At 63.5% G+C, this 45443-nt stretch carries 45 protein-coding genes and 4 pseudogenes; 30 read left to right on the top strand and 19 right to left on the bottom strand.

The genetic code is table 11. The features are described 5' to 3' along the window. The coding region (locus AQY21_RS15760) for an integrase core domain-containing protein (RefSeq protein WP_152988252.1) at positions 1-363 on the top strand (363 nt) is incomplete at its 5' end. Here AQY21_RS15760 and AQY21_RS15755 read toward each other — a convergent pair. Continuing rightward, a complete protein-coding gene (locus tag AQY21_RS15755; RefSeq protein WP_203416527.1) occupies positions 329-1459 on the bottom strand; it encodes an acetyl-CoA hydrolase/transferase family protein in 1131 nt (376 codons plus the stop codon). The two genes, AQY21_RS15760 and AQY21_RS15755, sit on opposite strands and share 35 nt — an antisense overlap. 426 nt (positions 1460-1885) lie before the next feature. Here AQY21_RS15755 and AQY21_RS15750 point away from each other — a divergent pair, with 426 nt between their 5' ends. Continuing rightward, the gene (locus AQY21_RS15750) at positions 1886-2563 is read left to right on the top strand and encodes a YceI family protein (protein ID WP_058098568.1); all 678 of its coding nucleotides are present in this window, start codon (positions 1886-1888) and stop codon (positions 2561-2563) included. A 91-nt stretch (positions 2564-2654) separates the two neighbouring features. Here the strand turns inward: AQY21_RS15750 and AQY21_RS15745 are convergent, their stop codons facing one another. Further along, the gene (locus AQY21_RS15745; RefSeq protein ID WP_058098567.1) at positions 2655-2966 is read right to left on the bottom strand and encodes a recombinase family protein; all 312 of its coding nucleotides are present in this window, start codon (positions 2964-2966) and stop codon (positions 2655-2657) included. 509 nt (positions 2967-3475) lie between these two features. Between AQY21_RS15745 and AQY21_RS30245 the strand changes: the two are divergent. The 5 genes and pseudogenes from AQY21_RS30245 to AQY21_RS29385 form a co-directional block, all read left to right on the top strand. Continuing rightward, positions 3476-3718 (top strand): annotated as a pseudogene (locus tag AQY21_RS30245) (IS66 family transposase); the annotation flags it as partial. Between the two features lie 79 nt (positions 3719-3797). Next, the gene (locus AQY21_RS30240) at positions 3798-3977 is read left to right on the top strand and encodes an IS66 family transposase zinc-finger binding domain-containing protein (RefSeq protein WP_369807790.1); all 180 of its coding nucleotides are present in this window, start codon (positions 3798-3800) and stop codon (positions 3975-3977) included. A gap of 60 nt (positions 3978-4037) precedes the next feature. Then, positions 4038-4268, top strand: a pseudogene (locus tag AQY21_RS30235) (transposase); the annotation flags it as partial. 98 nt (positions 4269-4366) lie between these two features. After that, positions 4367-5050, top strand: a complete 684-nt coding sequence (locus AQY21_RS30230; protein WP_369807789.1) for an IS66 family transposase — start codon at positions 4367-4369, stop codon at positions 5048-5050. Positions 5051-5137: 87 nt separating this feature from the next. Then, positions 5138-5383, top strand: coding sequence for a hypothetical protein (locus tag AQY21_RS29385; protein WP_058098566.1), 246 nt, complete (start codon positions 5138-5140; stop codon positions 5381-5383). Here AQY21_RS29385 and AQY21_RS15730 read toward each other — a convergent pair. Continuing rightward, a complete protein-coding gene (locus AQY21_RS15730; protein ID WP_058098565.1) occupies positions 5380-5814 on the bottom strand; it encodes an RbsD/FucU family protein in 435 nt (144 codons plus the stop codon). The genes AQY21_RS29385 and AQY21_RS15730 overlap by 4 nt on opposite strands. 299 nt (positions 5815-6113) lie before the next feature. Here AQY21_RS15730 and AQY21_RS15725 point away from each other — a divergent pair, with 299 nt between their 5' ends. From AQY21_RS15725 to AQY21_RS15695, 7 genes are all read left to right on the top strand, one after another. Beyond that, on the top strand, positions 6114-7406 hold the full coding sequence (locus AQY21_RS15725; protein WP_203416525.1) for an acyl-CoA dehydrogenase family protein: 1293 nt from the start codon (positions 6114-6116) through the stop codon (positions 7404-7406). Then, entirely contained in the window at positions 7403-7960 is a 558-nt protein-coding gene (locus AQY21_RS15720) for a 4-vinyl reductase (RefSeq protein ID WP_058098564.1), read from the top strand. Before AQY21_RS15725 ends, AQY21_RS15720 begins: the two co-directional genes overlap by 4 nt. A gap of 29 nt (positions 7961-7989) precedes the next feature. Continuing rightward, positions 7990-8937, top strand: coding sequence for an ABC transporter substrate-binding protein (locus tag AQY21_RS15715; protein WP_058098563.1), 948 nt, complete (start codon positions 7990-7992; stop codon positions 8935-8937). A gap of 4 nt (positions 8938-8941) precedes the next feature. Then, positions 8942-9742, top strand: coding sequence for an ABC transporter ATP-binding protein (locus tag AQY21_RS15710; protein WP_058098562.1), 801 nt, complete (start codon positions 8942-8944; stop codon positions 9740-9742). Further along, the gene (locus tag AQY21_RS15705; RefSeq protein WP_082658133.1) at positions 9739-10545 is read left to right on the top strand and encodes an ABC transporter permease; all 807 of its coding nucleotides are present in this window, start codon (positions 9739-9741) and stop codon (positions 10543-10545) included. The genes AQY21_RS15710 and AQY21_RS15705 overlap by 4 nt, the downstream gene beginning before the upstream one ends. A 97-nt stretch (positions 10546-10642) precedes the next feature. Next, a complete protein-coding gene (locus AQY21_RS15700) occupies positions 10643-11563 on the top strand; it encodes a LysR family transcriptional regulator (protein ID WP_058098561.1) in 921 nt (306 codons plus the stop codon). Between the two features lie 166 nt (positions 11564-11729). After that, entirely contained in the window at positions 11730-12224 is a 495-nt protein-coding gene (locus AQY21_RS15695; RefSeq protein ID WP_152988251.1) for a MarR family winged helix-turn-helix transcriptional regulator, read from the top strand. A gap of 9 nt (positions 12225-12233) precedes the next feature. On the opposite strand, the gene AQY21_RS15690 is transcribed toward AQY21_RS15695, so the two are convergent. From AQY21_RS15690 to AQY21_RS15665, 6 genes are all read right to left on the bottom strand, one after another. Then, on the bottom strand, positions 12234-12740 hold the full coding sequence (locus tag AQY21_RS15690; protein ID WP_058098560.1) for a flavin reductase: 507 nt from the start codon (positions 12738-12740) through the stop codon (positions 12234-12236). Between the two features lie 9 nt (positions 12741-12749). Continuing rightward, entirely contained in the window at positions 12750-13718 is a 969-nt protein-coding gene (locus AQY21_RS15685; RefSeq protein ID WP_152988250.1) for a PDR/VanB family oxidoreductase, read from the bottom strand. 8 nt (positions 13719-13726) lie between these two features. Further along, positions 13727-14485, bottom strand: a complete 759-nt coding sequence (locus AQY21_RS15680; RefSeq protein ID WP_238986803.1) for an SDR family NAD(P)-dependent oxidoreductase — start codon at positions 14483-14485, stop codon at positions 13727-13729. Positions 14486-14487: 2 nt separating this feature from the next. Continuing rightward, the gene (locus AQY21_RS15675; protein ID WP_238986801.1) at positions 14488-15000 is read right to left on the bottom strand and encodes an aromatic-ring-hydroxylating dioxygenase subunit beta; all 513 of its coding nucleotides are present in this window, start codon (positions 14998-15000) and stop codon (positions 14488-14490) included. Beyond that, a complete protein-coding gene (locus AQY21_RS15670) occupies positions 14976-16250 on the bottom strand; it encodes an aromatic ring-hydroxylating dioxygenase subunit alpha (protein ID WP_058098556.1) in 1275 nt (424 codons plus the stop codon). The genes AQY21_RS15675 and AQY21_RS15670 overlap by 25 nt, the downstream gene beginning before the upstream one ends. A gap of 283 nt (positions 16251-16533) precedes the next feature. Then, on the bottom strand, positions 16534-17694 hold the full coding sequence (locus tag AQY21_RS15665; RefSeq protein ID WP_058098555.1) for an amidase: 1161 nt from the start codon (positions 17692-17694) through the stop codon (positions 16534-16536). A gap of 293 nt (positions 17695-17987) precedes the next feature. Here AQY21_RS15665 and AQY21_RS15660 point away from each other — a divergent pair, with 293 nt between their 5' ends. Beyond that, positions 17988-18554, top strand: coding sequence for a nuclear transport factor 2 family protein (locus AQY21_RS15660; protein ID WP_058098554.1), 567 nt, complete (start codon positions 17988-17990; stop codon positions 18552-18554). 107 nt (positions 18555-18661) lie between these two features. On the opposite strand, the gene pcaD is transcribed toward AQY21_RS15660, so the two are convergent. Next, on the bottom strand, positions 18662-19447 hold the full coding sequence (pcaD, locus tag AQY21_RS15655) for a 3-oxoadipate enol-lactonase (protein WP_058098553.1): 786 nt from the start codon (positions 19445-19447) through the stop codon (positions 18662-18664). A 124-nt stretch (positions 19448-19571) separates the two neighbouring features. Here pcaD and AQY21_RS15650 point away from each other — a divergent pair, with 124 nt between their 5' ends. Continuing rightward, positions 19572-20465 carry a LysR family transcriptional regulator gene (locus AQY21_RS15650; RefSeq protein ID WP_058098552.1) on the top strand — a complete coding sequence of 298 codons (894 nt, stop codon included), beginning with the start codon at positions 19572-19574 and terminating at the stop codon, positions 20463-20465. Positions 20466-20471: 6 nt separating this feature from the next. Here AQY21_RS15650 and AQY21_RS15645 read toward each other — a convergent pair whose 3' ends face one another. The 7 genes from AQY21_RS15645 to AQY21_RS15615 form a co-directional block, all read right to left on the bottom strand. Then, on the bottom strand, positions 20472-21098 hold the full coding sequence (locus tag AQY21_RS15645; protein ID WP_058098551.1) for a glutathione S-transferase family protein: 627 nt from the start codon (positions 21096-21098) through the stop codon (positions 20472-20474). 3 nt (positions 21099-21101) lie between these two features. Further along, entirely contained in the window at positions 21102-22277 is a 1176-nt protein-coding gene (locus AQY21_RS15640; RefSeq protein ID WP_082658132.1) for a muconate/chloromuconate family cycloisomerase, read from the bottom strand. 83 nt (positions 22278-22360) lie between these two features. After that, a complete protein-coding gene (locus tag AQY21_RS15635) occupies positions 22361-23233 on the bottom strand; it encodes a dioxygenase (protein WP_058098550.1) in 873 nt (290 codons plus the stop codon). A gap of 300 nt (positions 23234-23533) precedes the next feature. After that, positions 23534-24139 carry a flavin reductase family protein gene (locus AQY21_RS15630; protein WP_058098549.1) on the bottom strand — a complete coding sequence of 202 codons (606 nt, stop codon included), beginning with the start codon at positions 24137-24139 and terminating at the stop codon, positions 23534-23536. A 204-nt stretch (positions 24140-24343) separates the two neighbouring features. Further along, the gene (locus AQY21_RS15625) at positions 24344-25888 is read right to left on the bottom strand and encodes an indolepyruvate oxidoreductase subunit beta family protein (RefSeq protein WP_058098548.1); all 1545 of its coding nucleotides are present in this window, start codon (positions 25886-25888) and stop codon (positions 24344-24346) included. Between the two features lie 11 nt (positions 25889-25899). Continuing rightward, positions 25900-28047, bottom strand: a complete 2148-nt coding sequence (locus AQY21_RS15620) for an indolepyruvate ferredoxin oxidoreductase subunit alpha (protein ID WP_058098547.1) — start codon at positions 28045-28047, stop codon at positions 25900-25902. Between the two features lie 189 nt (positions 28048-28236). After that, positions 28237-29277: a LysR family transcriptional regulator gene (locus AQY21_RS15615; RefSeq protein WP_161906037.1), complete on the bottom strand. Its 1041-nt coding sequence runs from the start codon at positions 29275-29277 to the stop codon at positions 28237-28239. Here AQY21_RS15615 and AQY21_RS15610 point away from each other — a divergent pair. From AQY21_RS15610 to AQY21_RS15580, 7 genes are all read left to right on the top strand, one after another. Next, positions 29272-30879, top strand: a complete 1608-nt coding sequence (locus AQY21_RS15610; RefSeq protein WP_058098545.1) for an AMP-binding protein — start codon at positions 29272-29274, stop codon at positions 30877-30879. The genes AQY21_RS15615 and AQY21_RS15610 overlap by 6 nt on opposite strands. Continuing rightward, positions 30879-32045 carry a thiolase family protein gene (locus AQY21_RS15605; protein WP_058098544.1) on the top strand — a complete coding sequence of 389 codons (1167 nt, stop codon included), beginning with the start codon at positions 30879-30881 and terminating at the stop codon, positions 32043-32045. The genes AQY21_RS15610 and AQY21_RS15605 overlap by 1 nt, the downstream gene beginning before the upstream one ends. Then, positions 32042-33256 (top strand): SDR family NAD(P)-dependent oxidoreductase, encoded by a 1215-nt coding sequence (locus tag AQY21_RS15600; protein ID WP_058098543.1) that lies wholly within the window; start codon positions 32042-32044, stop codon positions 33254-33256. Before AQY21_RS15605 ends, AQY21_RS15600 begins: the two co-directional genes overlap by 4 nt. A 9-nt stretch (positions 33257-33265) precedes the next feature. After that, the gene (locus AQY21_RS15595; protein WP_058098542.1) at positions 33266-34066 is read left to right on the top strand and encodes a cyclase family protein; all 801 of its coding nucleotides are present in this window, start codon (positions 33266-33268) and stop codon (positions 34064-34066) included. Beyond that, the gene (locus tag AQY21_RS15590; RefSeq protein ID WP_058098541.1) at positions 34063-34488 is read left to right on the top strand and encodes an organic hydroperoxide resistance protein; all 426 of its coding nucleotides are present in this window, start codon (positions 34063-34065) and stop codon (positions 34486-34488) included. The genes AQY21_RS15595 and AQY21_RS15590 overlap by 4 nt, the downstream gene beginning before the upstream one ends. A gap of 176 nt (positions 34489-34664) precedes the next feature. Continuing rightward, a complete protein-coding gene (locus AQY21_RS15585) occupies positions 34665-36170 on the top strand; it encodes an aldehyde dehydrogenase (RefSeq protein ID WP_203416521.1) in 1506 nt (501 codons plus the stop codon). 92 nt (positions 36171-36262) lie between these two features. Continuing rightward, the gene (locus tag AQY21_RS15580) at positions 36263-37765 is read left to right on the top strand and encodes an aldehyde dehydrogenase (protein ID WP_058098540.1); all 1503 of its coding nucleotides are present in this window, start codon (positions 36263-36265) and stop codon (positions 37763-37765) included. 3 nt (positions 37766-37768) lie between these two features. Here the strand turns inward: AQY21_RS15580 and AQY21_RS15575 are convergent, their stop codons facing one another. Further along, entirely contained in the window at positions 37769-38797 is a 1029-nt protein-coding gene (locus tag AQY21_RS15575) for an AraC family transcriptional regulator (protein ID WP_161906035.1), read from the bottom strand. A 173-nt stretch (positions 38798-38970) separates the two neighbouring features. Between AQY21_RS15575 and AQY21_RS15570 the strand changes: the two genes are divergently transcribed. The 7 genes and pseudogenes from AQY21_RS15570 to AQY21_RS30220 all read left to right on the top strand — a co-directional run. Next, a complete protein-coding gene (locus tag AQY21_RS15570) occupies positions 38971-40413 on the top strand; it encodes an APC family permease (protein ID WP_058098538.1) in 1443 nt (480 codons plus the stop codon). A 31-nt stretch (positions 40414-40444) separates the two neighbouring features. After that, positions 40445-41473: an AraC family transcriptional regulator gene (locus AQY21_RS15565; RefSeq protein ID WP_058098537.1), complete on the top strand. Its 1029-nt coding sequence runs from the start codon at positions 40445-40447 to the stop codon at positions 41471-41473. Between the two features lie 125 nt (positions 41474-41598). After that, positions 41599-42738: a tyramine oxidase subunit B gene (locus AQY21_RS15560; RefSeq protein WP_058098536.1), complete on the top strand. Its 1140-nt coding sequence runs from the start codon at positions 41599-41601 to the stop codon at positions 42736-42738. Between the two features lie 72 nt (positions 42739-42810). After that, a complete protein-coding gene (locus AQY21_RS15555; RefSeq protein WP_058098535.1) occupies positions 42811-43233 on the top strand; it encodes a RidA family protein in 423 nt (140 codons plus the stop codon). A gap of 49 nt (positions 43234-43282) precedes the next feature. Then, a complete protein-coding gene (locus AQY21_RS15550; RefSeq protein ID WP_058098534.1) occupies positions 43283-44602 on the top strand; it encodes an FAD-binding oxidoreductase in 1320 nt (439 codons plus the stop codon). Positions 44603-44753: 151 nt separating this feature from the next. After that, positions 44754-44942, top strand: coding sequence for an FAD:protein FMN transferase (locus AQY21_RS30225; protein WP_369807788.1), 189 nt, complete (start codon positions 44754-44756; stop codon positions 44940-44942). After that, a pseudogene (locus AQY21_RS30220) lies at positions 44908-45087 on the top strand (FAD:protein FMN transferase); the annotation flags it as partial. The gene AQY21_RS30225 and the pseudogene AQY21_RS30220, both read left to right, overlap by 35 nt. A gap of 143 nt (positions 45088-45230) precedes the next feature. Here AQY21_RS30220 and AQY21_RS27950 read toward each other — a convergent pair. Further along, positions 45231-45443 (bottom strand): annotated as a pseudogene (locus tag AQY21_RS27950) (hypothetical protein); the annotation flags it as partial.

Raw genomic sequence — 45443 nt, 5'->3', positions numbered from 1 at the left:
TTCTGCATAGAAGCTGTGGAGGAGGCGCTGGCCTGTCACGGCAGGCCCGAGATCTTCAACACGGACCAGGGCAGCCAGTTCACCTCCACCGACTTCATCAAGGTGCTGGCCGCCCGCGAGATCAAGATCAGCATGGATGGCAAGGGCGCCTGGCGCGACAACGTCTTCGTCGAGCGCCTCTGGCGGACCATCAAATACGAGGAGGTCTATCTGCGGGCCTATGCCTGCGTCTCGGAAGCCCGCGCCGGGATCGGCAGGTATCTTCGCTTTTACAACAGCCGTCGGCCTCATTCATCACTTGACGGGAAAACGCCCGATCAGGCCTACTTCAACCAGCCGACACCCGAAGCGGCGGCGGCATAATCGAGGCGGAAATCCACTTAAAAAACGCCCCGAACCTGTTCAGATAAACCGAACCACCTCTGATCTCCTGCGGCCGCAGGATCATCCTGTCGCGATAGTACGCCATGCTGGCGTTCAGCCGGACCGCCGCCTCGGGGCTGAGTAAGAAGGCCGTCGCCGATGCTATGCGCAGCTTGCCTGCGTCCAACAGATCCAGCATCCCGTCCTGGATGACTTCGGTAAACGCCGTCATGTTCTCAAAGGGGCTGTCGATCAGGCTCGTGAGCACTGCGTTTGCGATATTGCCTACACCCGACTGGATCGGCAGCAGGGACTTCGGCAGCCGCCCTTTGGCAATCTCGTGGCTGAAGAACTCCAGGAGATGGCCGGCAATGGTGCGCGCCACGTCATCCGGCGGTGTGAAGGGCAGGTTGCGGTCCGGTGTCTCGGTCTGGACGATGGCAACGATCTTGTCCGGGTCGCAGCGGAAGAACTTGTCACCGATGCGGTCATCAGCACGCGACAGCGGAATGGGTACACGATGCGGCGGCAGCGCCGTTCCGTAGTAGATGTCGTGCATGCCTTCGAGATCGGCGCTCTGCCAGGAATTGAGTTCGAGGATCACCTTGTCGGCTCGTTCGAGCCATGTCTTGTTGTTGCCGACCGAGGAGGAGGGGATGAGCGAACCATCGGCGAGAATGCCGGAAATTTCGATAGTCGCCGTATCGAGCGGGCCAAGAAAGCCTTGCCAGGCCATCGGCGCCACCTGGCTCAGATGCATGTCGAAATATTCCATCTCGCCACGGTTGATTTTTTCGCGCGCAATCGGATCGGAATTATAAGGCAGCCTGAGTTCGATGCCATCGGACTTGGCAAGGGCGCCGTCGAGTTCGGGGCCGGTCGAAGCACCTGTCCAGATGCGGAGATGGAAAGGATTTCCGGCCGCGTGTTCGGCCTCGATACGGGCCGCAAGCGCCAACGGCACTGCCTTGGGATAGCCAGAACCAGTAAAACCACTCATTCCAACCGCCGACCCCGAACCGATCAGGGATGCCGCATCCTCAGCACTCATCAACTTTGAGCGCAGTTTCTCTGCTCGCAGCCTCGATTCAGTCATTCTTGCCTCACCTGCCTTGAAAACGCACCTACCGACTTCACGATGACCCCGGTATCAGTTCCGGCGGCTGCTGGATAAAATTCGACGGTGGATTACCCAGATTTTCCAATCCACTGCCCGCAGAGATTTGCCAATGTTTCAGCGCGACAATGCCTGTGTCTCAATGACGCACCTATCAACCACTCAACAGAGCTGGCAATCTCGAACGGGTCCGTGCTCAACTTCTGGTCGGGATAGCGATAGCGAAGTCCTGACCAGGTGGGCTCCGATCGCCGCGCTGTTCCAGATTACGCCGGAGAAATGTGTTGTTTTGTCGCACTATTCCAACGGCAAGAAAGTGATGCTCCCTTGACCTGTGTCAAGGAAGATCGGCGGTGAATGACCAAATTCATACCTGAATCGACTTCCAGAAAGAGGACATCAACGATGAAATTCACCCAGAAGGGCATTGCTTCAGCATTCGTTATTTATGCCCTGCTCGGCGGAATGTCGGGTTTCGCTACAGCCGAAACCACGTTGCCGAACATTGAAGTGAAAGCTCCCGCTGGCATTTATGAACTTGATCTCACGCATGCGGTATTGCTCTGGTCGGTCAAGCACAACGGAATTTCCAACTATACCGCGCGCTTCAACGATATCGAAGCTACGTTGAAACTCGATCCGACAAAGATCGAGGATTCCTCGGTTGAAGTCGTCATCGACCCGACGTCTGTTGAAACCGGATATCGAGGAAACTACAAGGCCACGCATGCAGATTCCGGTTTTGAAACCTGGGACGAAGAAGTCGCTCGCTCGCCGAAGTTTCTGAATGGTGATAACTATTCGACTATTGTGTTCAAGTCGACCAAAGTGATGCCCACGGGACCAACAACCGCAGATGTCACGGGTAATCTTGAGTTTCTCGGTGTCACCAAGCCCGTAACGCTCAAGGCAACATTCAACGGCGAGATCGAAAAGCACCCCTTCAGGGATGTCCCAACAGTAGCATTTGCGGCCGAGGGCGTATTTGATCGTACCGAATTTGGCCAGCCGAAGGGATCAGTCGGCTCCGAAATTACCATCCGCTTTGATGGCGAATTCATTTTGGCTCCAACCGTAAAGTAGGCCCAATCAATAGCGCAGATCGCATCAACAATCGGAGTTGATGCGTCTGGCTTTGAGGCTCAGCCGGTAAACCTGACCGGGACAAACTATGCTACCAGTCGGAACAGTTGCGGGCGAGACGCGTCACATCGATCGACAGGATCAGCCCCACTTCCCCAAGCCCGACGCGGCCGACAAGCTCCTTGAAGCCGCTGCGATGCGCGGCGGACGCACCGCTTAGGCCGAGATCGGCGTCAATGAGGTCGATGTCGGCTTCATGCCATCCAAGTTCGCGGGCGCGTTGGCGAAGTGCATATTGAAGCCGCAGGCTTTCCTGGTTGCTCACGACCTGGTGCGGCGTCGACTGCCGGATGTAGACGACCGCCCTGCGCTTCAGATGCGTTGCCTGGATCAATTCGGACATCACGGGAAACCTCCGCCAGAACCGCGGCAATGTCGTCGACGATCTGTCGTCGCAGGGCCGGCGGCAGCATTGTCCAGAGATGTTCGGGTGCGGTGCTCATGATGATGCAGGCACTCTACCATATTTAGTAGATCAAACAAAGCATCAACGCTGAGTTTGGTTCTGGCGTTCGGAAGATCCTGATGTTCAACCGCAGCGACCGGCACGAGCAGCGTGACGCCGTTTCGGTATTCAACTTCGTAGGACGGCTCGAAATTGCCTCCCCATGGCCTGATCTGCCGAGCACCCGGAAGACTTTGCCATACAGCGGATGACGCGGATCGAGCACACGGATCTCTTCCGGAAAGGATTCATCAGACTCACCAGAGGGGATATTCCTGTATACCCTCGCTGGAGAGGATCGACTGGCGGACCCCGGAACGGACCTGGCGCCCGCTGGCAGCGGGATAATCCGACCGCTCGGCAACCAGGGGATTCCCACAAGGAATCCCGTGGGGTAAACTTCTCCCATGCTCGAGCAAACCCTGACCTTGCCGGAAGATCCCGAGGAGTTGCGCAGCTTCACTGCGCGGCTTCTGGCCGAGGTGAAGGCCCAGGCGATCCTGATCGAGAAGCTCCGACACCAGCTGGCCGGGCACCGCGCATATCGGTTTGGCGTGTCGTCCGAGACGGCGGAGCAGCTTCAGTTGGCCCCTGAGACCAGCGAGATCGCCGCCGCCGCGATGACGGCACGGATTAAGCTGCCGGACATCGAGGAGAAGGGCAAACCCAAGCGCCGCCCGATCCCGGACCACATTCCCCGGATGGAGGTGGAACTGACCCCCGGCGCCGATGCCTGTGCCGAGTGCGGCGGGCGCCTGCGCCGGATCGGCGAGGACGGTGAGGCACGAGCCCGCCACCGGTCCGAGGGCCGTGCCGAACGAGGAACTGGAATATGTTCCCGGCCGCTTCATCGTGAACCGCATCGTCCGGCCCCGACTGACCTGCTACTGCTGCGAGCGCTTCGTCTAGGCCCCGCTGCCCTCGCGACCCATCGAGCGCGGCCGTCCCGGCCCCGGCCTGCTCGCCCATGTGCTGGTCAGCAAGTATGCCGACCATCTGCCGCTTTACCGCCAGAGCCAGATCTTCGATCGCGAAGGACTCGATCTCGACCGCTCCACCCTGGCCGACTGGGCTGGCAAGACCACCGCCCTGCTGGAACCTCTCGCCGATGCCATCGGCCGCCATGTCCTCTCGGCCGAGGCGATCTTTGCCGATGATACACCGGTGCGGATGCTGGCGCCCGGCACCGGCAAGACGCAAACAGCACGGCTCTGGACCTATGCGTGCGACGAACGGCCCTGGGGCAGCGATGCTCCGCCTGCCGCGTTCGCCATTGGGCTTGAACCAATGGCGCCCCAATGGCTCACTATCGCTTCTCGGGCGACCGCAAAGGCCAGCATCCAAAGGACCATCTCGCCCGCTTCCGCGGCTGGATGCATGCCGACGGCTATGCCGGGCTCAACGATCTCTATCGTTCCGGCGCCATCCGCGAGGTCGCCTGCATGGCCCATGTCCGACGCAAGTTCGTCGATATCCACCGGTCGCAAGGCTCCCCCATCGCCGAAGAGGCCATCGGACGGATCGCCCAGCTATATGCCGTCGAAAAGGAAGCTCGAGGGTCGCCACCTGATCGTCGCGCAGAGTTGCGAAAGGCCCATGCCGCCCCTGTCTTCGATGATCTCGAGGCCTGGCTAGCCATGCAACTCACCACGATCTCGGGAAAATCTCCGCTCGCGGCGGCAATCCGCTACGCGCTGTCGCGGATGGAACGCCTGCGCCCCTACCTCGACCACGGTATCCTGGAGTTGGACAACAACGCTGCCGAACGCGGCATGCGCGCCATCACCCTCGGGCGGAAGAACTACCTCTTCGTCGGCTCGGAGGCGGGCGGCAAGGCCGCCGCCATCGCCTACACCATGATCGAGACAGCCAAGCTCAACGCCGTCGATCCCCAAGCCTGGCTCGCCGACACCATCGCCCGCATCCCCGACTACAAGATCAACAAGGTCGAGAACCTGCTGCCGTGGCGCTGGAACGGATAGCGGTCAGACCGGACGGTTACATTCCAGCATCCCGACCGGCTGGCGGAAACGCTGGGACAATGGGGCGTTCCGGATGCCGCAACGCGTTTGGCCGAGGCGGAAGCCGATCTGGCGGAGGTGCGCAGGCAAGGGTTCCGCGTCGCGCCGTCGCGCCAGGCGGTCGGCGTCACCGACCTCAGCGTGCCGGTGCTGGGTCCCTCGGGCGATGCCATGGCGGTCCTGACCTGCGCCTATATCGAGCATCCCGGCGATACCGGCGCCGGTCAGCGCGACGCCACGCTGGCCTGCCTCGTCCGGCTGGCGCGGTCCCTGGCGCTGGACCTGCCCACCTAGCCGCCGATCACGCCCTTGCGCAGGATGAAGTTGCCATAGGGGCGCCTCTCGGCGGTCCGCAGGATGGCAAAACAGCCCTCCGCCCGCCGGTAGAAGGCGAACCGCTCCAGCGAGGCGGGGGCGATGCCCTCGTGCGCCAGCAGCGGTGCGGCCTCGGCCACCACCTCGGGGATGGCGTCGGGATCGCCGACCACCTGCATGGTCAGAACCGGATCGGGTTCGTACCGGTCCAGAGGCAGTAGCGACAGCACCGCGCGCAGGCACCGGATCGCATCGCGATCCATATGCAGGACGTTGCGGCAAACGGTCCTCGCCGCCACCGAGGCCGCTGGAAAGTTCGCGTCGACCATCGCGATCTCGTCGCCATGACCCATCTGCGCCAACACGGCCAACACCTCCGGCCCGATCAGCGGATCGATTCCCTTCAGCACCTGTCGCCCCCCTCTCGCTGCGATGACGCAGGATAACCGCCCCGCCGGTCATCGTCATCGCCGCTTTCCCGCAAGGCCGTCGAGCAGTCCGTGCCGCGCCTCTCTGGCCTACGTGGCCTTCTCATCCGCCGCGTTTCAGAGCATTCCGAAGGTAAGGCATGGTATCATGCGATATCATAATCGTCATGACACTACGGGGGCAACGGCGGCATTCCAGTCCGTATTCCATCGATACTCCCTTTAAATCAACACCATATAGCGCGAAACGCCAATGCATGCCGAGATCGACAAGACCATGCATGATTTTCATTCAGATATTAAGAAATATGCATTGGAAAAATGGTCCGGACCGAGGATTCAGTCCATCAACGCCGATCAGCAACAATATCGCCAACAGGAAAGCAGCCATGTATCTTTCTCAGGGATTCTCGACTCCGCAGCGTCTTCATGCCAGCGACAATCCCAGCCCGCAGGATGCCGAATTCGACGCATTGCTGGCGCTGATCATCGAACAGCGCCAGCAATTCCAGGAATTGCGCCACATTCCCCGCGATGTCATCGCACAGATGAAGAAGGCGGGCATTTTCCGGTCGGCCACGCCCAGCCGGTTCGGCGGCACGCCCATGGCTCCCCACCTGTTCTTGCGGATGATCGAACGGATTGGCGTAGTGGACGGATCCGCTGCCTGGGTCGCCGCCTTCGGGTCCGCCAACACCTATCTGGCGGCTCTGCCCGTCGAAACCCAGGCCATGATCTATGCTGACGGCCCAGACCAGGTCTATGCCGGCGGCCTCTACCCGCTGAGCAAGGCCACCCGCACCGATGGCGGCTGGCGTATCAGCGGCCGCTGGCGCTTCGCAAGCGGCTGCAAGGGCGCCGACTGGATCGGAGTCGGCATCGCCGTCGACGATGGTGCGGGCGGCCCTCCGATCGCACATATGGCCGTCTGTCCGGCAGATGAGGTGGAAATCATCGATAACTGGCAGGTCATGGGGATGCAGGGCACTGGCAGCCATGACACGCAGCTAAAGGACAAATTCGTCGCCGACGAATGGATCTGCGCCCGCGCCGCGCCCGCGCGGATCGATGAGCCGCTATACCGTTACCCGCCGCTGGCCTTTCAGGCCGAGGTTCACGCCGCCTGCAACCTTGGCCTGGCACGCGGTGCCCTGGATCTCGCTGCAGAAATGTCGGGTGGGGCCAAACTGATGCCCGGTGCCAGCCGGCTGGCGGATCGCGGCTATTTCCGCAGCAGCCTGGCCGAGGGCGAAGCCAAGCTGCGCAGCGCACGGCTGTTCTTCTATGAAACCGCCGAGCAAGCATGGCAGGTTCTGCAAGCAGGCGACGACGTGCCTCTGGAGCTGAACACCCTTCTGCGACTCAGCGCCACACATGCCGCACATATCGGCGCGGAAGTGATCCAGACCTGTTTCCGGATCGTCGGCATGGGCGCGGTACAAAGCACCCACCGGATGCAGCAAATCCTTCGCGACAGCCTGGTCGTCACACAGCACGCCGCATTGAATGACGTTACGCTGGAGCAGGCGGGTGCTCTGCTTGCCGGCCTGCCACCGACGCCGGGCTTTCCATGACGGCGGCAAGCGTCGACACCGCCCGGCGCTTTCGCCAGCGGCTGCATCATGACCACGAAACGGGGCAATTGTCGGATGGCCCGATCCGCTATCTGATCATGCGCCCCGACGCGCTGATGGGCATGTTCGACCGACTGCCCACTTCCGCGCGGGCCGAAGCGCTGGCGGCGCTCGCCGGCTCGGTCGCCGAGTTCGGCGGGCGCTCGGTCACGGCCTATCTTCAGGCCCGGCCGGGCAATTTCGAGGCCCTGCTGCGGGTCATCGAACAGATCTCGGCAGATCTGGGCTGGGGGCTCTGGAGGTTTCAGGCCGGGCAAGACGGCAACTATGGGTTGACGGTCCGCAACAGCCCCTTCGCCGCGGGCATCGCGCAGCCAGCCTCCCAGCCGGCATGCGCCCCAATCCAAGGCATGCTGACCGCCATCGCCGCGCAGATATTCGGCAACGGCGGGAAGGTGATAGAGACGCATTGCGCAGCCTGCCACGGTGGCGACACTTGCCACTTCACCTGCCTCCAACCCGGCGCCACCGTTGAACAAACAAACCAAGCATAAGAAGCCAGTCTCAGCCAATAGGGAACCACATGCAGAAAACATCGCTCTCCCGTCGCAGCCTGTTGACCGCCAGCGCCGGTCTGACCATCGCTGCGCTAAGCGCGCGCATCGCCTTCTCCCAGGGGGCGCCGATCCGCATCGCCGTCGGCTCCGATCCGGTCTTTGCCGCATTCTTCGTCGCTGCGAACGAGAAGTTGTTCGAGGCAGAGAATGTCGCGGTCGACGTGCAGACCTATACCGACGGTGGCGAGGCGATGAACGCGCTTGTCGCCGGCCAGGTCGATATGGCCTGTGCCTCGGAACCGACGAGCATCCTGCGCCTTCCTCGCGCCGAGTTGCGGCCATTGGCGGTGGTCTACGAATCCGGCACCTATACCAAGCTGGTCGTCCACTCCGACATCAACGATGCCAAGCAGATCAAGAAGCTTGGCGTGGTCATGGGCTCGATCAGCGAGTATGCGACCCGTCTGACGATCGCCAAGCTGGGCCTGGACGAAGCGGTGATCGAGTTCGTGCCCTCGGGTCCGCCGGAACTGCCGGCGCTGCTGGCACGGGGCGATATCGACGGATATTTCGTGTGGGAGCCATGGCCTGCTCTGGGCGTTCAGCAGGGCGGCAAGATCATGCTGAACAGCGCGGATGTGGGCTATCTCTCGACGCAATGGCTGACGGCCAGCGCCGCGCTGCTGGACAGCCGCAAGGGAGATTGCGAGGCGGTGCTGCGCGGCCTGGCAAAGGGCGCCGAGATCGTGCGCAACGATCCCGAGCGCGCCGCAAGGGCGATCAAGGCCGAGACCGGCATCCCCGAGGCGACCAGCTTGCAAGCGATGCAGGACTACACGGCCGTCGTGCGCGACTTCACGCCCGCCGACCTGGAAAGCTATGACCGCATGGCGCAGTTCCTGGCCGACAGCAAGGTGACCGATGGCGTGGTCCCCTATCGCAACGACATGCAGACCGGATTCTTCAAGGGTTGATGGCATGGGAAACGGCGCATCAATCACGCTTTCGCAGGTCGGGATCTCGTTCGGGGTGGCGCAGATCGTATCGGGCTTCAGCCTGGACATCCGCCCAGGCGAGTTCATTTGCCTGCTGGGCCCCAGCGGCTGCGGGAAATCCACGCTGCTGAACGCCATCGCCGGTTTCCTGCCGGTCACGGGCACCATGACAGTGGCCGGCAAGCCGGTCGTCGGCCCCGGCATTGACCGCGGGGTGGTCTTCCAGTCGTCAGAAGTACTTTTCCCCTGGCTGACCATCCGGCAGAACGTCGAATATGGGCTGCGCCTGCGCGGCGTCCCTTCGCAGGTGCGGCGGCAAAAGGCAGACCATTATATCGGACTGGTCGGCCTGAGCCACGCCGCCGAACGGTTTCCGGCGCAGCTGTCGGGCGGCATGCGGCAACGCGCCCAGATAGCCCGTGTCCTAATCAACGAGCCGGCTGTGGTCCTGATGGACGAACCCTTCGGCGCCTTGGACGCCCAGACCCGCGAGGTCTTGCAAGAAGAGTTGGACCGGATCTGGCGCGCCACCGGCTGCACTATCGTCTTTGTGACCCATGACATCTGGGAAGCCGTCCTGCTGGCCGACCGGGTCGTCGTGATGACGGCGGGCCCCGCGGCCGGGATCAAATCAGTCAAGGAGGTCGGGCTGAGCCATCCTCGCGACCAGGCCGATCCCGCGGCGCTGGAGATCTTCCGGCAGCTGCGCGACGAAATCGGCGCCGAAGTGACTCGAGCCCTGGCCCAGCAGGGCCTGTCGAGCAGAAAGGAGGCGGCAGAATGACCTATATCACCAACGGATCGAGCAAGATGATCGCAACCCGAATCCGCAGCCTCTCCATGGAGCAGATCGGCCGGTTCCTGCTCCCTGCCATTTCCATCTCCGGCGGGCTGCTGCTGTGGCATGTCTGCTCGCTCATGACCTCGCCGCTTTTCCTGCCTTCGCCGTTGATGGTGTGGAACGCAGCGGTGGAAATGGCGCTGGACGGCTCGCTCGCGGCTTCGGTCTGGGCCTCGGGCACGCGTATCTTCGCAGGATGGGCGGCCGGGGTGGCCCTAGGCGTGCCGCTGGGCCTGTTCATGGGGCGGTTCAGGACAGTGCGCATGTTGGTCGACCCCTATATCGAGTTCTTCCGCTTCATTCCCCCCATTGCCTTCGTCACGCTGGCGGTCATCTGGCTTGGCCCGGGCGAACTGACCAAGATCGCGCTGATCTTCTACACCACGATCTTCATCGTCACGCTGAACACCATTGCTGGCGTGGAATCGGTGAACCCGCTGCGTCTTCAGGCCGCCCGCAGCCTGGGCGCGAACCAGCGGCAGGAAATGACCTCGATCATCCTGCCCTCGACCGTTCCCTTCATGGTCACAGGGGCACGGATCGCGATGGGCAACTCGTTCCTGACAGTGGTTTCGGCCGAGATCGTCTCAGCGCAACAGGGGCTGGGGGCCACAATCTGGACTGCGCGCAACTTCGCCCGCACCGACTGGGTGTTCGTGGGCATCATTGCGCTCGGCTGCCTGGGCTTCCTGTTCGACAGGATATTCCGCATCGTGACGCAAAAGACCCTCAAGCGCTTCCTGTGATGCATTGCCGGGCGGCGCTGCCGCCCGGTCTGTCGCCTTTTCCCCTGCCTGCAAAGAATCCGGTTGCGATCCTTACAGGCAGGGGTTCAATCATCGCATGAGTTACCTAAACCTGCAAAAGTTCGATCTGAACCTGATGAAGGTGTTCCTGGCGATCTGGGACCTGCAAAGTGTCACCGCCGCCAGCGAGCGGCTGGGCCTGACCCAACCCGCCGTCAGCCACGGCCTGCGCCGGCTGCGCGACCATTTCGGCGATCCGTTATTTACCCGTGTCGGCAACGCCATGATGCCGACCCCCACAGCCGCGCAGCTGTTCATCGCCTTCGACCGCGCCATGCAGACCGTGGGCCATTCGCTGCAACAGCAAGGCCGCTTCGATGCCGCCACCTCGACCCGCGTCTTTCGCGTGGCGATGTCGGATGTGGCCGAGTTCTATTTCCTGCCCGCCCTGCTTGCCGTCATGGAGGCCGAGGCACCGTCAGCCCGGTTGGAATCGGTTCCCCTGCTCGATCTCGGGACCGAGGCGGCGCTGCGGGCCGGGCAGGTCGACATCGCCCTGGGCTTCACACCCGGATTCAGCGAAGAATGCCAGTCGTCGCTGCTTTTTCACGACCAGTTCGTCTGCCTGGTCCGGCGCGATCATCCCATCCGCGGCAGCAAGCTCAGCAAATCCGAATTCTCGGCTCTGACCTATGTCGATGTCTCGACCCAGGCGCCCGGCTATCGCCTGATCGACCAGCGGCTTCAGGTCATCGGCGCGGTCCGCTTGGTCACGGCACGGTTGGTGCATTTCACCGTCGCCCCCGAGATCGTGCGCCACACCGATCTTGCGACGCTTTACCCGCGCAGTGCCGCCGAGCGGGTGAATGTGGAAGGAGCCTTTCGGCTGCTGGAACTGCCCTTCGATCTGCCGAACATCCCGATCAGCTTGACCGTGCACCGCAATTTCGCCGATGACCGCGCTATCCAATGGCTGGCTGGCGCGATCGGCGGTTTGCGGATGGAGCCTGTCTCCTAAGGGCTCGGGATTGCTAGGGGAATTGACAACGCATCCCTGCCGCCGCATGGTCCATCGGATCCTTGCGGGACGGGTATCGCTTACCTATTGTAGTGCACAGCCGGGCTGCCGCCGACATCCTTCCAGCAAAGCAGGGATTTCCCGCAGCACCCTATCGGGAGCCTAGATGACTGACATGACCAAGATCCTGCGAAGCGACGTCGATGCTGCGGACAAGGTGGCGGGGCAGGTCAAGCATATGAAGAAGAACTGGCCGTTCTACTGGCTGTCGCGGGTGAATGCCCGCTATGTTCAAGTGCTGGAACGGCGGCTCAAGCCCTTGGGATTGGACATGCCGCGGTGGCGAGTCCTGATCTCGCTTTACGAAGAGGAATATCTCAGCGTCTCCGAGATCGCCGAGTTCAGCGTGATGAAGCTGAACACGGCGACCAAGATCGTGCAGCGGCTGGTCGTGGACGGGATGGTTGTGACCCGTGTAAGCCCCAGCGACGGGCGCGTCACCGAAGTGACGCTGACCCCCAAGGGCGATGCCCTGCGGCAACGGGCGCTGATCGAGGCCGAAAAGATCCTGGCGGCCTCGTTCGTCAATATTACCCAGGCCGAGTTGGAAGCCCTCAACGGGCTACTGGAAAAGGTCCTCAATCGCCTGAACGAGATCTGAGCAGCGGTTTCAGCAGGCTTCCAGCGGATGGAAGTTGCGGTGGAACCAGATCAGCCCGGCCGGCTGCCCGGCCCGTACGCGCGTGTCGACAACCTCGCAATACAGCACGGAATGGGTGCCGTGCTGGTGCACGTCGGCGATGCGGCAGTCGAAACTGACCGAAGCATCGGCCAGACAGGGCGCACCGCTTGCCCGCACCTCCCACAAGGCTTGGCCGAAACGGTCTTCGCCGGTCCAACGCGCGAAACTCATGGAGAGATTCTGGTGGCTGTCGCAAAGGACATTCACCGAAAGTACGCCGTTTGCGATGAAAGCGTCATGTGCAAAGGCGTTGCGGTTGATGCAGACCAGCAGCGTGGGAGGGGAATCCGTAACCGAGCAGACCGCCGAAACCGTCAGCCCGTGCCGGCCAGCCGGCCCGTCGGTGGTGACTAGATTGACCGCCGCTCCCAGGCGGCTCATACCCTCGCGAAAGGCCGATGCCTCAGGCGGAATGGGCGTTGCACCCTTCGTCATCTCAACCTCCTAGATATCAAGAACCAGCCTGGCCGAGCGCGCACGCGAGCAGCAGGCGCAGATCATCTCGCCTTCCTCGCGCTCGCTGTCGGTCAGGAACATGTCGCGATGGTCGGGAACGCCCTCCAGCACCTCGGTCACGCAAGTGCCGCAGACGCCCTCCTCGCATTTCACCTCGATTCTGACGCCTTCGCGGGCCAGTGCCTTGGCGATGGTATCATTCGGGCCGACCATGACAGTGACGCCCGATGCCCGCGCCTCGACTTCGAAACTGTCGCCATGGGTATCGACATCAGCCGAGAAGTATTCGCGATGCACGTTGGTCGACGCATGACCAGCCGCCTCGGCCTCGCCGATCACCCAGTCCATGAAGCCCTGCGGGCCACAAACGTAAAGATGTGTCTTCGCGTCCGGCGCCGGCAGATCGCGGTCCATGCTCAGACGCTGGTCCTCTTCCAGATCGTCGTGGTGATAGATCACGCGATCGGTCCAAGGCGCGGTGGCGATCAGGTCACGGAATGCAGTCACATCCCGGGACCGGGTGCAGTAATGCAGGACGAAATCGCGCCCGAGCCGGTGCAGGCGTTGCGCCATGGCCAGCATGGGCGTCACACCGATACCGCCGCCGAACAGCACGGAGAGAGACGCGTTCTCTTCTAGCGGGAAATGGTTGCGCGGGCCTTCGATGTCGAAACTGGCGCCCTGCCGGGCCAGCCGGTGAACCGCCTCGGACCCGCCGCGGCTTTTGGGATCGCGCAGCACGCCTATCTCGTAGAAACCGGTCTCCGCCGGATCCGAACACAGCGAATACTGCCGCCACATGTCCAGGTCTTCATCCAGGAGATGGATATCCAGATGCCCGCCGGCGGTAAAGGGTGGCAAGGCACCGCCATCCGGCCGGCCGAAACGCAGGCGCACGATGTTGCCCGGCTCTTCGATCCGCTTCAGGACAATCAGCGAAAGAGTGTTGAAAGTCATGTCCTTGCTCATCGCATGTGGCTCCCGCCATTGACGTCCCAGCAAGCGCCGGTGACGAAGCCTGCCCCGGGGGCCGCCAGCATCGTGACCATCTCTGCCACGAATTGCGGCTCGCCCAGTTTGCCGACGGGGATACCCGCCAGCGCCGCATCAAGCCTTTCCGGCCCTAGAGCTGCGCGGACCGCCGGCATGTCCAGCGGACCTGGAGCGATGGCATTGCAGGTCACGCCATGAGGCGCCAACTCGCGGGCAAAGATCCTGGTCAGGGTCAGGACCGCCCCTTTGGAGGCGGCGTAATGTGCCCCGGCGGAGATGCCGCCATTCTGTCCTGACAGCGAGGCGATGTTGACGATCCGGCCATATCCCCGCTCGCGGAAATGCCGACCGAAGATCTGGCAGCCGGTGAATGTGCCGCCAGCATTCGTGGCCAGCACGGCGTTGAAATCGGTCGGGTCGATCTCCCACACCGGCTGCATGGCGGTGCGGGCGGCATTGTTCACCAGCACTTCGACCGACCCCCAGCGCTCGACGCATTTGTCGAGAACGGACTGGTAATCCGCGGGCTTCGTGACGTCCAACGTCGCGGTCCAGGCGGTTTCCCCCGCAAGATCAAGCTCGGAGGCCAGGGCGGCGGCAGGCTCGGGATCGATATCCGACAGAACGACCCGAAAGCCCGCACGGTGCAGGCTGCGCGCGATATGGGTGCCCAAGCCGCGCGCTGCCCCCGTGATAACCGCCGTCTGGACCTTTTCAGGCAACGGCGCCACCATCAGAACAGATAGCTGAACGAGTTCAGCATCCCTGCGGAGTTGAGCAGACGCGCAACCTTGTGCCGGATCCTGAAGCCCTGATCCGTGCGAACCAGAGTATGCGTCAGGTTCGCCGCCCAGACGCGCTGCCGGCCGAACTTGTTCTCGATCAGATGCTCGGCACTGCGGACGACGACGTCACCCTCAGCCTTGTCGATGACGAAGCGCGACACTGTGCGGATCGTATCCGCCGGCGGCGCCGAGGATATCGAGAAACCGCGCTGGAACCGCTCGATCCGGTCGCGGCGCATCTTGTCGTTGTCATGGCACAGATTCAGCGTGTTGTCGAAATCCTGCGTGTCATCGATCGGCAGGGTATAGAATCCATCCGTCAGCCACAGGGCCAGCCAGGCGTCGTAATCCTTGCGATCAAGGATATCCGCCTCCTGCCAGAGAAATTGCGAAACATCCTGAAGCAGCGTTGCGGTGTCGATTTTACTGAGTTCGTTCATGCCGACATCATCCTTTTCCACATGTGATAGGCGGCGCGCATACCGGTCTCGGCACTGATATGGCCGCGCGGACCGTCCACGCCCTGCTGTTCATCGACCATGCCGCGATTCACCAGGATCGGCAGTTCTCCGCCGCCCACCGTGCCACGCTGCACGCGTTCCCAGACCTCGGCGTCGTCGGGTGAGCCGAAGCCCATCGGACCCTGGAAATGCTCGTGCAGACGCAGGCGCATCCGGTTGGCCGAAGCCGGGCCGCTCTCCATGCCAAGCGCAAGGTGGCGAATATCTGTCTGTGTCACGCTTTTCGGCGTCAGAACCCGGAAGAAAGCCATCGAGCAGGCGACATTCGGGAACAGGTTCAGGTTGAAGCCCGCGCCACCCACCGCGCGCACGATCTTGCGGACCTGATCGTCCGGATAGCCTTCGTCGCGCAATTCCTGCGCCAGTTCCTGAAAACGGTCGGGGATCGGCGCGTCCAGATTTTCGTCAAGATCGACCAGTTCGGGGATCATCACCATGACGGAGTGCCCGTTTCCCAGATCCTCGACGAAACCCTTGCCGGTTTCCAGGAACTCGAACATCTCCTCGGTCTGGCCGTCCAGCGACTGCATGAACGACTTGTGTACGACCGGGAAGTGATAGGCGTCAGTGGTATTCTCCAACTGCACCTTCCAATTCATCGGGACCGAGAACTGGTGTTCGCCCAGCACTTTCACCGGGAAGCCGCCGCCCTGCTTCATGAACAGGTCGATCCATTTCTTGGCGCCGGCCAAGAAATCTACCAGCGGCTCGACCTCCTCGTTGAATGTGGCAAAGACCATGCCGTTGTAGATTTCGGTCCGCAGACGTTGCAGCCCGTGCTGCTCCTTGTTGAAATCGTCGCCGTATTGCTCGGGATAGGGCAGCGCGCGCAACGAGCCGTCAAGGCCGTAGCCCCAGCCGTGGTAGGGGCATTGAAACGACGAGGTCTTGCCCTTCTTGACCTCGCAGACGGTAGCGGCGCGATGGCGGCAGCGGTTCACCATCACATGAATCGTGCCTTTGCGGTCGCGCACCACGATGACCGGCTCCAGCCCGACGTTCGACAGCTTGAAACTGCCCTTGTCGGGGAATTCGCTCTCGTGACCCACCCAGACCCAGGTGCGACGGAAGATCTTCTCCATCTCCACCTTGAACAATTCGGGATCCTCATACATCGAGGTCCCGACCTTGGCGTCATCCGTAGAGTAGAGCGCATCGAGGTCACTGAATTTCGGCATGTCAAGAGACATCTCAGTTCCTTTCCTGATCATATTTCGGAGATAGTCGGCGCGAAGCCCTGCGGACCGTTTGCGCCTGGATTTGCAAGCGGAGCGATCTTTCTCGCCCATCGTCACGCTGCGCGGAGGATCGTCGGAGCAATCACACCGTCGGCGCATCAGCGCCGCAAAAAGGTGGCGTGCGGATTGGCGTTCATTTCAGACATGCTGGGTCCTTTCGACCAGACGGCAATGATCGGGTTTCGGGAAGGGCATCACGGATCGCCGGGCCTCGCCCGGCTGGGCATTCATCGCTTCAGTGTTGAGCCTGGAATTTCGGGACGGTCTCGCAAATCCACGCGGCAACGGCGCAAAGTCTGGCGTCGTCGCCCTTGCGCGCGACGATTTGCAACCCAGCCGGCAAGCCGTCGGCGGTCCGGACCGGCAGAACAATGGCTGGGTGGCCGCTGAGATTGAATGGCCGCAGATAACGGGTCAGGGGCAGAATGGTTTGCGGATCGGCAGCTTCGGCCAAGGTCGGCGGCACCACCGGCAACGCCGGTGTCAGGATCGCATCGCAACCCTCCAGCGCGGCATCGACCGCCGCGGTAAAGTGGCGGCGAATCTTCTCGGCCTCGGCAACCTGTGCGTCGGTGATTCGGCGCGCATTCGCCAGCCGCTCCCGCACATCGGCACCCAGCGGGCGGCCCTCGTCCAACAGTGGGCCGAAGGCCGCGGCGGTCTCGCGGGCGATCAAAACCATGCCTGCGCGAAATGCCTCGTCCATGCCGGGAAGGCTGACATAAGGAACCGGGTATTCCTGTTCCAGAAGCGGAAACAGCACCGCCTGGCCGATCCTAGCGTCGACATCGACCTTGATCCGCGCCAACCGCGGCGCATCGGGGCATTCGGCCCGGTGAAAGTCGGGATCCATGGCCGCCATCGCCGTCTCGATCATCCCAACAGTGCGGGCAAACGGTCCGATGCAATCGAGCGAACTGGTCGCTGGATAGGCGCCACGGCGTGAAATGCGCCCGAAGGTGGGCTTCAGTCCGAACACGCCGCAGCAGACGGCAGGCTGGCGGATCGAACCACCTGTATCGGTGCCGACTGCGAAATCCACCAGCCCTGCGGCAACCGCCACCGCCGAACCCGAAGAGGAGCCGCCGGGAATACAATCAGGATAACAAGGGTTCAGCGGCGTGCCGAAATGGCCGTTCACGCCAGTCATGCCATAGGCGAGTTCGTGCATGTTGGCCTTGCCGACGATATGGCACCCGGCGTCCAGCAGATTTTCGACGACATCGGCATGACGCCCCGCTGGCACAGCATTTTCATAGGCCGCCGAGCCACAGCGTGTGGGCAGTCCGGCAATGTCGATGCAATCCTTGACCGCGACGCGCGGTCCCCGCCCGGCCCCAAGCGAACAGGCGGATATGATCGCCGTGCTGGCGGTGTTCTGATGGCTTTTCAGCATGGCTGTCATTTCTCGTCAGAGCCGGGCTCTGCCTCCTAATTACAGTAATATTACCGTATTTACGTGACGCGTCAACTAATTTGTTGCGGGATGCGTGATCCCAGATCCTTGCTGTGGGCGCGGCCCGGATGTCTGGATGGCCGGGTGATGGCGGCCTTATCAACGCAAGATTACGGTAATATTACCGCTTGACCGACTGCCTGGCAGATGCCAGCCTTGGCAGCGACCGGCATTCGCGGCACCGCCGTCCGGTGACGGTATCCAGCATTTCTCAGCACAGGAGAGGAGAGAACATGACCGCAGAGGTCACAGTCGAATCGCTTGCACGGCGCGTTGCGATTCTCGAGGCAGAGGCTGATATCCGTCGTATCCAGGCGCGCTACATGTTCCTGTGCGATACGCCGAACCCGGAATACGGTGTCGAGGACGACAAGGCACGGATCGACCGGATCGTGCAGCTTTACACTCGGGACGCGATCTGGGAGGGGGTCGGGGAATATTACGACAATCAGTTCGGCCGTGCCGTCGGCCAGGAGGCTATCCGTGCGCATTTCGAGGGGTTCTGGGACGAAAAGCGCGATCCACGCCTGATCCTGAACTGTCATTACCTGACTTCGGAACAGATCCATGTCCATGACGATCTGGTCAACGCAGACGGGCAATGGGTGCATATGCAGCCCTGGCTGTTCTCGGACGGCACGGCAATGCTGAGGTCGTCGCGCTTGAACAACCTGTTCCGCAAGGAGCCGGATGGCAAATGGAAGATCGCACGCACGCGTACCGAGAATGTCTTCATCGCGCCATTGCCTGCAACCTGGGCTTCGGACTATCCGTCGAAGATGGTGCTGATGCAGCCTTGAGACAACCGTCCCCCATGCGCCCCTCATGCCGCAATGGGCACGGCGCGGGCAGATTGTCCCTGCCGTGCCTGCCAGCCAATCCTTGGCCGCCGAAACGACGCACCCGATTAACGATTGAGCAGGAAGGACCGCAGCAAAGCGAGATATTGCGCCGGTGCATCGACGCAAGGCAGATGGCCCGCATTCTCGATCAGCGCGGTTTCCGCACCCTCGATCAGTGCCGCCGTGGCGGCCACTACCTCGGGCGGCGTTGCAAGGTCGGCACCACCGGCAATGGTCAGGACCTGCGTGGCAAGATCACGGCATGTCCGGGTCTGGTCGGCGGCGGCCAGTGCCTCACAACAGCCCAGATAGCTTTGCAGGTCGCAGCGCGACAGCATCGCCCGCCAGCCCGCAAGCTGCGCCGGATGGGCCGCGCGCCATGCAGCAGGAAACCACCGCTCCAGAATGTCATCCGCCATCGCCGCAAGCCCGCCGGCTTCCAGTGCCGTGATCCGCGCGGTCCACATTTCTGGCGAGCCGATCCGCGCCGCGGTGTTCGACAGCACCAGCCGCCCGACCCTCTCTGGCGCGGCCTCGGCCAAGGCCATGGCAATTTGCCCGCCGATCGACAGACCCAGAATATCGGCGCATCTCACATCGAAGATGTCCAGCACCGCCAAGGCATGGCGTGCAAGCATCTCCATACCAAAGGGGCGCGGGGCCGATTCCGACAGGCCATGGCCGGGCTTGTCGAAGCGGATCACGCGAAAATCACGCGCCAGATCGGCTGCAACAGCGTCCCACATGCGCAGATCGGTGCCCAGCGAATTCAGGAGCAGCAGCGCCGGGGCCTGCTCCGGCCCATCGGCACGGACATGAAGGCGGAGCCCTTCGGACTGGATCATATGCATGGCAAACTCCTGTGATTGCGGGGGCCAAGCCATGTTTCGTTTCTTGGCAGCATCTGGAAAGACTTGTTCGATACCTTTGGGGTGTCACGGCAGGATCATGCAGCCTGCAAAAGAGGGGGCGGGAATGGACTTTCGCAGGTTGAGATATTTCCTGGCAGTCGCCGAGGAACTGCATTTCGGCAGAGCCGCGACACGGTTGGAGATCGCGCAACCGCCCCTGTCGCGGCAGATTGCGACACTGGAGAAAGAGGTGGGGGTGCAACTGTTCGATCGCAGTCGCAGCCAGATCCGGCTGACCCAGGCGGGTATGGTGCTGCAAGAACATGCCCGGCAAATCCTCGAAAGGTTGGATGCGGCCTATCGCGAAACCAAGGCGGTGGGTGCAGGCGGTGCCGGTCGGCTGCGCATCGCCTTTGTAGGGTCCGCCTCGCACGGAGTGCTGCCCTTGCTCATCAAGTCCTATCGGTCTTCTTATCCAGATGTCGAACTGGCGCTTTCCGCGGTCAACAATGCCGAACTGCATCGCGCCCTGATCAGCCGCGAAATCGACATTGCCGTGGCGCGTCCCGAACTGCGAGACGACGAGTTCCGTCGCGAATTGCTGTGCCGCGAAAAGCTGATTCTGGCGCTGCCGGACAATTCCAGGCTGGCCACGCAATCCGAGCTGCGCTTTGCCGACCTCGCGAACGAGACTTTCGTGCTTTATCCCCGCCGTCCCCGGCCCAGCTACGCGGATGTAGTACTTGGCATCTGCGAAAAAGAGGGCTTCGCCCCCGCCAGGCTGGAACTGACGCAGGACTTTCAAAGCGCCATCAGCCTGGTATCGGTGGGTGTCGGCCTGTCGGTGGTGCCGGAATCGGTTTCGGTGACGCAACGGCCGGGGGTGATCTATCGCCCCTATTCCGGCCATAACCCCGGCACGGCCCTGACCGTGCATTCGCGCCTGGACAACCGTGCGCCACAGGTGATGAACTTCATCGACGTCACCCGGCGCTTTGCCCGAAAATCGCATGGCTGACACGGCTCAGGCGGCAGGGCGCGGATCGTCGTGGAAGGTCGTGGCCCGAACGGACGGGCGGGCGCAGAAGGCTGCGTGCCATTCCGCCAGCCGGGGCCGGCCGTCGCGCCATCGCTCGGCATCAAAGCGGAAATCCAGATAGCATAGCGCCACGCCGATACTGAGATGACCGATGTCGAAGGGGCGCTCGGCCAGCCGCAACGCATGGCCTTCCAGCCAGTCGGCCACGCGATTCAGCTTGCACCGATACACTGTCACCAGCTCCGCCGAACGCTTCGCTTCGGGGCGCATCCGCGTCTCGACGAGCCACGGCAGCGCGACATCCAGTAGCCCAGTTCCAAGCGCTTCGTCCCGCTCGGCCTCGATGGCTCCGGGAAAAAGATATGGTCCACCACTGCCAGCACGATCCGCCCAACGACAAATCACATGGCTGTCGAACAGGACTGTTCCGTCCTCAAGCTCCAGCGTCGGGATCTTGGACAGCGGGTTCATCTGCATCAGTTCGCGATGCAGGATCATTGGATCGGCATGGGTGCGGACGGTCCGCACCTCATTCGCCAGGCCTTTTTCATGCAGCGCCACCATCACCTTGCGGACATAGGGCGAGCGCGGGGACCAGTGCAGCAACGGCATCGCTTACCTCGGCCGTGCCATCTGGCGCAGCGCCGCCTCGTTGATCGAAATGCCCAGCCCCGGACCCTTTGGGCAATGGATGTGGAAGTCCTGGAACAGGATCTCGCCATTGGTCAGGTCGGTCTTAACGATCTTCGGCCCGAAATGCTCGCAGCCCCATTCCAAGCGCGGCAGGGTCGAAAACACCGCCAGATGCGCCGCCGCGCCGATGCCGGTTTCCAGAAGGCAGCCGCCGTAAAGCTCCATGCCGCAGGCTTGCGCGATTCCGGCAGCGCGCTTCAGTTCCAGCAGCCCGCCGCTTTTCACCAGCTTCAGCGAATAGACGCTGCCCGCCGCTGCCACAGCCTGCCCAACGATCTCGGGACCAGAGAAAGCGGCCTCATCCGTCATGACCGGAATTTTGCTACGGGCGGCAATACGGGCCGTCGCGGCGCTCAGCCCCGGCCGCAACGGCTGCTCGATCAGCACGATCCCCAGTTCGGCAAGGCGCGGTAGATAGCGGATCGCGGTCGCCTCAGTCCAGGCCTGGTTCACGTCGCAGACGATCTCGCAATCCGGCAGAGCCTCGACGATCCTGGTCAGCCGTGCCATGTCCTCCGCGGGTTCGTGAAAGCCGAGCTTGATCTTGAAACGGCGATGTTCGCGCGCCGCCAGCTTGGCCCTGGCCTCTTCGATCTCCTGCTCGGCATCGCCCGAAGCCAGCGCCCACAGCACCTCGATCCGGTCGCGCAACGCGCCGCCCAGGAACTGGCTTACGGGCAGGCCCAGCGACTTGCCGGCCGCGTCGAACAGGGCGCTGTCGACCCCAGCGCGGGCGGCATTGTTGCGGGTTGCCGCCTTTTGCATGGCCAGGTTGTTTGCCTCGAAATCAAGCGCGCTCTGTCCGATGATCGCGGGCGCCAGATAGGCATCGATATTGGCCTTGATCGCCTCGACGCTTTCCTCGGCCCAGCGAGGACCGCCCAGGGTCGCTGCCTCGCCATAGCCGATGGTGCCATCGGCCAGCGCCGTGCGCACGATCACATAGGACTGGAAGCTGATCTCGGTATTCGACAAGCGATGCCGGCGGGTCGTCGGCACATCCACGATCATCGTCTCGACCGCCGCGATCCGCTGCCCGGGCCGGGCGACCTCGGCGATGAAGGAAACGGCCCCTTCGACAGCCAGCGAGTTACTCATATCAATACCGTCCTTGTCCGGGCACCGCCCGAATCCCTGAAATGCCGCGCGCCTCATCAACGGCGCGCGGTGTGGGCCAGCCGTCACTCAGCGGCGGCTTTCTGCGGATTCGCAGCAGCAAGGGTGAAGTCGAAGCGCAGCACCAGATCGGTGTCCGAACCTTCGGGCGCTTTCTTGAACTCCCCGATCAGTTCCTCTTTCACCGCAAAGACCGAATCCTCGTCCAGATACTCGCTACTTGAGTCGAAAATCTGCGAGATCAGCGGGCGATAGCCCTCCGCGACCACGAACATGTGGATATGGCCAGGGCGCATCGGGTGATGACCCATGTACCGGATCAGTTGCCCGGCGGTTTCGTCGCTGGGGATCGGATAGGGAACCGGACGGATCGCGCGGCAGGCGTAATGGCCGCTCTCATCAGTCTGGAAACGGCCGCGCAGGTTGTAGTCGGGCTGGTCGGGATCGTGGTTCTCGTAAAGGCCGTTTGGCGCATCCTCCCAGATGTCGACTACAGCACCCGCGATCGGCTTGCCGTTCACGTCGCGGACATAGCCTTCGATGTAGACGGTCTCCTCACCCTCGAAACTTTTCTGTACGGTCGAGGCGCCCTTAGGCAGAATCGGGGCGTTTTCGCGGAAGAACGGCCCCAGCACGGTCGAGATGGTCTCGTTACCGCTGACAGGGTTGGACAGCATGTCGACCAGCACCTCAACGCCGAGGATGTCGGCCAGCAGGATGAATTCCTGACGCTTGCTCGAACACATGGCGCCGGCGCGACCCAGATAGTCGCAAGCCGCCAGGAATTCGTCATGCGTCAGGTTCACGTCCTTGCAAAAACCATGTAGGTGACGGATCAGGCTTTCCATGATCTCGCGCTGACGGGCCGGGATGTCTGCATGTTTTCCCAGCGAGTCGATGACGACCTCGGTGACGTTGTCGACGGTGACGTTGCGCATGTTTCTCCTCCGGTTCGCCCCGCTGGTATCGCTGCGGAACGGAATTTGCACTTAGATGAATTTGCACGTATTCTGGTTTCACGCCAGCGGCTGGCCCGGTATCTCATGATACCTTACTGGTATGATATGTTGTTCTCTCATACCTTGATGAAGCGCCCAACCCGCGCCGCGCCGGTACCAATTTGGGGAAGCATGTCGGAATGGCACACGAGTTGCGCAGAGCGGAACCATCAAGGCTTGGTGCCTAACAGTGCGGCAGGCCGGACAGCCGACCTGCCTCGCCAGACCTGCCGATTGCGTTCAGATGCGGGGCGCCGCAAACAGGTCGCGTGTCGTGCAATAAGTGCGCCCGCCAAGCCGGCCGATCGCATCGATCTGCGCCGGATCCACATGCAGCCGTTCATTGACCGCTTGGGCCCGGATAAACAGACCGCTAACCTTGCCAATCAGGATGTCGCGCGTGTTGGAAACCGGCACGGTCGTGTGCAGCACACATTCCATCGCCACAGGCGCCGCAATGATGCGCGGGCTGCCGATCGCTTTGCCCCGCTCGTGATCCAGCATCGCCAACGCCAACTCGTCAACGCCATAATCGACCGGCGTCGCGGCAATCTCGACCGCCCGCGCCAATGCGAGATCCGGGATGTGGACCATGAACTCTCCGGTCTCGTGGATGTTACGGACCGTATCCTTGCGCCGCCCGTCTGGATGGGCGCCAATACCCAACGCGACTATGGCCGGGTCGTGATCCAGCACGCCAAAGAAACTGAACGGTGCAGCGTTGGCGTGGCCGTCCCTGCCTCGCGTCGTCACCAGCGCGATGGGGCGCGGCAGAATGCAGCCGCTGAGAATCTTGTAGCGGTCGTCCGACGGCAAGGCGGCGAAGTCGAAATAACGGTGGTCCAAAGGGCCTCCTGATCGCGAAAGGGTGCATCCACAGCCTGCACGGTTGGGCAGAGGCCGTCCAATCGACAGATTTTCTGGCATGTATGAAACTGCATCATAACCCCGCCCCGCCGGGACGTGCCCGGCTTCCGGGCGGCGATGGAGGAGGACATCACCGCCACGCGAGACCTGCTGCACCGCTTTCTGGACGACCGGGCCGCCTGATCAGCCCGCGAAGCTTTCGACCGTCTTCAGCGCGCCGTCCAGCGCCTTGCCCTGTTCATCGGCCAGCGCGGCCACGCGCAGCCGGCGCATCCAGTCCGCCGCGTCCGGGCGCCCGCGCAGCATCGGCAGGGCCGACATGACGCGGTCGAACCTGGACAGGCCCCGCGCATGGGTATCGGAATAGCCCTTGATCAGGCGGCGGTTGGCAAGGATCTCGGCGGCCAGGGCGCGATCCGCCTTGGCAATTTCCATCGCCCGGTCGAACCAGGCCGTGACATGCGCCATTTCGATCCGGTGGCGCAGCAGGCTGCGGCGCCAGGGGCGCAATGCCGCGACGGCCCACAGCATGCCGAATCCCGGCAGGCTGTCGGTGCGGATGCGGCGGCCCTTGTCCAGATGGCGCGCGTAGAGCCGCCGCGCGCGGTCGCTGCGTTGCAGCCACGCCCCGAGCCGGGCGGGCAGGGTGGTGGTGAGTTCCTCGAACCGGGGGTGGAAATATTCGGTCAGCTGCAACACCTGGCCGTCCCCGACGCGCATCTCGTCGCGCACGCGCCCATGGCGGCTGGCGCGGGTTTTCAGGTCCGCCACGCGCAGGATGTCGTCATAGCACAGCGCATTGGCCGCGTATTTCGCCGCCGCCTGCGTCATGGCGAAGGGCGCGGCATCCAGCCGGGCGGCGCGCTCGACCATGTCGAGATACTGCCCGCCATAGGCGATGTCCTGGTAATCGACGACCTTCTTCAGGCCCAGGCCCGCGATCCCCTGCGTCTCGGGCGGCAGGCGGTCCAGCCGGGCCTCAAGCGCCCGCCAGCCGGCTTGCAGACTGGTCGGGACGTTCAGCGTGCGGATGCGGGGCTTTGCGGCTTCGGCCGCGGGGAGCGGGACATCGCCCCTGACGCAATCATAGGCCAGCCCGAAAGCGCGCAGCGATGCCTCGACGCCCTTGCCGGCCTTGCGGATCACCGCCTCGTAGCTCTCGCGCGGAAAGGGCAGCGCGCCCGAACCCGCCAGGGCGCCGAACAGGCTGGCCGAGATGACCGAGCCTGCCCTGGCGGCCATGGCCTCCATGTCGAAGGCCACGACCTGGTCGGCGGCAAGGCCCATGGCGGCGATCACCTGCGCCGCATCGGCGCGGCCATCGCCCGGCACGACCTTTTCCGATACCGCCGCGATCCGGTGGGTCGAGGCGATCAGCGTCGTGCGCCCCGGCGTCACGAAGCCGCGCATCACCGCCCGGCCCGCCTCCATAAGCTCGGCCGCGATCATGATATCCACGTCGCCTTCGGACGGGGACAGCGCAAAAACCGGGATGCGGCCCGTGTCCTTGCACATCTCGACATAATAGACCGTGGCGCCGGTGCGCTGCGCGACGCCCGCGACCGAGGTGGACTGGGCGTGATAGCCATTCGCCTCGGCCAGGTCGGTGATCCAGTTGGTCAGGACGCTGCCGCCCTGGCCGCCGACGGCCAGCGCCGCCAGGGTGATGATCTTTTCGCCCTGCGGACCGGGCGATCTGCGGGCGATGATCGGTGCGGGCATGGTCATGGATGTCCCTTTCAGGCAAAGGTCAGGCGGCGCGCGTCGCGGCGCGATTGCAGCCAGCCGATGATTCGGGCCCTGCGCGAGGCGCGGCGTTTCTCGGACGGGGTCGGGTTCGAGACGATCTCGGCCTGGTAGAAGCTGGGGCAGAGCACGGCGGCATCCGCGACCTCGCCGCAATTGCCGCAGCCGACGCAGCTTTGGTCGATGGCGGCCACCGGATCGTCGCGCAGCGGATCGCCAGTGTCCTTGACCGACAGCGACGGGCAGCCCGACAGGCGCATGCAGGCGTGATCGCCGGTGCAGATATCCTCGTCCACGCCGAAGCGAGGGCGGATGGTGCGCTTGCCCTCTTTGGTGGCCTTGGCCAGGGCGGGCTTCTCGCGGCGCTGGCGGTTCAGCATGCATTCGGACGAGGCGACGATGACCTTCGGCCCTGCCTCGGGGCTGGTCAGCGCCTCGATCATGGTGTCGCGCATCTTCGCCACGTCATAGGTGCGGTCGATCTGGCGTACCCATGTGACGCCCATCCCCTCGACAGCCTTGGCGATGGGATTGTTGGTCTTGCGGCTGCGGTTCTGCGCGCGCGACGACAGGATGTCCTGGCCGCCGGTCGCAGCGGCATAATGGTTGTCCACGATGACGATCAGCCCGTCATGCCTGTTGAAGGAGGCGTTGCCGATCGATGAGGTCAGCCCGTTGTGCCAGAATCCGCCATCGCCCACGAAGCTGATCGACCGCTTGCCGGTCTTGTCCCGGTTCTGCAAGGCGGATGCCGAGGCCGGACCCAGCCCGTAGCCCATCGTCGTCGAGCCGATGTCGAAGGGCGGCATGATCGAGAACAGGTGGCAGCCGATGTCGGAGGCGATGTGGTGTTCGCCCAGTTGCTGCTGGACCAGCTTGGTCGCGGCGAAGATCGGGCGCTCGGGGCAGCCGGTGCAGAATCCGGGCGGACGGGCGGGCACGACGGTGGACAGGTCCGGAATGTCGTTTCGCGCCGGCTCGTTGGTCTTGGCGGTAGCAGGCGGCAGCAGGCCGGGGGCGTGGTCGCGCAGGAAGGCCGCGATGCCTTCGACCAACCGCTTGCCGGTGTATTCGCCCGCCATGGGCAGCACGCCCTTGCCCGCCAGCACGGTCTTGCGTCCGTTGCAATACAGCATGTGGCCGATGGCCTGTTCGATGAAATTGGGTTGGCCTTCCTCGACCAGCAGCACCGCGTCCTTGCCGTCGCAGAAATCCAGGATCTGCCTGTCGCACAGCGGATAGACCGCGTTCAGGCACAGGATGTGGATGTCGGTGTCGCCATAGATGTCGGCGAGGCCCAGCCGGTTCAGCGCACGGATCACGCCGTTATAGGTGCCGCCCTGCACGATCAGCCCGATCCTCGCGGCCGGGTTGCCGAAAAGCTCGTTGACGTTGTTGTCCAGGATATAGTTCACCGCATTGGGCCAGCGGCGATCCACCTTTTCATTCTCGTGCAGGAAGACGGCCGGCGGCAGGACGATGCGGGACAGGTCGCGCCTGGGGTCTTCCAATGCCTCGGAGACCGTCATCGCCGGGCGCCTGTTGTCGGAGGCGGTGAAATGGCCATGGACATGGCAGGACTTGATGCGCATCTGCATCATGACCGGCGTGTTCGACGCCTCGGACAGGCGGAAGCCATGGCCGACGGCCGCCACGATCGAGGGCAGGTTCGGGCGCGGGTCCAGCAGCCAGATCTGGCTTTTCATCGCAAAGGCGTGGCTGCGTTCCTGCATGATCGAGGAGCCCTCGCCGTAATCCTCGCCCAGGATCACCAGGGCGCCGCCGGTCACGCCGCCGGATGCCAGGTTCGCCAATGCGTCGGATGCGACATTGGTGCCCACGGTGGACTTGAAGGCCACCGCGCCCCGGATCGGATAGTTGACCGATGCGGCCAGCATCGCCGCCGCCGTCGCCTCAGAGGCCGAGTTCTCGAAATGCACGCCATATTCGGCCAGCAGCTCCTGCGCGTCGGAAAAGACGTCCATCAGGTGACTGATGGGTGATCCCTGGTAGCCGCCGACATAGCCAACGCCGTTTTCCAGAAGCGCCTTGGTGACGGCGAGGATCCCCTCGCCCCGGAAGGTGCCGCCCGCGCCCATGCGCAGCTGCTCGACCTCCTTCCTGAATGATCGTTCTGCCATGGGGTTTTCTCCTGTGGCGACTGTGGATCAGTAATCGTGATGGCGGATCGACCGCAGGATCCGGCCAAGCGTGGTGGTGAAGGCCGCGCGTTCCTCGGGCGGGATGGCCGCGAGCAGCCGTGCCTCGGCCGCCTTCATCGCTGACAAGGTGGCCGCCGCGATCCCTTTGATCCAGCTTATACAAACCTGTCAGAAAGCGCCGTCAACGACATTGCATTTCTGGCCACTGTCATGACATTTCCGGCCAGCCAGCAAAATCTGGATGAATTGCGTCAAGGTCGGCGGCACGTCCCCAAGGCGGTGCAGCAGATGCAGATGCAGGCCTACATCAAGATCCTCGACGGGCGCGAAGCGCACGCCGTGCGGAGGCCGCCAGCGCTGCGCAGAATTGGCGATGGCCAACCCGGCCCCGGCGCTGACAAGTGCCAGCATCTCGGTCTCGTTCTCAAGCTCCGCGATATAACGCGACGCGACTCCCGCCGCATGCATCGAGACGCTGATGTCGTCGTAGAATCTGGGACTGGCGGCACGTCGAAATCCGATCAGGGGCCAAGAAGCAAGGTCGGCAAGATGGATCCGCGGCCGTTCCGCCAAGGGGCAATCGGCCGGCATCGCCAGCACTGCCGGGTAGCGGATCAGCGGCACCGTCGTCAGATCCTCGGCCGGCGGCGGGTTGTAGACCAACGCCGCATCCGTCTTGCACTGACGCAGGGCAGCAAGCTGCGGCCCTGTCGACATGGTCGTCAGCGACAAATCCACTGCCGGAAACCGCATTCGAAAGATCCGCAAAGATTCGGGCACAAGCCCGTGCCAGCACGCGCTTTCGATCAGGCTGAGACGGAGAACTCCAGCCTCGCCCGCGGCGGCCCGCCTAGTCACAGCCACCGCCCGCTGCAGCTCGCCCACGACCCTTCGCAGTTCAATCAGAAATACCTGCCCCGCCGCGCTCAACCGAACACCGCGCGGCAGCCGGTCGAAAAGCTGCAGGCCCAGTTCCTCCTCCAAAAGCCGCATCTGGCGGCTCAGGGCCGGCTGGGCGATGCGTAGACGCTGCGCTGCGCGACCGAAATGCTCCTCCTCGGCGATGGCAATGAAATAGTGAATCTGTCTCAATTCCATAACAACTGATAACAGATTGCGATCAGTTTCGGCAATATTCTGAATTGGAAAAGCTTTGCGATCCGCGTCACAGGTCGGGACAGTGCAAACCAGCGGGACTGACGGATGCAACCGATCTCCTCGCCCTACCGGGCCTTTTGCGACAGCGCCGCGCATGCCGCCCACCGGACCTTCGTCGCCGCGCCGGCCAGCGCGCGCCTGCCCTGGGCACCCGACGGATTCTCGATCAGCTATGGCAGGGCAGCCGAACAGGTCGAGATGCTGTCGCGCCACTACGCCATGCGCGGATATGGGCACGGGTCGCGGATCGCGCTGCTATTGCAGAATCGGCCGGATTTCCTGATACACTGGCTGGCGCTGAACGCGCTTGGCGCATCGATCGTGCCGCTGAATGGCGATCTGCGCCCCGAGGAACTGCACCACCAACTCGTCATTTCGCAGGCCGACGCGCTGATCGTCGCGGACGAACTTACCGGGCTTGCCGCTGCAGGAGCACCCGAGGGATTGATGGTGGCCATGCTTGGCATGCCGCCGCCGCCCGCGCGGGTGCCGCGCACACCGGCCGAAAGTCGGCCCGCAGACGAGGCGGCGTTGCTTTTCACCTCGGGCAGCACGGGCAAGCCAAAGGCTTGCATCCTGTCCAACTATTATTTCATGAACGTCGCGCAATGGTATGTCTCGATGCGCGGCGTGGCGGCGATGACCCCGTTTGCCGAAACATCGCTGACGCCGCTGCCGTTCTTTCACATGAACGCGCTCGGCTGCACGGCAGTGGGCATGATGCTGATCGGCGGCGCCATCGTGCCCTTGGACCGCTTCCATCCGTCCCGCTGGTGGCAGACGATTCGCGACAGCGGCGCAACGATCGTTCACTCGCTGGGGGTAATCCCGGCAATCCTGCTCCAGCAGCCCCGAACCGAGGCCGAGCGGACCCATGGAGCACGCTTCACTTTCGGCCCGGGAGTCCGCGCCAATCACAAGGCTGCGTTCGAGGCACGCTTCGCCCTGCCCATCGTCGAAGGCTGGGCCATGACGGAAACAGGCGGCGCGGCGGTCACCGACACGGCCGGCGAGACGCGAACCTTGGGCCCGAATTGTATCGGCCGCCCCCGACCGGGCATGGAATGGCGAATCATCGACGATACGGGCACCCCCCTGCCCCCCGGCATGGCGGGCGAGCTTCTCGTGCGCGCTGCGGGGAACGACCCGCGCAGCGGCTTCTTTTCAGGCTACCTGAACGAGCCGGAGGCCACCGAAGAGGCCTGGTCGGGCGGCTGGTTTCACACAGGCGACATCGTTTCCGCGGACCGGGATGGTCTGCTCTATTTCGTGGACCGCAAGAAAAGCGTTATCCGCCGGTCGGGCGAGAACATCTCGGCTCTTGAGGTCGAGGTCGTGCTGGCCGCCGATCCACAGGTCCGCGCCGTAGCGGTGACGCCGGTGCCGGACGCGGTTCGCGAGGAGGAAGTCTTCGCCTTCATCGTTCCGGCCGGACAGGCAGATGCCACCGCCCTTCTGGAGCGCGCGGCCGAGCGGCTGTCCTATCACAAGCTGCCGGCCTTCGTGATGTATGTCGATGCGCTGCCGGTCAGTTCCACCGAGAAGCTCCGGCGCGGTCAGATCAGGGCAGATGCCGAGGCGGCGGTCGCGGCCGGCCGGGCACTGGAGCTTGGCACGCTCAAGCATGCCCTGCGCAAGGCGCGCACCCTGTGATGCGGCGGCGGCGTGATTACGCAGGCGTCGTCCTGGCGGCGCCGGTGACGGTGCCCTACCGACGCTTTTCGACCAGGCCGGCGCAGTGGTGGATCGGACAAGCGCTGGCCGGGCTGGCCGAGGCGGCGGGCATCAGTCACCACGCGTTCGACGGCCTGTCGGTGGCAAGCTTCTCGCTGGCGCCCGACAGCGCCATCGGACTGACGCAGCATTTCGGCCTGTCGCCCCGGCATGTGGATTTCGTGCCGTTTGGCGGTGTGGCAGCGTTGGTCTCGCTACGGAGGGCGGCGCGCGCAGTTCAGGCGGGCGATGCCGACATCGTGGCCTGCATCGCCGCCGACGGCAGCGCGCCCGGCTCGTTCCGTCAGGGTCTGGAGAGCTTCTCGCGATTTTCGGAGGATGCCATCTATCCCTATGGCGCGGGCGGCCCGAATGTCAGCTTTGCGCTGATCGCACAAGCCTTCATGGCCGCCACCGGCGTGACGCGCGGCCATCTGGCCCGGCTGGCAGTATCGCAGCGTGCCAACGCCCGTGGGACGCCATGGGCCTTGATGAAAAAGCCGATGACCGAGGAGGATTACCTGACCGCCCGGCCCATCGCCCCACCGATCCACCTGCTTGATTGCGTGATGCCCTGCGCCGGGGCGGAAGCCTTTCTCGTTCTGCGCGAAGAGGATGCCCAAGCGCAGAGCCTGGCTTTCGTAAGGCTGTCCGCCACGATCGAGCGCCACAACGGCTTTCCCACCGATCCGGTCATGCTGCGCGGCGGATGGCAACGCGATGTGGCAGATTTGTGGGCCATGGCCGGGGCAGCGCCCACCGACATGGACCTGGTACAGACCTATGACGACTATCCGGTGATCAGCGCCATGCAGTTCGCCGATCTCGGCTTCTGCACCGGGGCAGAACTGCCTGAGTTTCTCGCTGCACATGACTTCACCTATGGGGGCGACCTGCCGCACAATACTTCGGGCGGGCAGCTTTCCACCGGGCAGGCGGGTTGCGCGGGTGGGCATCTCGGACTTGTCGAGGCCATCCGTCAGCTCACCGGAACCGCCGGGCCGCGGCAAGTACCACGGGCGCGGCGCGCATTGGTGTCGGGCTTCGGGATGATCAACTTCGACCGAGGCCTGGGATCGGGCGCCGTCGTTCTGGAGGCTGGATGATGCGCACCGGAAAGAACCCTCTGCTGCGCACCCATCGACCGACGCTGCCGCACGGTCGCCGCAGCCGAGCCGCGCATCTGCTGACCGCCGCAGCAGCCGAGGGGCGCTTTGCGCTGCCGCAATGCCGCCGCTGCGGTGCCTTTGCCTGGCCGATTCCCGAGGCCTGCCCACACTGCCTTGGCGCCATCGCGTTGTCCGAGGCGCCGCGAGGAGCGCGGGTAATCGCGGCCACAACGGCTGAGGTTCCTGCCGACCCCTATTTCCGCGAGCGGGCACCCTGGCATGTCGGGCTGGTGCAGATGGATTGCGGACCGCAAGCGTTGGTGCATCTGCATCCGGGGGCGGAACCGCGGGATGCGGTGCGACTGTCGCTGGTGCTCGACCGCGCGGGCGCGGCCGTGCTGCATGCTGCACTCCAAGGAGGGACCATGAGCGATCCACAGCTGCGCGAGATGACCGCCGATCCCCGCGACCGTCGAGTACTGATCACCGATGCGCGCCATGTCGCGGCATTGCCGCTGGCATGTGCGCTGTCGGCAGCGGGGGCCGCCGCGGTCTACGCCGGCGTCCCCGAGGACTGGAAGCCGCTGCCCCGCCGCGCGGAATTCGAGGCGATCGTCGGGCTGAAGCTCGTACCCCTCGACATCAGCTCGGACCGATCGGTTGCCGACTTGGCGCGCGACATCGGCGACAGGATCGAGATCCTCGTCAACACGGCCGACCTGCCCCGCCCCGGCCCGCTGTCCGCGCCCGCCGCTGCGACCGATGCGCGGGCCATGATGGAGATCATGGCCATGGGCCTGCTGCGTCTTGCACGCAGCTTCGGCCCGGCCATGGCAAGACGCGGAGCCGACGGCACGGTGGCCTGGGTCAACGTGCTTTCGGTCTATTCGCGGATACATCCTGCCGCACTGGCGGGATATGCGGCGGCCCACGCGGCGGCACTGGCACTGTCGCATGCGCTGCGCGCCGAACTGGCGCAGGGTGGCGTCCGGCTGATGACGGTGCTTGCCGCGCCGACCGAGGACGAATGGTTCCAGTCCTTCGGCCCAATCCGCGTCTCGGGCAGGGCGCTGGCGGGGGCCATCCTGTCGGGCCTCCACCGGGGACTGGAGGAGGTGGTGGTCGGCGATCTGGCGCATGACCTGCTGGCCAGGCTGGCAGAGAACCCCAAGGCGGTCGAGCGTGAGCTGACCCGCGATCTATTCTGAGGTTTGCCCATGTCCCCACTCGCCACGCTTCTCTCTGCGATCGCCACCGGCACGATCCGGATCGTTGACCTGACGCACACGCTGGACGAGGATTTTCCGACCATCGTCCTGCCCCCGGAAATGGCGCAATCGGCGCCCATGCGTATCGAGCGCCTGTCGCATTACGACGCCGCCGGACCGGCTTGGTATTGGAACAACATCAGCATAGGCGAGCATACCGGAACCCATCTGGACGCGCCCGCGCATTGGTTCACCGGCCGCGACCGGCCGCGCGGCACGGTAGACACGCTGCCGACCGAGGACATGATCGCTCCCGCCTGCGTGATCGACTGCACGCAGGCCGCTGCGCGAGAGGACGACCACCTGCTGACCCGCACCGCATTGGAAGCTTGGGAGGCGCACCATGGCCGCATTCCCGAGCGGTCCTGGGTGCTGATGCGCACCGATTGGGGGCGGCGGCGCGGCGCGGCCTTCGCCAACCTGCGCACCGATGGCGCACATACTCCGGGTCCCAATGCGGATGCGATCCGCTGGCTGGTCGAGGCGCGCGGCATCCTCGGCTTCGGCACCGAGACGATCGGCACAGATGCCGGGCAGGCAGGCCATTTCGATCCGCCCTATCCCGCGCATCACTACCTGCACGGGGCCGGGCGCTATGGCCTGCAATGCCTGACGAACCTGCATGAATTACCGCCGACTGGGTCCGTCCTGCTGACGGCACCGCTCAAGATCCGCGCTGGGTCCGGCAGCCCGTTGCGGGTGCTGGCCCTGATCCCGACCCGAGATGACAGCCAAAGGAAGCCGACATGACGCCCGAAAAAATCCTCTACCAGGCCGAGATAACAGTCCGCGGCGACCGGGACGGCCGCGCCGAGGCGCCCGACGGCAGCCTGACGCTGGACCTTGCGATGCCCAGAGCACTGGGCGGGTCGGGTGGCGCGGGGACGAACCCCGAACAGCTTTTCGCGGCCGGCTATGCCGCATGCTTCGCGGGAGCGGTCAGGATGACCGCACGCCAGCGAAAGATCGCCCTGCCCGAAACTCTCGCCGTGACGGCCCGGGTCGGCATCGGTCCGATCGTGACCGGCTATGCCCTTGCGGTGGAACTGATCGTGGACCTGCCAGGCATCGATCGCGCAATTGCCGAGGGGATCCTGGCCGAGGCCCATGCAACCTGCCCCTATTCCGATGCCACGCGCGGCAATATCGACGTGACGCTGGGCCTCGCATGACGAGCAGGCGCGTGCATGGCATCCGCTCGGCGGGCCTGCGCCCATCCTGACAAGGCTCTCTCCCTGCGCAAGCCACTCTGCGTCCAGCGGATAGCGGCTGCACTCCGCGGCCAATAATCTTTCCGGAAATCGGCGGCCTCGGAGGGACGTGCGCCGAACCAGGTAAGGAGTTAACCATGACGATCCATAACCCCCAATTCCCCAGGGTGAACCTTCCCCAAGGCAAGCTGCTGATCGGCGGCGGCTGGAGCGAATCCAGCAGCGGACAGACCATTGCCGTGGTCAACCCCGCCACCGAGGAGGTCTTTGCGCATATCGCCGCCGGCACGGCCGAGGATGTCGGCCGTGCCGTTGATGCCGCGCAACGCTGCTTCGACAGCCTTGCCTGGCAAAGAATGCGACCGCTGGATCGGGGCCGGCTTCTGGAACGGCTGGTCTTGCTCGTCGAGGCGAATGCCGACGAGCTGGCGAGGCTGGAAAGCTGGGACAACGGCAAACCCTATGCCGTGTCGCGCCATGTCGACCTTGCCTTTGCGATGGACGCGCTGCGCTATTATGCTGGCTGGGCGTCCAAGATGTCGGGTGAATACATCGCACTTTCCCCGTTCAACGACGATGGCGGGGTCTATCGCGCCTACACCGAACGCAAGCCGATCGGCGTGGTGGCAGGCATCACACCCTGGAATTTCCCGCTGGGCCAGGCGATCCAGAAGCTGGCCCCGGCCATCGCCTTCGGCTGCACCATCGTTCTGAAACCCTCGGAGGAGACGTCGCTGACCACGCTGCGGCTGGGCGAATTGATCCTGGAAGCGGGCTTTCCAGACGGGGCCGTGAACATCGTCACGGGTCATGGCGATCCGGTCGGTACCAGCCTTGTGAACCACCCCAAGGTCCGCAAGATCAGCTTCACCGGCTCGACCACGACCGGCCAGAGCATCCTGCGCAGCGCATCGGCCCAGATGAAGCGCGTCACGCTGGAACTGGGGGGAAAATCGCCTGCCATCGTTCTGGCCGATGCCGACATGGAACGTGCAATCCCAGGCGCAGCCATGGCGATCTTTGCCAATTCGGGCCAGATCTGCACCGCCGGATCGCGGCTGCTCATCCAGTCCGAGGTTTATGATGAGGTGATCCGGGGCATCGCGGAATTCTCGATGACCCTGCCCATGGGCCCGGCGTTTCAGGACGATGTCGCGCTGGGGCCGCTGATCTCGGCCCGGCAACTGCAAAAAGTGTCCGCGATGGTCGATCGGGGTATCGCCGAAGGCGCCGAAGTGCTGATTGGCGGCCGACGCTGGGGCGACAGGGGCTTTTTCTACAGCCCCACCATCCTTAGCAATGTCGGCAGCGAAGCCAGTTTGTGGCGAGAGGAGATCTTCGGACCGGTCGTTGTCGCCGGCCGACTGGAAGGGCTGCGCGACATCAAGGCAATAGCGAACGACACCGAATACGGGCTGGGCGCCAGCATCTGGACGCGCGATCTAAACAAGGCACATATCCTCGCCTCGCAGATCGACGCCGGCACGGTCTGGATCAACACCCATAACCTGCTCGACAGCGCGGTGCCCTTTGGCGGTGTCAAGATGTCGGGTCTGGGCCGAGAATTCGGCACCGAGGCGATGCACGCCTTCACGGAACCCCGCGCGGTCTGCATGCGTCTGGACCCCGCCGGCCTGGAGTGAGCCGAAAGCCCGACCCAAGAGAGGGGTCGCCGCGGGATGTTCTGGTCTGTCGGCCCGGATGATCCCACACCCCTGTTCCTACGGAGGAAACCATGTCGAAACTCAGTAACGACCTTGATCTATTGGGCGATGCCGCGCGTGCCCGCCTGGGCCAAACCTTCGGGTTGCAGATCGGCGGCAAGACAGTCGAAACCCCTGAAAGCTATGCTCTGACCGATCCGTCTACCGGGCTGGAGTTCGCTCGCGCGGCCGAAGCCCGGCCGGAGGATCTGGATGCGGCCGTCGCGGCGGCCCGCAAGGCGATGGACGGAGAATGGAAGCGTCTCCGGCCGCATGAGCGTGAATTGCGCCTGCTGCGGCTCGCCGATCTGTTGGAACAGAACGAACGCGAACTGTCCGAGATCGAAACCCTCTGCTCGGGCCGGCTATTATCCAATACCGCCGGCGTGGATGTGCGATATTCGGCGCATGTCCTGCGCTACATGGCCGGCTGGGCGACCAAGCTGGAAGGACAGACCATGCGACTGTCCGTGCCCTATATTCCGGACGGCGAGTTGCGCGGCTTCACCTTTCGCGAACCGATCGGAGTGGTGGGCGCGATTGTGCCCTGGAACGTGGCGCTTGGCATCGCTGTCTGGAAGATCGCACCCGCCCTTGCCGCTGGCTGCGCAATCGTTCTTAAGCCCGCACCGCAGACCCCGCTTTCGGCGCTGCGCTTCGCCCAGCTTGCCGCCGAGGCGGGCATCCCCGCCGGTGTCATCAACATCGTGACCGGCAGCAGCCCCCGGCTGGGCGAAATGCTGGTCTCTCATCCGGGCATCTCGATGGTCACATTCACAGGTTCGACCGAAATCGGGCGCAGGATCGCCGTTTCCGCTGCCGGCAATTTCAAGAAATGCTCCCTCGAACTGGGCGGGAAATCGCCGGTGATCCTGATGGAGGATGCCGAGGTCGAGGTCTCGGCACAGGCTGCCGCATGGGCGATCCTGGCAAACCACGGCCAGAATTGCTGTGCCGGCTCACGGCTTTATGTCCATCGCGCGATCCATGACCAGGTGCTGGAGCGGGTCGTGGATATCGTCGCGGGGATCGAGCTTTCGGCACCGCTGCTACCTGGCGCGCAAATGGGGCCGGTCGTCACTCAGGCCCAGAAACAGCGTATCCTCGGCTTCATCCAGGCGGGCATAACCGAGGGCGCCGCGCTGTTGACCGGAGGAACCGCACCCGAACATGACGGATGCTATCTGCGCCCGACCGTCCTAGCGGGCGTAACGTCGGACATGACCCCCGCGCGCGAAGAGATCTTCGGCCCCGTCGTCGTCGTCGCCGCCTTCGACAGCGAAGCCGAGGCGCTGCACCTGGCCAATGACAGCCGGTTCGGGCTGGGTGCCAGCGTATTCACGCAGGATCTGGGCCGCGTGCATCGCATGACCCAGGGCCTGGAGGCCGGATCGGTCTGGATCAACATCCACAATGCGCTGGACGTGGCGATGCCGTTCGGCGGCTGGAAGGAATCGGGGATGGGCAACGACCTTGGTGAATCTTCAGTCCTGGCGCATACCCGCTTGAAGGCATCGGTGCATCGTTACGGATGACCTTTACCGCGCGCGATGCGCAAAACGGCGCGGCGAGATGCCGTGCCAGCTTTTGAAGGCGCGCGAAAAGGCCGCGGCATCGGAATAGCCGAGTTTCTCGGCCAACCGCTCCAGCGAGATCGGAGCGCGCCCGTCCAGCAAACGTCGGGCGCGCTTCATGCGTTCCTTCAGCAGCATTTCGCGAAAACCGGCACCATGGGCGTTAAGCTGGCGCCGCAGGGTACGTTCGGGCATGCCCATCTCCGCCGCGATGGCCGAAAACTGCACGTCCTGAACGCCGACGCGTCGGGCCACCAGCCAGCGCACTTGATCGACGATGCCGGTCTGCTCGGTCGTGCCGGCGCGCATGAGGTCGATCAGATGGCGCTCGATAACCGGCTGGACCCGCGCGAAATCCGATCGAGAATTGAAGGGCAACGGCATCGCCAGCGCCTGGCGCGGAAACACGATGGCATTGTAGCTATGCGCGCCCGCCACTGGACAGCGAAAGAATTCATGCATCACCGGGCCATGATTCGAGATGTCATGCTCGAAGGACACGTTCAATGGGCGCCATTGCTCGCCGAGCGCGTGTCGGATGCATCTGGTTATGGCGGCCAGCGTGAATTCGGCATCCTGCCGACGGGGCCAGATATCGCTGTCCCGGATCACATAGCGCAACTCCACCCGGTCGCCATCCGCATGCATTTCCAGGCAGGTATCCGTCTGCCAATAGACCTGGAAGCGGATGAAGGCTTGCAACATCGCGCCAAAGGTGCCCGCCGTCATCATCAGCATGTAGAACGGACCCAGTTCGTCGGGATCGAACACGCTGCCCATGTCGAGCCCCAGCGTCGCGCTTCGCGATTCCTGGGCAATCAGTTCTGTCATCGCGATGTAATGCCTGAGCGGAATCCAGTCGACCGGCGAGGCGAGGCTGTCCTGGGGCAGGCCTACTCGCCGCAGCAAATAGCCTGTATTCAGCCCCTTCCGCGTGATTGCGCGCAGGAAAGCCGACATGAATATCACCCGCACCTTCGCGTCCTTCGGCATGCCTGCCCTCACCATGGCCATGTCCGGAACTGTAAAGAAAATGGCCGAAAGTGCAATTCTTCGCGGAGCGTTTCAGGTTAGAAAGATTTACCGACGCCCGCATCCCGACAATCCGGTCGCGACGGGACGGATCCCCAAGAACAAAAAACGCTCATCGCACACAGGGAAAAGCAATGAAACCGAACGCATTGACCGGCGGCGAGACCCCGGGACTCGAAAAGGGCGCCCTGGGCGTCTTCGACATCGTCTTCATGGTCGTTGCGGTGGCCGCGCCGCTGGGCGTCGTCGCCTCGCTGCAACCGATCGCCTTTGCATATGGAAACGGTGCGGGCGTTCCGGGCGCCTATCTGCTGACGATGATCGCACTGTTTCTATTCGCGCTCGGCTACGTCAAGATCATCCCGCATGTGAAGAACGCCGGCGCTTTCTACGCCTATATCACCTCGGGCCTCGGCAAGGAGCTGGGGCTGGCCGCTGCCTATGTCTCGGTGCTGTCCTATACAGCACTGTCGGCCTCGACTCTGTCGGCCTTTGGCTTCTTCGGCATGGACACCTTGCGGTCATGGACCGGCATCGAAACGCCCTGGTGGCTTTGGGCCATCGGCGGGGCGGTTTTGGTGGCCATCCTGGCCCATCACAAGATCACCTTGACGGCCAAGGTCTTGGGCGTCTTGCTGATGCTGGAAATCCTGTTGCTGCTGGGGCTGGATCTGGCGATCCTGTTCTCGGTCGGTGGCGGCGGCTACGAGATCGGCGATTTCGCGCCTTCGACGGTCTTCGGCGCCGGGCTGGGCATCGCGCTGATCTATGGCTTCTCGGGCATGATCGGCATCGAAAGTACGGCGATCTATCAGGAAGAGGCGGTGAACCGCAAGCGCACGATTCCGCTGGCGACCTTCGTTGCGCTGTTCCTGGCAGGCGGGTTTTATGTGCTGACCTCGTGGTCGCTGTCCTCGGCAGTCGGCAGCGGCAACGTGCAGGCGGTCGCGGGCGAGAATCCGGGGCATTTCGTGTTCGGCATCGCCGCAACCCATCTTGGCGGCTGGAGCATTTCGGTGTTCGGGGTGCTGATCCTGTCCTCGACATTTGCCGCGGCACTTGGCCTTTACAACAATGCCGCGCGCTACATCTATGCCCTGGCCCGCGACAATGCCTTGCCTCGGCCCCTTGCGCAGACGCATCCGAAACATCATTCGCCCTATGTGGCGGGCTATTGCCTAGCTCTGTTCGTCCTGACGATCATGGTGGCGGCAGCCCTTGCCGGCCTGGACCCGCTGCTGAACGTCACGCCGGCGCTTGTCGGGGTCGGTTCGGTCGGGTTGATGAGCCTGCTTGCCCTGACCTCCTTTGCCATCCCGGTCTATTTCATGCGCAGGGGAGAGATCGGTCTCGCGAAGACTGCAGCCCCGGCCTTGGGCGGTGTGATCGTCGCCTCGGCCACCTACCAGGCCATGGTGAATTACAGCGCGCTGACAGGTGTCGACGACCCGGTCGTGAACAGTCTGATCTGGATCCTGGCCATCTGTTTTGCCGTAGGCATCCTTCAGGCTGTCGTCACCAGGATATCCGATGCCGACAGGTTCGCGAGCTTCGGAACCAGCCGTGTCGAAAAGTGACACTCGGGCAAGCGTCAGGAAAGCGACAACCATGCTGGAATGTCTCCGTGAACTCTCGCAATCCGGTTCGGCCCTGCACGGCAGCCTGCGCGAGAAAAGCCGGCATCTGGATGATGCATCGGGTATTCATGTGCATCTGTCACGGATGCTGGCACCGCATGACTTCGCGGTGACAGGGACGAATTCGGGAACGGTGGAAGGCTGGCACCATTCCATCGATCTGGATGGCGTCGTCCTTCATTACATCGACTATCGAAGCAGCGCCGAGAGCATCTCCGTACTGGTCGAAAAGCTGCAGGACGGGATCATGGTCAAGGTGCCGCTGCGGGGGCGGACGACGGTGATCCAGTCGGGACGCGAATATCCTGTCGGCCCGAACGAGTTTGTCGTCATCAATGCCAGCAGCCCCTATCGCGCGGTGATGCCCGGCGACAACCGGCACCTGGCCATGACGCTAAGCCATGCCTGGATCGGCAACTATCTGGGCCGCCAGAAGCTTGCCTTGCGCCAGCAGTCGCTGTCCTTTTCCCATTCTGCCTATTGCATCGACAGGGAAGGGCTGATGCTGGCCGGCGTTCTGACGACGCTGGTTGGGTGCCTTGCCCAAGGCGACACCGCACTGGGCTCCCATGGCGTCGCCACCCATGTCAAAGAACTGATCACCTCGGTCGTTCTTGGGCTTTCGCCGGAATACCGCCGGGCGAGCCGGGATCTTGCGCCCAGGGACGGCGCGCCGCCTTACGTCCATCAGGCTGAATTCTATATCCGCGATCATCTGGCAGAGCCGATCGGCATTAAGGAGATCGCGCGCCATGCCGGCGCCTCGCGCCGCACCCTCTATGCGGGATTCCGCAAATACCGCGGGACAACTCCGCTGGCCTTGCTGAAATCCATGCGCCTGCAGGCGGTTATGGCGGCCTTGCAGCAGCTTTCGGACGGAGATCGGGGGGTGACACGGCTGGCCATGACGTACGGCTTTTACCATCTCGGACGGTTCAGCAAGGATTTCAAGGACATGTTCGGCGTGCTGCCATCCGAGGTCCGTCGGAGCGCATACTGAAAAATCGAGACACAGATCCTGTCGGACTGCGCACCATTTCGCCGCAGGCAAGAGCCGCAGCATGGCCGTCCTGCCAGCGCCCCCCCCGCCCTGGGCCCCGACAACACACAAAGAAGGAGAGACAGATGACCGGCAGCACGAAGATCGATTTTATCTACCTTTCCGAACCCGACATGATCCGTGCCGGAGTAACTGACATGCCCGCCTGCGTCGACACGATGGAAGAGATGTTCGAGCTTCTCTACCGGGGTGACTACCGGATGGCCGGGGCCAACAGCAATTCACACGGCTCTTTGATCCACTTTCCCGAGAATTCCCCTTTTCCCAACATGCCGAAGCCCACGCCAGACCGCCGCTTCATGGCGATGCCGGCCTATCTTGGCGGCAAATTCGGCACGTCCGGCGTGAAATGGTATGGCTCGAACATCGCGAACCGGGACCGCGGGCTTCCCCGTTCAATCCTGATGTTCATCCTCAACGATACCGAGACCGGCGCTCCACTGGCGATGATGTCGGCCAATCTGCTGTCGGCCTATCGCACCGGCGCCGTGCCGGGGGTGGGCGCGCGCCATCTCGCCCGCAAGGACTCGCGGGTCGCGGGCATTCTCGGGCCGGGCGTAATGGGCAAGACCGCGCTAAGCGCGTTCATCGCGGCCTGCCCCCAGATCGACACCGTCAAGGTTAAGGGACGCGGCCGGAAAAACCTCGACGCGTTCCTGGCCTGGGTCAGGGAGACCTATCCTCAGATCACCGACCTGCGTGCGGTCGAGACCGAGGAGGAACTGGTCCGCGATTCGGATGTGGTCGCCTATTGCAGCTCCGGCGCGACGGGCGATCCCTCCACCTATCCGACCGTCAGGCGCGAATGGATCAATCCCGGCACGTTCTTCGCCATGCCCGCCTTGGGGAATTTCGACGATGGTGTTGCGGGATCGGATGTCCGCAAGGTGCTGGACAATCCGGCCATGTATGATGCGTGGTATGACGAGGTTCCCAAGCCCGCGCATAACTGGGTTCCCGTGGTCGGCATCCGCTTTCTGGACCTAATCGAGGAAGGCCGGCTTGAAAGAAGCGCGCTGGAGGATCTGGGCAAGATCGTCGCCGGCGAGGCGCCCGGCCGGCAAAGTGACGACGAGATCATCATGCTGTCGGTCGGCGGCATGCCCGTCGAGGACGTGGCATGGGGGACGGTCGTCTATCGCAATGCCGTCGAAAAGGGCGTCGGCGTCAAGCTGAACTTGTGGGACGCGCCGGTTCTGCGCTGATCCGCTGTCAGCCGAGCGCGCAGCCCTCGCAGCCGCCATCAATTCGCAATCCAGGCAAGGAAGCCATCACCGATGACCAAAGTTATCAAGATCAAGAGCGGCTCGAAATTCGAGGACATGGCAAGCTACTCTCGCCTTGTCGCCGTCAACGACCTCATCTTCGTATCCAACACAGCCGGTCGCGACCCCGACACCAAGGAGATCCCCGAAGAGATAGTCGAACAAACCCTGCAAGTCTTTACCAATATCGAACGCGCGCTGGCTGCCGCCGGTTCCTGCCTGGCCGATGTGGTTGCGATCCGGGTCTATGTCCAGGATCCCGCCGATGGGGACGCGGTCGGAGCCGTGCTGGGACAGAAGTTCCGCGGCATCGACCCGGCCTGCACCATGACCTGCCCGCCGCTGGGATCGATGGCCTACAAGGTAGAAATGGACGTGACCGCCTATCGCGGCGCCTCGGCGGCCCGGGTCGATCGCATCGACCTCGCGCCCTGACGCCTGCCGTGCATGCAGTGATTACCGCTTTTCTTCAAAGGAGTGCATCGTGGCGCCCGTGATCAAGCCCGTCCAGACTTCCGCGGATATTCCGCAGCAAACCACCGTGGCGATCATCGGCGGCGGAATCGTCGGCCTTTCCGCGTCGCTGGCACTGGCCGAGCGGGGGATTCCGAATGTCGTGCTGGAAAAGGGCCGTATCGCGGCCGAGCAGTCGTCACGCAATCTCGGCTGGGTACGCAAGACGAACAGGAGCGCGGCTGATCTGCCGCTATCCATCGCATCAGAACGGCTATGGCAGGAAATGCAGCAGCGGACCGGGGCCCAGGTCGGCTATCGCCAGCGCGGGATCATGTTCCTCGCCCGCACCGAAACCGAACTCGAGGCGAGCCGCCTATGGCTGGATTCTGTCAAGGGGTTCTCGCTGGATTCCAGGATGCTGACCCCAACCGAAATCGACCTGCTGGTGCCTGGTGGCCGAGAAAAATGGGCTGGCGGCGTCTATACCGCCTCGGACGGCTACGCCGAGCCGACGCTGGCCTCCAGCGCCATAGCCGCTGCTGCGATCGCCAAGGGGTCGCTCATCGTCGAGAACTGCGCGGTACGCACGTTGTCTCTGGCGGCTGGTCGGGTTGCAAGCCTGATCACCGAGCGCGGCGAGATCCGGTGCCAGCAAGTTCTTCTGGCCGGCGCCATGTGGTCACGCCGGTTCCTCGGCAATCTCGGCATCTCGCTGCCCACGCTGCCGGTATCGGCCTCGGTCATTCGCACTGCACCGATGGATGGACCGACCGAGATCGCCGTGGGCGCGCCCGATTTCTCGTTCCGCAAGCATCAAGACGGTGGCTTCATCATCACCCAGCGTGGAGCGATGCTGGCCCCGCTGACCATGGACCACCTGCGGATCGGGCTGAAATACCTGCCGACGCTGCGCGCCAACCGTCGCAACATCCGCATCTCTCTGGGTCGTGAGTTCCTGGCAGACCTGTCGCTGGCCCGATCCTGGACCGGCGAGCGGATCTCGCCCTTCGAACGGATGCGGATCATGGATCCGGTCGTCAACCAGAAGCTGATCGCCGAGGCGATGACCAATCTCGCCGCGGCCTGGCCCGTTTTCGGGAATGCAGCCATTCGCGAGACATGGGCCGGATCGATCGACATTACCCCCGACTCGCTGCCGGTGATCTCAGCCGTCGCGAACATCCCAGGGCTCACTCTGGCCACGGGCTTCTCGGGGCACGGTTTCGGCACCGGACCCGGCGCTGGCCAATTGGCGGCCGATCTGGTAACCGGCGGGACGCCGCTTGTCGATCCGGCGCCCTATCGGTTGGAACGGTTGTACTCTGCCCCCGGGCACCGGGCCGGTTGAAGCCCGAGCTTTCAGCCAACATTCCCTGGCTGGGAGAGAAGCTGAGGGCGATGAAGGCATCGAAATTCCCGAGGCGAAAGGCGTTCATGCTGACGCAGGGCGAGGAAGACAATCCACATGTATCGATTACGGTGGCTACGGCGTCGACAGGTTGGCCGGGACGTTGCAGGGCTTCGGCATTGCCGCGTTCCTTGTCGGCATCGACGGCGAGATGCGGGCGTCCGGGCTGCGGCCCGATGGCATGCTTTGGACGGTCGCCGTCGAGACGCCCGACCCCGAGCGCCGCGCCGCCTCACTCCATCTTGATGCTGGAGAATGCCGCCGTCGCCACATCGGGTGACTACCGGCATCATGTGACCGTTCAGGGCCAGCACCTGTCTCACACGATGGACCCCATAACAGGCGGCCCGCTCCGCTCGTCACCAGCCTCGGTCACGGTTGTCGCCCGCAGCTGTGCCGAGGCCGATGCCTGGGCGAGCGCGCTGATGGTGCTGGGTCCGAAGGCTGGCAGCGAACTCGCTCTGCGTCTCAGCCTCAATGCGCTGTTCCTTCTGCGCGAGGCGGCTGCATCCGAACACATGCCGTCGGGACGCTGTTCGACTGAGCCAGGGTCCAGGCTCATTGAGTTTCACAGCCAGAACAAGACGGTTGCGGCTAGCATGATCGCAGAGAAGAAGGTTTCCGGGCACCGGTCGTATCGGGTCGCGACGTATGAGGAGGATCAGAAAACAGTCCGGGGGACTGTTTTCCCGACGATTGGCCAATCCTTCAGGCGGCCGAACATGATCTCGATGCGGTTGCGCCGTTTGTAGCGCCTCTTGTCGTATTTCACCGCCTTCTT

Source organism: Paracoccus sp. MKU1, assembly GCF_001447385.1.
In the GTDB taxonomy this organism is placed as follows: Bacteria; Pseudomonadota; Alphaproteobacteria; order Rhodobacterales; family Rhodobacteraceae; genus Paracoccus.
The sequence above is the reverse complement of the archived record's forward strand: the minus strand, read 5'-3'. Positions and strand labels throughout refer to the sequence as shown.

Bases quoted from the DNA above. Each gene is read 5' to 3' on its own strand.
- AQY21_RS15755 (WP_203416527.1), bottom strand. From the start codon at position 1,459: ATGACTGAATCGAGGCTGCGAGCAGAGAAACTGCGCTCAAAGTTGATG.
- AQY21_RS15650 (WP_058098552.1), top strand. From the start codon at position 19,572: ATGGACTTTCGCAGGTTGAGATATTTCCTGGCAGTCGCCGAGGAACTG.
- AQY21_RS15645 (WP_058098551.1), bottom strand. From the start codon at position 21,098: ATGCCGTTGCTGCACTGGTCCCCGCGCTCGCCCTATGTCCGCAAGGTG.
- AQY21_RS15690 (WP_058098560.1), bottom strand. From the start codon at position 12,740: ATGACGAAGGGTGCAACGCCCATTCCGCCTGAGGCATCGGCCTTTCGC.
- AQY21_RS15665 (WP_058098555.1), bottom strand. From the start codon at position 17,694: ATGCTGAAAAGCCATCAGAACACCGCCAGCACGGCGATCATATCCGCC.
- AQY21_RS15600 (WP_058098543.1), top strand. From the start codon at position 32,042: ATGATGCGCACCGGAAAGAACCCTCTGCTGCGCACCCATCGACCGACG.
- AQY21_RS15580 (WP_058098540.1), top strand. From the start codon at position 36,263: ATGTCGAAACTCAGTAACGACCTTGATCTATTGGGCGATGCCGCGCGT.
- AQY21_RS15565 (WP_058098537.1), top strand. From the start codon at position 40,445: ATGCTGGAATGTCTCCGTGAACTCTCGCAATCCGGTTCGGCCCTGCAC.
- AQY21_RS15720 (WP_058098564.1), top strand. From the start codon at position 7,403: ATGACGGCGGCAAGCGTCGACACCGCCCGGCGCTTTCGCCAGCGGCTG.
- AQY21_RS15585 (WP_203416521.1), top strand. From the start codon at position 34,665: ATGACGATCCATAACCCCCAATTCCCCAGGGTGAACCTTCCCCAAGGC.
- AQY21_RS15745 (WP_058098567.1), bottom strand. From the start codon at position 2,966: ATGTCCGAATTGATCCAGGCAACGCATCTGAAGCGCAGGGCGGTCGTC.
- AQY21_RS15575 (WP_161906035.1), bottom strand. From the start codon at position 38,797: ATGCCGAAGGACGCGAAGGTGCGGGTGATATTCATGTCGGCTTTCCTG.
- AQY21_RS15635 (WP_058098550.1), bottom strand. From the start codon at position 23,233: ATGCGCAACGTCACCGTCGACAACGTCACCGAGGTCGTCATCGACTCG.
- AQY21_RS15700 (WP_058098561.1), top strand. From the start codon at position 10,643: ATGAGTTACCTAAACCTGCAAAAGTTCGATCTGAACCTGATGAAGGTG.
- AQY21_RS15750 (WP_058098568.1), top strand. From the start codon at position 1,886: ATGAAATTCACCCAGAAGGGCATTGCTTCAGCATTCGTTATTTATGCC.
- AQY21_RS15605 (WP_058098544.1), top strand. From the start codon at position 30,879: ATGCGGCGGCGGCGTGATTACGCAGGCGTCGTCCTGGCGGCGCCGGTG.
- AQY21_RS15695 (WP_152988251.1), top strand. From the start codon at position 11,730: ATGACTGACATGACCAAGATCCTGCGAAGCGACGTCGATGCTGCGGAC.
- AQY21_RS30240 (WP_369807790.1), top strand. From the start codon at position 3,798: ATGCCTGTGCCGAGTGCGGCGGGCGCCTGCGCCGGATCGGCGAGGACG.
- AQY21_RS15570 (WP_058098538.1), top strand. From the start codon at position 38,971: ATGAAACCGAACGCATTGACCGGCGGCGAGACCCCGGGACTCGAAAAG.
- AQY21_RS15710 (WP_058098562.1), top strand. From the start codon at position 8,942: ATGGGAAACGGCGCATCAATCACGCTTTCGCAGGTCGGGATCTCGTTC.
- AQY21_RS30230 (WP_369807789.1), top strand. From the start codon at position 4,367: ATGGCTCACTATCGCTTCTCGGGCGACCGCAAAGGCCAGCATCCAAAG.
- AQY21_RS15670 (WP_058098556.1), bottom strand. From the start codon at position 16,250: ATGTCTCTTGACATGCCGAAATTCAGTGACCTCGATGCGCTCTACTCT.
- AQY21_RS15560 (WP_058098536.1), top strand. From the start codon at position 41,599: ATGACCGGCAGCACGAAGATCGATTTTATCTACCTTTCCGAACCCGAC.
- AQY21_RS15595 (WP_058098542.1), top strand. From the start codon at position 33,266: ATGTCCCCACTCGCCACGCTTCTCTCTGCGATCGCCACCGGCACGATC.
- AQY21_RS15715 (WP_058098563.1), top strand. From the start codon at position 7,990: ATGCAGAAAACATCGCTCTCCCGTCGCAGCCTGTTGACCGCCAGCGCC.
- AQY21_RS15610 (WP_058098545.1), top strand. From the start codon at position 29,272: ATGCAACCGATCTCCTCGCCCTACCGGGCCTTTTGCGACAGCGCCGCG.
- AQY21_RS15590 (WP_058098541.1), top strand. From the start codon at position 34,063: ATGACGCCCGAAAAAATCCTCTACCAGGCCGAGATAACAGTCCGCGGC.
- AQY21_RS15620 (WP_058098547.1), bottom strand. From the start codon at position 28,047: ATGGCAGAACGATCATTCAGGAAGGAGGTCGAGCAGCTGCGCATGGGC.
- AQY21_RS15685 (WP_152988250.1), bottom strand. From the start codon at position 13,718: ATGACTTTCAACACTCTTTCGCTGATTGTCCTGAAGCGGATCGAAGAG.
- AQY21_RS15625 (WP_058098548.1), bottom strand. From the start codon at position 25,888: ATGACCATGCCCGCACCGATCATCGCCCGCAGATCGCCCGGTCCGCAG.
- pcaD (WP_058098553.1), bottom strand. From the start codon at position 19,447: ATGCATATGATCCAGTCCGAAGGGCTCCGCCTTCATGTCCGTGCCGAT.
- AQY21_RS15640 (WP_082658132.1), bottom strand. From the start codon at position 22,277: ATGAGTAACTCGCTGGCTGTCGAAGGGGCCGTTTCCTTCATCGCCGAG.
- AQY21_RS15725 (WP_203416525.1), top strand. From the start codon at position 6,114: ATGATTTTCATTCAGATATTAAGAAATATGCATTGGAAAAATGGTCCG.
- AQY21_RS15705 (WP_082658133.1), top strand. From the start codon at position 9,739: ATGACCTATATCACCAACGGATCGAGCAAGATGATCGCAACCCGAATC.
- AQY21_RS15555 (WP_058098535.1), top strand. From the start codon at position 42,811: ATGACCAAAGTTATCAAGATCAAGAGCGGCTCGAAATTCGAGGACATG.
- AQY21_RS15660 (WP_058098554.1), top strand. From the start codon at position 17,988: ATGACCGCAGAGGTCACAGTCGAATCGCTTGCACGGCGCGTTGCGATT.